Genomic DNA, 57671 nt, shown 5'->3' on the forward strand with positions numbered 1-57671 from the left:
CTTCGCCCATGGCCTGGCGCAACTCGGGCGTCATGATGGGGCAGGGGGCTTCCTCGATGACTTTCTGGTGGCGGCGCTGGACCGAGCAGTCGCGTTCGCCGAGGTAGATCAAGTGGCCGTGGCTGTCGCCGAACAACTGGATCTCGACGTGGCGCGGCTCGATCAGCGCTTGCTCAAGAATCAGTTCATCGCTGCCAAAGGCATTTTTGGCTTCCGAGCGGGCGGTGTGCAGGTTGTCCAGCAGGGCTTCGGGTTGGTGCACCAGGCGCATGCCGCGACCGCCGCCGCCGGCGCTGGCCTTGATCATCAATGGGTAGCCGATGCGTTCAGCTTCCTGTTGCAGCGTGTTGTCGTCCTGGGCACTGCCCTGATAGCCGGCAATGCACGGCACGCCGGCGTCGAGCATGGCGAGTTTGGACAGGCGTTTGCTGCCCATCAGTTCGATGGCCTCGACGCTGGGCCCGATGAAGGTCAGGCCGGCGTGTTGGCAGGCGCGGGCGAAGTCGGGGTTTTCCGAGAGGAAGCCGTAGCCGGGGTGAATCGCATCGGTGCCGGTGAGTCTGGCGGCGGCGAGGATCGCCTCGATATTGAGGTACGACTGTTGTACCGGGGCGGGGCCGATATTGACGGCTTCGTCGGCCATCTGCACATGCAGGGCCTGGGCGTCGGCATCGCTGTAGACGGCGACGGTGCGGTAGCCCAGGGCTTGGGCGGTGCGCTGGATGCGGCAGGCGATTTCGCCGCGGTTGGCGATCAGGATTTTGTTGAAGGCGGGCATGGGTTTATCCCTTGGCTGATGGGGTGTTTGATCGGGCCTCATCGGGGGCAAGCCCCCTCCCACACTGTGGGAGAGGGCACGCCCCCGATGGCGTTATTTGCACCACCGAGGCTTTCTTTTCTGCACAAACGCCTGCGTTCCTTCAATCCCTTCCTCACTGCGCACCGCTTCGGCAAACCACTGCGCGCCCCGATCCAGCACCGCCTCCAGCGGCTCATCCACACTGGCCAGCAACAGCGCTTTAGTCCGTCCATTCGCCATCGGCGCGCACGTGAGCACCTGCCCCAGCACCTCATCCAACCGCTGCGCCAACGCCTGCGGGTCGCGCTCGGTAAAGTGCACCACCCCCAGCCGCTCAGCCTCAAGCCCGTCAAACCGTGCCGCTGTCAGCGCCAGCCGCCGCGCCTGGGTCAGCCCGATGCGCTTGACCACGAACGGCGCAATCTGCGCGGGCAGCAAGCCCAGGCTGGTCTCCGGCAAGCCGAATTGCGCCCGGTGATCGGCGATGGCGATATCGCTCACGCACGCCAACCCAAATCCACCGCCCAGCACCGCGCCTTGCAGCACCACGATTACCACTTGCGACAGCGCTTGCACTTCCTGCAGCAAGGTGCCAAACGCGCGGTTCAGCGCCTGCAGTTGATGGCCTGCGGTGACCAGGTCCTTCACATCCGCCCCGGCGCAGAAATGTCCGCCCGCGCCGCTGATCACTACCGCGCGCGTCTGGATGTCCAACTGCGATAGCACCGTGCGCAATTCATTGACCATCTCCAGGCTCATCGCATTGCGGCAGTCGGGCCGGTTGAGGGTGATGTGCAGCACACCGTTGTGGAGTTCGAGCAACAAGGTGTTCATGGTTTTTTCCCCGGTAAGGTGCCCATCAACTTGCAGATGATGCCCAGCATGATTTCGTCGGCGCCGCCGCCGATCGACACCAGCCGCACATCGCGATAGGCGCGGGCCACGGGGTTGTCCCACATAAAGCCCATGCCGCCCCAGTATTGCAGGCAACTGTCGCTGACTTCGCGGCCCAGGCGCCCGGCCTTGAGCTTGGCCATGGACGCCAGGCGGGTCACGTCCTGGCCTTTGATGTATTGCTCGGTGGCCTGGTAGACCAGCGCGCGCAGGCATTCGATTTCGGTGGAGAGCTCAGCGAGACGAAAGTGGATGACCTGGTTGTCGATCAGCGCCTTGCCGAAGGTCTGGCGCTGCTTGCAGTACTCGATGGTGCTGTCGATGCAATGCTCCAGGCCCTTGATCATATTGGCCGCGCCAAACAGGCGTTCTTCCTGGAACTGCAGCATCTGCATCATGAACCCCGCACCTTCGTGGCCGATGCGGTTGCGTTGCGGCACGCGCACGCCGTCGAAGAACACCTGGGCGGTCTCGGAGCTGTGCATGCCGAGCTTTTCCAGGGGCGGGCTGACGCTGATGCCGGGAGTATTCATCGGCACCATGATCAGCGACTTGTTGATGTGCGGCTTGTCGTCGGAGGTGTTGGCCAGCAGGCAGATGAAGTCGGCGCTGGGTGAGTTGGTGATCCACATCTTGCTGCCGTTGATCACATAGTCGTCGCCGTCCTTGCGCGCATGGGTCTTCAACCCGGCCACATCGGAGCCGGCGCCGGTTTCCGAGACCCCGATGCAGCCGACCTGCTCGCCGCTGATGGCCGGGCGCAGGAATTCGTCGCGCAGTTCATCGCTGCCGAAGCGGGCAAGGGCGGGGGTGCACATATCGGTCTGCACGCCGATAGACATGGGGATACCGCCGCAACGGATGGTGCCGAACTCCTCGGCGGCGACAATGGAATAGCTATAGTCCAGGCCCATGCCGCCGAATTTCTCCGGCTTGGAAATGCCCAGCAGGCCGAGGTCGCCGGCCTTGCGGAAAATGTCGTGGATGGGAAAGCGCCCGGCCTTTTCCCATTCGTCCACATGGGGGTTGATCTCGCGGTCGACGAAGGCGCGGACGGTGCGGCGCAGTTCCTGGTGTTCCTGGGTGAAGATCATTTTTATTGTTCTCCTGATTAGAAACGCGCCACACCAAAGGTGTTGGGCTGCAATGGCCGCACCTCAGCCTCATGACAGATATCCAGCAGAAAACCGAGCAAGGTCCGTGTATCCCGAGGGTCAATCAGCCCGTCATCCCACAGGTTCGCGCTGCCGTAGAGCGCGGTGGACTGGCTGTCGAGCTTCTGTGCGGTGACCTGTTCCAGCATGTCCAGCACCTTGGGATCCGGCACCAGGCCATCCTTCAATTGCTTGGCCTCAGTGACAATCCGCAGGACTTTGCCCGCCTGGGCACCGCCCATCACTGCCGTGCGGCTGTTGGGCCAGGCGAAGATAAAGCGCGGGTCCAGGCCACGACCGCACATCGCGTAGTTGCCCGCGCCATAGGAGCCGCCGACCACAATGGTCAGTTTAGGCACCCGCGCGTTGGCCACGGCCTGGATCATCTTCGCGCCGTGCTTGATCACGCCTTGTTGTTCCGACTCGGTGCCCACCATGAAACCGGTGGTGTTGTGCAGGAACAGCAGCGGTGTGCGGCTCTGGTCGCACAGTTGGATAAATTGCGCGGCCTTGCTCGCGCCCTTCGGCGTAATAGGACCGTTGTTGCCGATCACGCCCACGGCGCGGCCCTGGATGTGCACGTGGCCGCAGACGGTGTGGGCGTCGAATTCGCCCTTGAAGTCGAGAAAGCGCGAGCCGTCGGCCAGTCGCGCGAGGATTTCACGGACGTCGTAGGGCTTTTTCGGGTCGTCCGGGATCAGGCCCAGCAGCTCTTCGATGGGGTAAAGCGGTTCTGCGTAGGCATGTTTCGGCGCCTGTGGAAGGCGATCATTCCACGGCAACAGGCTGACGATTTCGCGCGCGATGCGCACGCCGTCCGCATCGTTTTCCGCCAGGTATTCGGCGGTGCCGGCGGTTTGTGCGTGCATCTGGGCACCGCCCAGTTCTTCATCGGTCGCCACTTCGCCGGTCGCGGCTTTAAGCAGCGGCGGGCCGGCGAGGAACAGTTTGGCCCGACCGCGCACCACCACCACGTAATCCGACAGCCCCGGATGATAGGCGCCGCCGGCCGTGGCCGAGCCATGCACCACGGTGATCTGCGGCAGGCCCATGGCCGACATGCGCGCCTGGTTGGCGAAGCTGCGCGCACCTTCGACGAAAATCTCGGCGGCATAGTTGAGGTTGGCGCCGCCACTTTCGGCGAGGGTCACCACCGGCAGTTTGTTCTCCAGGGCGATCTGTTGCAGGCGCAGGGATTTCTTCAGGCCGGTGGGGGAAATGGTGCCGCCCTTGATCGCGCTGTTATTGGCCACCACCAGCACGCGCACGCCGCTGACGTAGCCGATGCCGGCGATCAACCCGCCTCCGGCGGCGCTGCCGTCCTTGTCGTCGTGCAGCTTGTAGCCGGCCAGGCTGGCCAGTTCCAGGAACGGCGCGCCGGGGTCCAGCAGTAGGTTGAGGCGCTCGCGGGGCAGCAGTTGGCCGCGCTTGTCGAACTTGGGCTTGGCGTCCTGTGCCTTGCTCAACAGGGTGTCTTCCAACTGCCGCAGCTGGGCGATGGCGGCCAACATGGCCTCGCGGTTTTGCGCGAATGGGGCGCTGTGGGCGTCGATCAGGGATTCAATCACCGGCATGGTCTATTGCCCCGCCTTGAGCACATCGGGCAGGTAGGCGCGGTGGAAGCCATTGAAGGGTTCGCTCGGCGCCTGCGCCTTGTGCAACGGCCACGCGCGACTGCCCAGGCTGGCGGCACCGTCGATACGCAGTGTGCTGCCGCTGATAAAGGCAGCGGCCGGGCTGAGCAGGAACACGATGGCCGCGCTGACTTCCGATTCGGTGCCGATACGCTTGAGCGGCACATGTTCGCGCAGCGTGGGAATCACCGCCTTGAACGCGCCTTCGTAGGTGTCCATGCCGCTGGAGGCGATCCAGCCCGGCGCCACGGCGTTGACCCGTACGCCGGCATAGCCCCACTCGAAGGCGGCAGTCTTGGTGAAGTTGTCCATGCCCGAACGTGCTGCACCCGAGTGACCCATGCCGGGCATGCCGCCCCACATGTCGGCGAGCATGTTGACGATGGCGCCGCCGTGCTTGCTCATGGATTGGTTGAACACTTCCCGCGCCATCAGGAAACCGCCGACCAGGTTGGTGCGCAGTACGGTTTCGAAACCTTTCTGGTTGATTGCGGCCAGTGGCGAGGGGTACTGGCCGCCTGCATTGTTGACCAGGCCATGGATAGCACCGTGGTCATTCAGGACCTGGCCGACCAGTGCCTTCACCGCCTCTTCATCGCGAATATCGCAGGCCTGCCAATGGGCGAGGCCACCGTCTTCAGCGATTTCCGCCGCGACGTTCTGCAGCTTGTCCGGCTTGCGTCCCACCAGGATCACCTGGGCACCCAGCGCCGCCAATTCATGGGCGGTGCAGCGGCCAATGCCACTGCCGCCGCCGGTGACCATCACGGTTTGCCCCTGGAACAGGTCGGCTTTGAAGATCGAGTCGAAGGCCACGGCAATGCTCCTGTTAGGCGAGTTGATCAGCAATGTGTTGCGGCACGGCAATCGGGATCTCCAGCAGTTGCTGGGCGAAGGCTTTGCCCTGCGGGTCGATGCGCAGGCTGGCGATGCCACCGCCGCCCAGGGCGTTTTCCAGCAGGAAGTTGAGGCTGTGGCTGCCGGGCAGATACCAGCGCTCGACACGGCCGTGCACGGGGTCGAGGACGTGGTTCATCCAGTCGACGATCACCTGCGGGGTGAGTGCTTCGGCAATCCATGGCAGGTAATCGGGGTGGCGGGCGATCACGCCAATATTGCTGTGGTTGCCCTTGTCGCCGGAGCGCGCCACGGCCAGTTTCACCAACGGCACGCTGGCGTCGGCGCGGCCTTGTGGCTTGGGCGGATCGATGGACGCATCGGGCAGGCGCGGGGCGTCGGCAGGTGGCAGTGCGCAGGGGTGGCGTGCGCCCTGGAAGTCGATCACCCCGTCACAGGCCGTTTTATCGATCAGGAACGAAAACAGTCGGATCAACGGGTACACCGTCGGCCGTCCGCCGACGATGCCGGTCAGGCCCGGTGCCATGCCGGTCGCGGCCTGGGCAATCTCGCGGGCGAACAGCACCAGTGCTTGTTTGTTGGGGTGGCGCACCGCCAGTTTCACCACCACTTCGCGACAGTCCTGGCGCCTGGCGTGGGCGCCGTAGGTGGCTTCGCTGCCGAGCAGTTCGATATTCACTTCGGTGTAAGGCGCCCAGCCGCGCTGGCTGAACAGCTCCGAGGTCTTGTTGATGATCGCCTGGCTGACCCGCTCGGCCTTGGCGACCGCATCGATGCCGGCGATCAGGCAACTGGCGGTGCAGCGAAAACCGTCCGGGTAAGTGGCGCTGACCTTGTATTGATCGGTGGGCGGCAAGCCCTTGGCGCCGTGCAGGCGTACCTGGTGTTTGCCTTGCTGCTGCAATTTGACCTGGCTGAAGTCGCAGATCACATCGGGCAACAGGTAGGCATGCGGGTCGCCGATTTCATACAGCAGTTGCTCGGCGACGCTGAGTTCGCTGATCAGCCCGCCTGTACCGTCGACCTTGTTGACGGTGAATTGGCCGTCGGCGCTGACGTCGACGATGGGAAAGCCGATGTGCTCGTAGTCCGGCACGTCGCGCCAATCGGTGAAGTTACCGCCGGTGCACTGCGCGCCGCATTCGATGATATGCCCGGCCAGTGCGGCCTGGGCGAGGCGGTCGTAATCCTGCCAGGACCAGTCGAATTCATGCACCAGCGCCGCGCTGACTACTGCGCTGTCCACCACGCGGCCGGTGATGACGATATCCGCGCCCAGCTTCAGCGCCTGGGTGATGCCCGGCGCGCCCAGGTAGGCGTTGGCGGACACGCACAGCGGCGGCAACGGCGCACCGTTGAACATGTCGGTGATGCCGTGCAGGTGTTTGAGCTGGGGTTGCAGGTCGTCGCCCAGCAGCACGGCGATTTTAAGGGAGATACCGGCCTTGTCGCAGGCGGCTTGCAGGGCGGCGGCGCAGGCCTGGGGGTTGATGCCACCGGCGTTGCTGATCACGCGAATGCTCTGGTGCTGGATATCCGCCAGCAGCGGCGTGAGCACGTCGACGAAATCCGTGGCGTAGCCGGCCTGGGGATCTTTCATCCGCGCACCGGCCAGGATCGACATCGTGACTTCCGCCAGGTAGTCGAACACCAGGTAATCCAGCTTGCCGCCTTGCACCAGTTGGGCGGCGGCGGTGCAGGTGTCGCCCCAGAAGGCGCTGGCACAGCCGATACGAACCGTCTTGCTCATGAGAAATCCTTCCTCGAATGGCTGGGGTCGAGACTACCAAGCAAGCGCTTGGTTTGTAAACTGCGGATACAAGATTCAGCCAAGCGCTTGCTTGGGTGGCCGCCACGGCCTAAATTGCGGGCCAAGACGTCCGTGGAAGTAGAGGAGAGAGGCATGGATGAGCACAAAGCCCTGCGGGTCATGCGCACCATGGTCGATGGCGGCCAATTGACCGACCCCGACAGCGCCCGGGGCAAGCTGCTGCAAACCGCGGCCCATCTGTTTCGCAACAAGGGCTTCGAACGTACCACCGTGCGCGACCTGGCCAGCGCCGTGGGCATCCAGTCCGGCAGCATCTTTCATCACTTCAAGAGCAAGGACGAGATCCTGCGGGCAGTGATGGAAGAAACCATCCACTACAACACGGCGATGATGCGCGCTTCGCTGGAAGAGGCGAGCAACGTGCGCGAACGCGTGCTGGCGCTGATCCGCTGCGAATTGCAGTCGATCATGGGCGGCAGCGGCGAGGCCATGGCGGTGCTGGTGTACGAGTGGCGTTCGTTGTCGGCCGAAGGCCAGGCCCAGGTGCTGGCACTGCGCGACGTGTACGAGGCGCTCTGGCTGCAAGTGCTGGGGGAGGCCAAGGACGCGGGCTACATTCGTGGTGATGTATTCATCACGCGGCGTTTCCTCACCGGCGCGCTGTCCTGGACCACCACCTGGTTTCGCGCCGAGGGCAGCCTGACACTTGAGCAGTTGGCCGAAGAGGCCCTGTTGATGGTTTTGAAGGCCGACTGAGGCGCAAGCTATTAATTTACCGCTGGAAAGTTGTCTCTCCAGACAAAAACGCCTAGCTTATCGCCATGAGCGTTTTTGAACGGTGTGTGCCTTGATGTTTTCGCCATGGCGGCTGGCTGCAGGACTTACCTTTTGGGCACTGGGCACCGCGTGGTGGATGCCAGCTTCGGCTGCGCAGTTGGTACGCATCGGCGCGGCGCATTTCCCACCCTACACCGTACGGCCGGAGCAGGGCGCCGACACCGGTTTGCTGCCGCAACTGGTCGAAGCCCTGAACGCCGCGCAAACCGATTACCAGTTTGTGTTGGTGCCCACCTCCATCCCCCGACGCTTTCGTGATTTCGAGCAGGGCCGTGTGGATATGGCGATCTTCGAAAATCCCGATTGGGGCTGGCAGAACATTCCCCACACCAGCGTCGACATGGGCCTGGAAGATGCGGAAATCTTCGTCGCCCAGCGTGAGCCCGGTCGTGACCAAAGTTATTTCGCCGACCTCAACGGCAAACGCCTGGCCGTGTTCAGCGGTTATCACTACGCCTTCGCCAACTTCAACCCCGACCCCAAGTACATGGCCGAGCACTTCAACGCCACGTTGACTTACTCCCATGACAGCAACCTGCTGATGGTCGCGCGCGGGCGTGCCGATATTGCCTTGGTGACGCGCTCGTACCTGAGTGATTTCATGGTGCGCAATGCGCAAATGGCGGGGCAGTTCCTGGTCTCGGAGCGCATTGACCAGGTCTATCACCACTTCGCATTGCTGCGCCCGAAGGCGCCGATCACGGGGGACGCGTTTGCCGCGTTGCTCAAGCGCTTGCGCGACGATGGCGAGATGCTGAAGATTTTCGAGCCGTATCGCATTGATGTGATGGCGGTGCCCTGAGGCACCACCGGTGCGGCATCACACCCTGCGCGCAAACGTATCGCTATGGCTGCCCGACACCTTGCGGCAGTGCACCAGCGCATCACGGATCATGAAGTTCACCAGGGTCGGCGACACGCCCAGCTCCTTGGCGATGTCCTTTTGCGGCACGCCGTGCAGGCGGTACATCTCGAACGCATAGCGGGTGCGCTGGGGCAACTCGGTCAGGGCGTCGGCGATGTTTTCCAGGGTGTTGAAGTTGATGTGCGAGGTTTCCGGTGAAGCGCCGTGAATAACCACATTCAAGCCTTCCTCTTCCGTCCCGGAGTATTTGAGCTCCAGGGCCTGCTTGCGGTAGTGATCGATCGCCAGGTTGCGCACGATCTGGAACAGATAACTCAATTGCGCCTTGAACGAAGACGTGATTGTCGGCGCCGATTGCAGCCGGAAGTAGGCGTCCTGCACCACGTCCTCGGCGCGGGAGCGGCAGCCGGTAATGCGTGCCGCGATCTTCACCAGAATCAGCCGATTATCGACGAATGCCTGGAGAAGCGGTGAGTCGCACCTGCCTGTGGATACTTGTTCCGTCATGGAAATCACCTTACTGCCAATAGGTTAGGGGAGGGCGTCCGTGCCGGGGCCTCCTACACATCGGGCAACAAATTATGCTGAATGATAATGATTGTCAAATGAGAAGGCGAACTAATCTTATGCTTTCTCGTTTGGTGTGAACCACGTCTCGCGCGTCCCTGGCGACTAATTATTTGCCGGTGCCGTCCGTTCTTCTGGGTGACAGGTCCGTTAGTAAAACGACCAAGGAGGAGGACGACATGGGTTTCTATCGTGCAAGCGGCGTGTATCGGTCTGGAGTCGTCGCCTGATGAGTACGCCGACTCGACTGCGCCTGTTCTGCCTGCCCTATTCGGGCGCCAGTGCCATGGTTTATGCGCGTTGGCGCCGGGCCCTGCCAGAGTGGTTGCAGGTCTGCCCGCTGGAATTGCCCGGCCGTGGCATGCGCATGGACGAGCCGTTGCAACGCGATATCAAGGCCTTGGCTGCGCAGCTCGCCGATGAAATCAGCCGCGACTTGAACGGCCCCTATGCCCTGTTCGGCCACAGCCTTGGCGGTCTGCTCGCCTTTGAGCTGGCGCACGCCTTGAACGCTCGCGGTGTGCCCGCGCCGCTCGCCTTGTTCGCCTCCGGCACAGCCGGGCCAGCCCGGCGTGATGTCAGCGAATACGCCATCGAAAAGACCGACGAACAACTGATCGCCCGCCTGCGCGAACTGCAAGGCACCACCGAAGAAGCCCTGGCCAACCCCGAATTGATGCAGTTGATGCTGCCGATCCTGCGCGCCGATTTCCTGCTGTGCGGCAGTTTCACCTACGGCGAACGTGCACCGCTGGGCATGCCGATCCATGTGTTCGGCGGCAAGCAGGACAGTGTGCGCGCCGACCAGTTGCTCGACTGGCAACTCGACGCCGCCAGCGGCTTTTCCCTGGACATGTTCGACGGTCACCACTTCTTCCTCGTGCAACACGAAAGCGCGGTGCTGCGTTGCGTGCGGCGCTACGCCGACGAACACCTGGCCCGCTGGCGCAATGGCGCGGCGCGGCCACTCGCCGTCGGCTGAACAAACCCCCGAATTCTTGAATTTCCCGTAAGCCGATTTCAGGCAGGAACCCCATGATGGACGCCTTCGAACTTCCCCGCACCCTGGTCCAGTCCCTTCAACGTCGCGCCGCGCAGACCCCGGACCAGGTCGCCTTGCGCTTCCTCGCCGAATCCGCCGAGCACAGCGTTGTGCTCAGTTATCGCGACCTCGACCAGCGCGCCCGCACCATCGCCGCTGCCTTGCAGGCCAATGCCGAGCTGGGCGATCGTGCGGTGCTGTTGTTCCCCAGCGGCCCGGACTACGTCGCGGCGTTCTTTGGTTGCCTGTACGCGGGGGTGATCGCGGTGCCGGCTTATCCGCCGGAGTCCACCCGGCGCCATCATCAAGAGCGTCTGCTGTCGATCATCGGCGATGCCGAGCCGCGCCTGTTGCTGACCATCGCCAGTCTCGCCGATGGCCTGGCGCAGATCGAAAATGCACCGCCGGTATTAAGCGTCGATAGCCTGGAAGGTGTCGGCAATTGGGTCGGCCCTGACCTGCACCCGGACGATATCGCCTTCCTGCAATACACCTCCGGCTCCACTGCGCTGCCCAAGGGCGTGCAAGTCAGCCACGGCAACCTGGTGGCCAACGAAGTGCTGATCCGGCGCGGTTTCGGCATCGACCTCAACCCCGACGACGTGATCGTCAGCTGGCTGCCGCTGTACCACGACATGGGCCTGATCGGCGGCCTGTTGCAACCGATCTTCAGTGGCGTACCGTGCGTGCTGATGTCGCCGGCCTACTTTCTCGGCCGGCCGTTACGCTGGCTGGAAGCGATCAGCGAATACGGCGGAACCATCAGTGGCGGGCCGGATTTCGCCTATCGCCTGTGCAGTGAGCGGGTCAGTGAATCGGCCCTGGACCGCCTGGACCTGAGCAAATGGCGCGTGGCCTATTCCGGGTCCGAACCGATCCGCCTCGACACGCTGGAACGCTTCGCCGAAAAGTTCGCCACCTGTGGTTTCACCCCGAACAATTTCTTCGCCTCCTACGGCCTGGCCGAGGCGACCCTGTTCGTCGCCGGCGGTAGCCGTGGCCATGGCATTCCCGCGCTGCGCGTCGACGAACAGGCCCTGGCCGCCAACCGTGCCGAGCCAGGGCAGGGCAGTGCGATCATGAGTTGCGGCACCAGCCAACCCGAACACGCGGTGCTGATCGCCGATCCGCACAGCCTCACCGAACTGCCCGATAACCACGTCGGCGAACTCTGGGCCAGCGGGCCGAGTATCGCCCACGGCTACTGGCGCAACCCCGAGGCCACCGCCAAGACCTTCGTGCAACATGCCGGCCGTACCTGGCTGCGCACCGGCGACCTGGGTTTTATCCGTGACGGCGAGGTGTACATCACCGGCCGCCTCAAGGACCTGCTGATCGTGCGCGGCCACAACCTGTACCCGCAGGACATCGAGCAGACCGTCGAGCGCGAAGTGGAAGTGGTACGCAAAGGCCGGGTCGCCGCGTTCGCGGTGAATGATCAGGGCCTGGAAGGCATCGGCATTGCCGCCGAAATCAGCCGCAGCGTGCAGAAGATCCTGCCGCCCGATGCGCTGATCAAGGCGATCCGCCAGGCCGTCGCCGAGGCCTATCAAGAGGCGCCGAGCGTGGTGGTGTTACTCAATCCCGGTGCCTTGCCGAAGACTTCCAGCGGCAAGGTGCAACGCGCGGCGTGTGCGCTTCGTCACAGGGACGGCAGCCTCGACAGCTATGCGCAGTTCCCCGATCTGCAAGCGCAGGTGAGCACCGGAGCGCTGGAGTCCGACCTGCAAAACCAGATCGCCGCGATCTGGTGCGAACAGTTGCAGGTCGCGACCGTTGCGGCCGATGACCACTTCTTCCTGCTCGGCGGCAACTCCATCACTGCCACCCAAGTGGTCGCGCGCCTGCGTGAAACCCTCGGCCTGGAGTTGAGCCTGCGCCTGCTGTTCGAAGCGCCGACCCTGCAAGGCTTTGCCGCGACTGTCGCGCAATTGCAGCAGGATGGCGGCGTCGCCCAAGGTGTAATCCACAAGCTGTCCCGTCAGGAGGAACTGCCCCAATCCCTGGCACAGAACCGCCTGTGGATCACCTGGCAACTGGAGCCGCACAGCAGCGCCTACACCATCCCCGGTGCCCTGCGCCTGCGCGGCGAGTTGGACGAAGACGCGGTGCGCGCCAGCTTCCAGCAGTTGATCCAGCGCCACGAAGCCCTGCGTACGCGCTTCTATGAGCGCGACGGCCAGGCTTTCCAGCGTGTCGACGCCAAAGCGGATTTCGAACTGCAAGTCATCGACCTCAGCGACCTGCCCGTTGCCGAGCGCGAAGCCCGTGCGCAACAGATCCGCGAAGACGAAGCGCGCACCCAGTTCGACCTGGAAAAAGGCCCGCTGCTGTGGGTGACCCTGGTGCGCCTCGACGATGAAGATCACCAACTGCTGGTGACCCTGCACCACATCATCGCCGACGGCTGGTCGCTCAACATTTTGATCGACGAATTCTCGCGCCTCTACGCCGCCGCCGCCCAAGGCCAGACCCTGGAACTGCCGCCCCTGGCCCTGCAATACGCCGACTACGGCAGTTGGCAGCGCCAATGGCTGGCCGAAGGTGAAGGCCAGCGCCAACTGGCGTACTGGAAAGCGCAATTGGGTGAAGAGCATCCCACCCTCAGCCTGGCGACCGACCACCCGCGCTCGGTACACCACTGTCACAGTGCCTCACGCCACACCGTGCGGCTTGGCGCCAGCCTCAGCAAAGCGATTCGCCACGCCGCCCAGGCCAACGAGTCCACCCCATTCATGCTGCTGTTGGCGGCATTCCAAAGCCTGCTGCATCGCTACAGCGGCCAGCGCGATATCCGCATCGGCGTGCCCAACGCCAACCGCCCGCGCCAGGAAACCCAAGGCCTGGTCGGCTTCTTCATCAACACCCTCGTGTTGCGTGCCGAGCTAGATGGGCGCCTGCCGTTCAACGAGCTATTGGCCGCGACACGCCAAACGGCATTGGGCGCCCAAGCCCATCAGGACCTGCCCTTCGAGCAACTGTTGGAAGCTTTCCCGCAAGCCCGCGAACAGGGCCTGTTCCAAGTCATGTTCAACCACCAGCAACGCGACCTCAGCGCCTTGCGTCGCCTGCCGGGCATACTCGCCGACGAGCTGCCGTGGCATAGCCGCGAAGCCAAGTTCGACCTGCAATTGCACACCGAAGAAGACCGCAACGGACGCCTGAGCCTGTCGTTCGACTACGCCGATGAACTGTTCGAAAACGCGACCATCCAGCGCCTGGCCGAGCACTACATCAACCTGCTGCATGCCGTCTGCGAACAGCCCCGGCAAGCCATCGGCGACCTCATGCTGATGCAGCACGACGAACAGGCGCCATACAGCCAAGCCCCTTGCGCGCCCGCCCAACAGTGGCTGCCCGATCTGCTCAACCAGCAGACCTCGGACAGCACCGCGCTGGTCTGGGACGGCGGCAGCCTGACCTTCGCCCAATTGCACACCCAGGCCAACCGCCTGGCCCACTACCTGCGCGATAAAGGCGTGGGTCCGGACGTGTGCGTGGCCATCGCCGCCGAGCGTTCGCCGCAACTGCTGATCGGCCTGCTGGCGATCATCAAGGCCGGTGGCGCCTACGTCCCCCTGGACCCGGACTACCCCGCCGAACGCCTGGCCTACATGCTCAAGGACAGCGGCGTCCACCTGCTGCTGACCCAGACTGCATTGCTGGAGCGGGTGCCGAGCGCTGACGGCGTGTGCGTGATTGCGATGGACAGCCTGCACCTCGACAGCTGGCCCACCCAGCCGCCCGGCCTGCACCTGCACGGCGATAACCTCGCCTACGTGATCTACACCTCCGGTTCCACCGGTCAGCCCAAGGGTGTGGGCAATACCCATGCGGCGCTGGCCGAGCGCTTGCAGTGGATGCAGGCCACTTATCAACTCGACGCCACCGATGTACTGATGCAAAAGGCGCCGATCAGTTTCGACGTGTCAGTGTGGGAATGCTTCTGGCCGCTGATCAGCGGTTGCCGCCTGGTGCTGGCCGGCCCCGGTGAGCATCGCGATCCGCATCGCATCGCGCAGTTGGTGCAGGAGCATGGCGTGACCACGCTGCACTTTGTGCCGCCGCTGTTGCAGCTGTTTATCGATGAGCCGCAGGTGGCCGAATGCACCAGCCTGCGCCGCCTGTTCTCCGGTGGCGAAGCCTTGCCTGCCGAGCTGCGTAATCGCGTGCTGGCGCAGTTGCCGGCGGTGCAATTGCACAACCGCTATGGCCCGACCGAAACCGCGATCAACGTGACCCACTGGCACTGCCGCGCCGAGGATGGCGAGCGCTCGCCGATTGGCCGTCCGCTGGGCAATGTGATCTGCCGCGTGCTGGACGAGCAGCTCAACCCGGTGCCGCTGGGCGTGCCGGGTGAGCTGTGCATCGGCGGGATTGGCCTGGCGCGGGGTTACCTCGGTCGCCCTGGGTTGACCGCTGAACGCTTTGTTGCCGACCACCAAGGCACACGCCTGTATCGCACCGGCGACCGTGCCCGGTGGAACGCCGACGGTGTGCTCGAGTACTTTGGCCGTCTCGATCAGCAGGTCAAGCTGCGCGGCTTCCGCGTGGAACCGGAGGAAATCGAAGCGCGCCTGCTCGCCCTGGAAGGCATCGCCCAGGCCGTGGTGCTGGTGCGTGACGCCCAGTTGCTCGGTTACTACACCGCCCATGCCGAACTGGACGAACAGCAGGTCAGGACCGCCCTGGCCGCCGAACTGCCGGAGTACATGGTGCCCGCGCTGTTGATGCGCCTGGACGCCATGCCGTTGAGCCCCAGTGGCAAGTTGGACCGCCGCGCATTGCCGGAGCCGGTGTGGCAAACCCGTGAGCACGTCGAACCCGAAACGCCGTTGCAACAGCAGATCGCTGCAATCTGGCGCGAGGTCCTCGGGCTGCCGACAATCGGCCTGCATGATGACTTCTTCGCCCTGGGCGGTCACTCCCTGCTGGCTACGCAAATCATCTCCCGCACCCGCCAGGCCTGTGATGTCGAGCTGCCGTTGCGCACCTTGTTCGAAGCCAGCGAGTTGGGCGCTTTCGCCGAACAGATCGGGCTGATCCAGGCCTCGGGCCAACGCAACCAACAAACCGCCATCGCCAAGGTCGACCGTAGCCGGCCGGTGCCGTTGTCCTATTCCCAGCAGCGCATGTGGTTCCTCTGGCAGATGGAACCGGACAGCCCGGCCTACAACGTCGGTGGCATGGCGCGCCTGCGTGGCGTGCTGGATGTCGGGCGTTTCGAGGCGGCGTTGCAAGCGCTGATCATGCGTCACGAAACCCTGCGCACCACCTTCCCGAGCGTCGACGGTGTGGCCTGTCAGAAGGTCTCGGCACAGACCGGCTTGCGCATGGACTGGCAGGACTTCTCCGCGCTGGCCGAACCCGAACGCCAGCAACGCTTGCAGCAACTGGCCGATCACGAGGCGCATACGCCGTTCAACCTGGAAACCGGGCCGTTGCTGCGCGCCTGCCTGGTCAAGGCCGCCGAGCGTGAGCATTACCTGGTGCTGACCCTGCACCATATCGTCACCGAAGGCTGGGCCATGGACATCTTTGCCCGTGAACTCAGCGCGTTGTACGAAGCCTTTCTCGACGAACGCCTGTCGCCACTGGCGCCGTTGCCGGTGCAATACCTGGACTACAGCGTGTGGCAGCGCCAGTGGATGGAAGCGGGTGAACGTCAGCGCCAGTTGGATTACTGGACTCGGCAACTGGGCACCGAACATCCGCTGCTCGAACTGCCTGGCGACCGCCCACGCCCACCGGTGCAAAGCCATCGGGGCGAGTTGTACCGCTTCGATTTGAGCGATGACCTCGCCGCCCGCGTGCGTGCCTTCAACGCCGAACACGGCCTGACCCTGTTCATGACCATGACCGCCACCCTGGCCGTGTTGCTCTACCGCTACAGCGGCCAGACCGACCTGCGCATCGGTGCGCCCGTGGCCAACCGTATTCGCCCGGAAAGCGAAGGGCTGATCGGCGCGTTCCTCAATACCCAGGTGCTGCGTTGCCAGCTCAACGGGCAGATGAACGTGGCTGAGCTGTTCGAACAGGTGCGCCACACCGTGATCGAAGGCCAGTCCCATCAGGACTTGCCCTTCGACCACTTGGTGGAAGCCCTGCAACCGCCGCGCAGCGCGGCCTACAACCCGCTGTTCCAGGTGATGTGCAACGTGCAGCGCTGGGAATTCCAGCAGAGCCGCCAACTGGCTGGCATGACCGTCGAGTACCTGGCCAACGATGCCCGCGCGACCAAGTTCGACCTCAACCTGGAAGTCACCGACCTCGACCATCGCCTGGGTTGCTGCCTGACCTACAGCACCGATTTGTTTGATGAGCCACGCATCGCCCGCATGGCCGAGCATTGGCGCAACCTGTTGGAAGCGTTGATCGCCAATCCCGAGCAGCGTCTGAGCGAATTGCCGTTGCTCAGTGCTACGGAACAGCGCGCGCTACAGGACAGCCTGGGCGTCGAAGCCGGTGAACATCGCCTTGATCAGTGCATTCACACGCTGTTCAGCCAGCAGGCGAAAGCCCGTGGCGATGCGCCCGCGCTGACCTTCGCCGGCGTTACCCTCAGCTACCGCGAACTGGACGCCCGCGCCAATCGCCTGGCCTGGATGCTGCGCGAGCGTGGCGTCGGCCCGCAGGTGCGGGTCGGCCTGGCGTTGCCGCGTTCGCTGGAAATGGTCATCGGCCTGCTGGCGATCCTCAAGGCCGGCGGCGCCTACGTGCCGCTGGACCCGGAATACCCGCTGGACCGCCTGCACTACATGATCGAAGACAGCGGCATCGGCCTGCTGCTCAGCGATGCGGCGATGTTCGAAGCCCTTGGCGAATTGCCGGCGAGCGTGGCGTGCTGGTGCCTGGAAGATGATTTGCCGGTACTCGCCAACTACCCGACCGATGAGCTGCCGTTTATCAGCCTGCCGCAACACCAGGCGTACTTGATCTACACCTCCGGCTCCACCGGCAAGCCCAAGGGCGTGGTGGTGGCCCACGGTGAAATTGCCATGCATTGCGCGGCGGTGATCGAGCGGTTTGGCATGCGCCCGGACGATTGCGAGCTGCACTTCTATTCGATCAACTTTGACGCCGCCACTGAGCGCCTGCTGGTGCCGTTGCTCAGCGGTGCGCAGGTGGTGTTGCGTGCCCAGGGCCAGTGGGATGCCGAGGCAATCTGCGGATTGATCCGCACCCATGGCATCAACATCCTGGGCTTCACCCCGAGCTACGGCAGCCAGTTGGCGCAGTGGTTGGCGACTCAGCAGCAGACCTTGCCGGTGCGCATGTGCATCACCGGCGGCGAAGCCCTGACCGGCGAACACTTGCAGCGCATTCGCGCGGCGTTCCAGCCGCAGGTGTTCTTCAACGCCTATGGCCCGACTGAAACCGTGGTGATGCCGCTGGCCAGCCTTGCACCGGAGCAGTTGGAGGAGGGCGCCGCCAGCGTGCCGATCGGCAGCATCATCGGCGACCGTGTGGCGTACATTCTCGATGCCGACCTGGCCCTGGTGCCGCAAGGGGCGACCGGCGAGTTGTATGTCGGTGGTGCGGGCCTGGCGCGGGGTTATCACGAGCGTCCGGGCATGACCGCCGAACGGTTCGTGGCCGATCCCTTTGCGCGTAACGGCGGGCGCCTTTACCGCACCGGCGACCTGGTGCGCCAACGCGCCGATGGCCTGGTGGAGTACCTGGGACGGATCGACCATCAGGTGAAGGTTCGCGGTTTCCGTATCGAATTGGGCGAAATCGAAACCCGCCTGCTGGAGCACGAGTCCGTGCGTGAAGCAGTGGTGCTGGCGCTGGATTCGCCGAGTGGCAAACAGCTGGTGGCTTACCTGGTCAGCGATGTCGAGCACCACGCATTGCGCGATGCGCTCAAGGCGCACCTCAAGGCGCAACTGCCGGACTACATGGTGCCCGCGCACCTGATCGTGCTTGACAGCATGCCGTTGACCGCCAACGGCAAACTCGACCGTCGTGCGTTACCGCAGCCGGATCCCGAGGCGAATCGCCAGACCTATGTTGCGCCACGCAACGAGCTTGAACAGACGTTGGCAGCGATCTGGTGCGCCGTGCTGAATGTGCAGCAAGTCGGCCTGGACGATAACTTCTTTGAACTGGGCGGTGATTCGATCCTGTCGATCCAGGTGGTCAGCCGTGCGCGGCAGGCCGGGATTCATTTCAGCCCTCGCGACCTGTTCCAGCACCAGACCGTGCAAACCCTGGCCGCCGTTGCCACGCGCTCCGAGCTCATCTGCGCCGAGCAAGGCGTGCTCACCGGCCGCTCGGGCCTTACCCCGATCCAGCACTGGTTCTTCGACACCGAGATCCCGAACCGTCAACACTGGAACCAGGCGCTGGTCCTCAAACCCTTGCAACTGCTGGACCCTCATCGCCTGGAGCAAGCACTGCTGGCGGTGCTGGAACACCACGATGCGCTGCGCCTGAGCTTTTCCCAGCGCGATGCACAGTGGCACGCCGAGCATCTGGCCGTGCCGGAAGGTGGCGTGCTGATGCAGGCGCAAGTGCGTGATATGGCGCAGTGCACCGCGCTGTTCACCGACACCCAGCGCAGCCTCGACCTGCAACGCGGCCCGCTGCTGCGCGCCTTGCTGGTGGACGGCCCCCAAGGGCAACAACGCCTGCTGATCGCGATCCATCACCTGGTGGTGGATGGCGTGTCCTGGCGCATCCTGCTCGAAGACCTGCAAACGGTCTACCGCCAACTGAGCGACGGCCGCTCCGTCAGCCTGCCGGCCAAGACCAGCGCGCTGCGTGACTGGTCTGCGCGTTTGCAGGCGTATGCCGGCAACGAATCCCTGCGCGAAGAATTGAGCCTCTGGCAGGCCCGATTGGCCGGACCGGAAGTGGGGTTGCCGGTGACTCGCCCGCACGGTTCACGGCGCAATCGCGATGCCGACACCGTCAGTGTGCGCCTGGATGCCGAGCACACCCGCCAGTTGCTGCAACAGGCCCCGAGCGCCTACCGCACCCAGGTCAACGACCTGTTGCTGACCGCCCTGGCCCGTGTGCTGTGTCGTTGGACTGGTCATGCTTCGGCACTGATCCAACTGGAAGGCCACGGCCGTGAAACCCTGTTCGATGATATCGACCTGACCCGCAGCGTCGGCTGGTTCACCAGCGCCTACCCGCTGCGCCTGACCCCGCACGCCGGGCAGGGCGATTCGATCAAGGCGATCAAGGAACAACTGCGCGGCGTGCCGCATAAGGGCCTGGGTTATGGCGTGTTGCGCTACCTGGCCGATGATCTGTGCAAACACAGCGTGGCTGCCTTGCCCGGCGCGCAGATCACCTTCAACTACCTGGGGCAGTTCGACCAGAGCTTCGGCGCCGATGCGCTGTTCCACCCGCTGGACGAGTCCGCCGGCCTGGCCCATGACCCGGACGCGCCGCTGCCCAACGAGTTGAGCGTCGACAGCCAGGTGTACGGCGGTGAACTGGTGCTGCGCTGGACCTTCAGCCGCCAACGCCATGATCAACGGAGCATCCGTGAACTGGCAGATGCCTATCTCGCTGAGCTGCAAAGCTTGGTCGCGCATTGCCTGCAGGACGACGCCGGTGGCCTCACGCCGTCCGACTTCCCGCTGGCGCACCTGACCCAGGCGCAGCTCGACAGCTTGCCGGTGCCCGCCAGCGTCATCGAAGACGTCTACCCGCTGACGCCGATGCAAGAAGGCCTGTTGCTGCATACCCTGCTGGAGCCGGGCACCGGCCTCTACTACATGCAGGACCGCTACCGCATCAACAGCGCCCTCGACCCCGAGCGTTTCGCCCAGGCCTGGCAGGCGGTGATCGCTCGCCACGAAGCCCTGCGTGCGTCGTTCTGCTGGAACATCGGCGAAGACATGCTGCAAGTGATCCACACACCGGGCAGCACGCCGATTGAGTACCTGGACTGGAGCAACGACCCGGAAAGCGAACAGGAACCGCGCCTGCAAGCACTGCTCAAGCAGGAGCGCGAGGCCGGTTTCGATCTGCTCAACCAGGCGCCCTTCCACCTGCGGCTGATCCGCGTCGGCGCCGAGCGCTACTGGTTCATGATGAGCAACCACCACATCCTCATCGATGCGTGGTGCCGTTCGTTGCTGATGAATGATTTCTTCGAAATCTACATGGCCCTGGGCGAAAGCTGCGCCCCGCAACTGGCCACGCCGCCGCGTTATCGCGATTACATCGCCTGGCTGCAACGCCAGAACCTGAGCGAAGCACGCCAGTGGTGGCAGCGGAACCTGCAAGGCTTCGAGCGCACCACACCAATCCCGAGTGACCGGCCGTTCCTGCGTGACCACGCCGGCCACGGTGGCATGGTGGTGGGCGACTGTTACACCCGCCTCGACGCTCGCGACGGTGCACAATTGCGTGAGCTGGCCCAGGCTCACCAACTGACGGTCAATACCTTCGCCCAGGCAGCGTGGGCGCTGGTATTGCGCCGTTTAAGTGGCGACCGTGACGTGCTGTTTGGCGTCACCGTGGCCGGGCGCCCGGTAGAGATGCCCGAGATGCAACGCACCGTTGGCCTGTTCATCAACAGCATCGCGCTGCGGGTGAAGCTGCCCGAGGACGACCAGCGTTGCAGCGTGCGCCAGTGGCTGAGCGGTTTGCTCGACAGCAATATGCAACTGCGCGAGTACGAATACCTCCCGCTGGTGACGATCCAGGAACTCAGCGAACTGCCCAAGGGCCAGCCGCTGTTCGACAGCCTGTTCGTGTTCGAAAACGCCCCGGTGGAAGTCTCGGTGCTGGACCGTGCGCAAAGCCTGAATGCCACCTCGGACTCCGGCCGCACCCACACCAACTTCCCGCTGACCGCCGTGTGCTATCCGGGGGATGACCTGGGGCTGCACCTGTCCTATGACCAGCGCTACTTCGACGAAACCACCGTGCAAGGCATGCTCGGTGAGTTCAAGCGCCTGCTGCTGGCGCTGGTGCAGGGCTTCCATGGCGACATGGCGGACTTGCCGCTGATTGGCGAGCAGGAGCGTGAGTTCCTGGTAGACGGTTGTAACCAGAGCGAGCACGCCTACCCGCTTGAGCGCAGCTATATCGAGTTATTCGAAGAACAGGTGGCCGCGCATCCGCAGCGCATCGCCGCCAGTTGCCTCGACCTGCAATGGACTTATGAAGAGCTGAACCGGCGCAGTAACGGACTGGGTCATGCGCTGATTGAAGCCGGCGTGGGCCTGGATCAACCGGTGGCGTTGCTGGCCGAACGTAACCTTGACCTGCTGGGCATGATCATCGGCAGCTTCAAGGCCGGTGCTGGCTACCTGCCGCTGGACCCCGGCCTGCCGAGCCAGCGTCTGCGCAGCATCATCGACCTGAGCCGCACGCCGCTGCTGGTGTGCACCGAGGTGTGCCGCGAGCAGGCCATCGAGTTGCTGGACGGCTTCGACTGCCAACTGTTGGTGTGGGAAGAGATACCGGCACGTGGCGAAAACCCGGGGATCTGCAGTGGCCCGGACAACCTCGCCTACGTCATCTACACCTCGGGCTCCACCGGCTTGCCCAAGGGCGTGATGGTGGAGCAGCGCGGCATGCTCAATAACCAGTTGAGCAAGGTGCCGTACCTGGCCTTGAGTGACGCGGATGTGATCGCGCAGACCGCGTCGCAGAGCTTCGATATTTCCGTGTGGCAGTTCCTTGCCGCGCCGCTGTTTGGCGCACGGGTGGATATCGTGCCGAACACTATCGCGCATGATCCCCAAGGTCTGCTGGAACACGTTCAGACCCAAGGAATCACCGTGCTGGAAAGCGTGCCATCACTGATCCAGGGCATGCTGGCTCAGGACCGTATAGGGTTGGACGGCCTACGCTGGATGCTGCCAACCGGCGAAGCGATGCCACCGGAGCTGGCGCACCAGTGGTTGCTGCGTTATCCAGAGATTGGTTTGGTGAACGCCTATGGCCCGGCGGAATGTTCGGACGATGTGGCCTTCTACCGTGTCGACCTGGCGTCGACCCGTGGCACTTACCTGCCGATTGGTACACCGACCGACAACAACCGTTTGTACCTGTTGGATGGTGCGCTGGAGCTGGTGCCCCAGGGTGCTGTGGGTGAGTTGTGCGTCGCCGGCACCGGCGTAGGTCGCGGTTACGTCAGTGACCCGCTGCGCACCGCCCCGGTGTTTGTGCCGAACCCGTTCGGTGCGCCGGGCGAGCGCCTGTACCGCACCGGCGACCTGGCGCGCCGTCGCAGTGACGGCGTGCTGGAGTACGTCGGGCGTGTCGACCATCAAGTGAAGATTCGCGGCTATCGCATCGAATTGGGTGAAATCGAAGCGCGCCTGCACGAACAGCCGGAAGTGCGCGACGCGGCGGTGGGCGTGCAGGAGGGCGTCAACGGCAAGCACCTGGTTGGCTACCTGGTGGCGGCGGATGCAGTGCTTAACCCAGGCGAACGCCTGGACCGCATCAAGCAACGCCTGCGCGCCGAACTGCCGGAATACATGGTGCCGCTGCACTGGCTGTGGCTTGACCGCCTGCCGCTCAACGCCAACGGCAAACTCGATCGCAAGGCCCTGCCGGCCCTGGAGATCGGCCAGTTGCACAGCCAGGACTACCTGGCGCCGCGCAACGAACTGGAAACCACCTTGGCTGATATCTGGGCCGAAGTACTGAAAGTCGAGCGGGTAGGGGTAGAGGACAACTTCTTCGAACTGGGCGGGCATTCGTTGCTGGCGACGCAGATTGCCTCGCGGGTGCAGAAGACCTTGCAGCGGGATGTGCCGCTGCGGGCGATGTTCGAGTGCAGCACGGTGGCGGAGTTGGCTGAGTATATCGAGGAGTTGGCGGCGAATGAGATCAGTGCCGAGAAGGTGGATCGGTTGAGTGATTTGATGGCGGAGTTGGAGGGGCTTTAATTTTCGCTGTCAGTCAGGGCCTCATCGGGGGCAAGCCCCACTCCCACATTAGAAATGCGCTCGAAATGTGGGAGGGGGCTTGCCCCCGATGGCGTCAGTCAAGGCGCCGCCTATTTCGGCCCAAGAATCTTCACCAGCTTCTCCGGTGACGGCGCCCCTTGCTGCTGCTGCAACCCGCCCTTGTCATCCAGATAGAAAATCGCCGGCGTCGCCGACAGCTCCAGCTCATCCATCAACTTCATATTCCCATCAAGCTTGGCCTCGATATCCGCTGGAATCTTGGCCAGCGCCTGCAACTTGCTGCCTTTACCGGCGGCCTCATGTTCTTCCAACGCTTTCTGCGGGTCTTTGGCGGCAAACAGCGCGGCCGATTTGCCTGGGCTGTCTTCGCGGATAATACCGACCATGATGTGGCGCAACTGCACCTTGCCGGCCTTCACCCAGGGGCGGGCCTGTTCCCAGAACATGTTGCAGTAGGGGCAGTTGGGGTCGCTGAACAGGTAGACGATGCGCGGCGCCTTGACGTCGCCGTCCTGGATCCAGCTGCTTTTTTCCATCTTGGCCCAGACTTCCTTGGCCATCGGTGCGTACACCAGTTTTTCCAGGGGGGCGCTGCTCAGATCGTTGCCCTGGGCGTCGTACAGGTTGCCGGCGATCACGCTTTTGCCGTCGGCGGTCAGGTACAGGGCCATGCCACGGTTCTGGTAGCGGGCGGCGTAGCCGGTGAGGCCGCTGGGGGCGTCGAATTTGCCGAGGATTTTGGCGCCCTTGGCTTCAATCTGTTTGACCGGTGCCGGCCAGTCTTCGGCCTGGGCCAGGGTGGCCGCGAGCGTCAGCGGCAGCAGGGTCAGCAGGTGGCGGAGGCTTGGCATGTCGGTTTCCTTTGAGGGGCGGTGTCGAAGGGTTCCATGGCGCGGGCCAGGCTGGCCTGGGACAATTCGCCGAGGTGGCTGTTGAGCAGGCGGCCATCGGCGCTATAGAACAATGTGGTGGGCAGGGCCATGGAACCCACGGCCTGGCCGAGGCGGCCACTGGCGTCGAACAGCACGTTGTCGAGGGTCAGGCCTTGGGTCGCAAGAAAGGTACTGACGCTCTGCATGCTTTCGGCCTGGTTGACGAACAGGAAGGTCACGTCAGGCCGTTGGTGTTGGGCGCGTTCCAGCACCGGCATTTCTCGGCGGCACGGTGGGCACCAGGTGGCCCACAGGTTGATCACCAACGGGCCGCCCTTGTAGTCGGCCAGTTGCACCACCTCGCCACTGGCATTGCGCAGAGTGATCTGCGGCAGTTGCGAGCCCTTGTCGTACAGGCTCAGGGACAGGCTGGTCATGCCCCAGAACACCAGGCCGGTGATCACCCCGGCACTCAGCGGCTTGCGCAGGGCCGGGCGCCGCCAGCCATAGGCCAGTGCACCAAGGACCAGGGCGATCACGCCGGGCCAGGCGAGGAAGCCGCCGTCGCGCAGGTCGACCATCTGCACCCAGTCGTTGCGGTAGTCGCTCCAGTACATCAGCACAAAGCTGACGCGGGCAGCGAGCATGCCCAGCAGGAACAGGCTGAACAGCACTGATTCCGGGTTTTCACCACCACGCTTGGCCACACGCCAGCCCACCAGGGTGGCGAGAATCAGCGCACTGATCAGCAGGATGTGATTCAGGGCGATGGCGAAGGTGCCGATGGTCAGGGTCAGCATCAGAGTGCATCTCGGGTTTGCGTCCAGCGTTGCAGGAAAGCGGCGGCATCCACTTCGCCGGTGATGCGTTGGGCGCGGCGCTCTTCACCGTCCGGGCCGATCCACACGAAGCTCGGTGGGCCAGGGACTTTGTAGCGACCGAGCAGCGCGCGGCTGGCGGCGTTGTCGGCGGTGACGTCCAGGCGCAGCAGGCGTACGTCTTTGAGCGCCTGCATGACGTCGGGTTTGCCGAACACCTGTTTTTCCATGATCTTGCACGACACGCACCAGTCGGCGTAATAGTCGACCAACACCCATTGGCCTTGGGCCTTGGCGCTGTCGAGCTGGCTTTGCAGCACGGCCGGGTCGCTGATGGTCATGAAGGCGTCGTGGGCGGATGCCGCGCCGGCGCCTCGTGAGCCGCTGTAGACCTTCAACGGTTGCCACAGGTCGTCGCTGCCGCCGGCTGCGCCCACCACCAGCACCGCGCCCCACAGGCCCAGTACCAGGGAGCCCGCGCCAAATACCTTGGCGGCCAGGCCGTATTCGCGGGCCAGGGTCCAGCCACAGTAGGCCATGACCAGCGCGAGTACGCCCCACAGGCCGATCCACAGGTTTTCGCCGACCACCGGGCGAATCATCAGCACGGCGGTGCCGAGGAACAGGAAGCCGAAGATGCCCTTGAGCACGTTCATCCAGGTGCCTGGCTTGGGCAGGAAGCGGTTGCCCACGGTCACCAGCAGCAACAGCGGAATGCCGATGCCGATGCCCATGGCGAACAGGATCAGGCCACCGTGCAGCGCATTGCCACTCTGGGCGATGTACAGCAGGGCGCCGGCCAGGGGCGCAGTCATGCACGGGCCTACCAACAGGCCGGACAGTGCACCGAGTATCCCTGCCCCCACCAGGCTGCCGCCGCTTTGCTGGCGGCTGACGTTGTCCAGGCGGTCGCGCAGGAACGCCGGCAATTGCAGTTCAAAGAAGCCGAACATCGGCAAGGCGAGGATCACGAACAGCGCAGCAAAGCTGCCGAGGATCCATGGGGTTTGCAGGAGCGCGGCGAGGTTGGCGCCAAGCAAGGCAGCCAATACGCCGAGCGCGGCATACACCAGCGCCATGCACACCACATAGCTGCTGGCCAGGGCAAACCCGCGACGCGGGCTGGCACCACTGCCCACCACCAGGCCGGCGAGAATCGGCAGCATCGGCAATGAACACGGTGCAAAGGCCAACAGCAGTCCCAAGCCAAAGAATATCAACAGGCTCCAACCCAGGCTGCGTTGTTGCAAACCGCTGGCCAGGCTCTGGTCCTGGGCTTGTGCGGTGGCGGCGACGGCCGGGTTGCCACCCAGGTCCACGGTGATCGACTGCGGCGGGTAGCACAGACCCGCATCCGCACAGCCCTGCCAGCCCAGCTTGACCTGGCCGGTGGCGCCGGCGGGAATCTTCACTTCCAGGCCTTGGCGATAGACCTCCTGGTCGCCGAAGAACTCATCGCTGTGATCCTCGCCTTTGGGCAGCACGGGTTTTTCGGCCAGGCCATCGAACTTCATGCGCTGCTTGTACAGGTAGTAACCGTCGGCAATCTGCCAATACAGCTGCATCTCGCCACTTTCAAGACGTTCGGAGGTAAAGGTGAAGGCCTTGCCCACCGGGAGGAAATCGGGTTTGGTCTCAAACGGGTTGCCCGGCGCGGCCTGGGCCAGCCCCGCGAACAACACCAGCAGAAAGGTAAACAGATGCCGCATGGTCAAGCCTTAGTTCGATGCAAGTAGGCACACAATGTGTGGCGTTGATTAACCGATGATTAACCACGGCTATTCTAGATTGAGTGTGGGGTGATTAGCGGCATAATCTGCGCTTAATCCGCTGCCCCTTTAATCTCCCCATCTTTCATGAAGGGTTCACCATGCACGTACTGGTCTGTGAAGACGACAAACTGATCGCCAGCGGCATTGTGGCCGGCCTCACCGCCCAGGGTTTCACCGTTGAACACGTGGCCACGGCGGGCGCCGCACGCGCGATGCTCAAGGCGGCGACGTTCGACATCATGGTGCTCGACCTGGGCCTGCCGGACGAAGACGGGCTCAAGTTGTTGCAGCAACAGCGCAGCCAGGGCCTGGAGATTCCGGTGCTGATCCTCACCGCGCGGGACTCGGTGACCAATCGCGTCGACGGCCTGCAAGCCGGCGCCGATGACTACCTGCTCAAACCCTTCGACCTGCGCGAACTCGCCGCGCGCCTGCAAACCCTGCTGCGACGGGTGGCAGGGCGCAGTGTCAACCTGATCGAGCATGGCCGCCTGGCCTACGACCCCAGCAGCCGCGAAACCTTCCTGGGCGGCGAGCCGGTTGACCTGTCGCGTCGCGAGCAGGCGCTGTTGCAAGCCCTGCTGCACAACAAAGGCCGGGTGCTGTCCAGCGAACAGCTCAAGGACAGCGTCTACGGGTTCAACGACGAACTGGAAAGCAACGCACTCAACGTGCATATCCACCACCTGCGGCGCAAGTTGGGCAACGGCATTGTCGAGACCGTGCGCGGCCTCGGCTACCGCCTGGGCCCAGCCGATGGGGGCGAGGACGCATCGTGAAAAGCCTGCGCCTGCGCCTGACGTTCAAGCTCGGCGCCGCCTTTGTGCTGATCTGGGCCCTGGCGGCGGCCTGGATGCTCAACGACCTGCGCAACCAGATGATGTTCTCCCTCGACCAGCGCCTGGTCGCGTCGGCGCGCATGGTGGCGGGGCTGACCGAGCAGATGCCGGGTCTGGCCAGCGTCAGCGGCGGCGCGCATTTCAGCGCTGAACAATTGAATGTGCCCGGCGGCATGGCCTGCCAGGTCAGTTCCCTGCGCGGGGAAATCCTGGCGCGCAGCCACACCACGCCGGATGAGGGGCTGGAGTCGCGCAAGAGCGGGTTTCGCGACCAGGTCGTCGATGGCGTGGGCTGGCGCAGTTTCACCCTGTCCCGTGGCGACCTGCTGATCACCACGGCCGACCGGCAAGTGGAACGCGAGGCGCTGAACCTGTCGATCCTGCTGGCGGCGTCGGTGCCGGTGGGCGTGGCGATGCTGGGCTGCCTGTGCCTGTTGTGGCTGGGCATCGGCCAGAGCCTGCTGCCGCTCAACCGCATGCGTGACGCCTTGATGCGCCGCAGTGCCGATTCCCTTGAACCGTTGCAGATCCACCCGTTGCCCAGCGAACTCGAGCCACTGCTGGACACCCAGAACCAGCTGTTGCAACGCATTGCCAAGACCATCGAGCGCGAGCGCCGCCTCACCGGTGACGCGGCCCACGAACTGCGCAGCCCGCTCACCGCGATCAAGACCCACCTGCAAGTGGCGCGCATGACCGAAGGTGCGGCCCGCGACCAGTCCCTGGCCCATGCCGAGGAGGGCGCCGACCGCCTGCATCGGACCCTGGAGCAATTGCTGTTGCTGGCGCGGGTGGAGGGTAACCTGTCGTTTGACGATGGCATGCACTCCAGCGCCGAAGAAGTAGCGCGCCTGGCGATCCAGGATGCCAATGCCGGTGACAATTCGCGCATCGACCTGGTCCTGCCGGACGACCTTTCGGCCACCCCGGTGGACATGCCGGTGGGCCTGGCGGTCGCCGCCTTGCGTAACCTGCTGGACAACGCGTTGCGCCACACGCCGACGGATACCCGGGTGGAGCTCAGCGTATTCACCGCCGCCGATAATGTGGTGTTCCGCGTGCGTGACCACGGCAAGCAGATTGCCCCCGAGGACCTGCAATACCTGACCCAACGCTTCTGGCGCAACGGTAACAGCGAAGGCTGTGGCCTGGGCCTGGCGATCGTGCAAGCGATCGTGCAGCGCTGTTCCTGCTCGTTGAAGTTCGACAGCGGGCCGGACGGCCTGCGCGTTGACCTGGGTATGCCACTGCGCTGCTGATCACTTTTCTTTCAAGTGCCAAATAGCTACCGCCCTCCTGAAGTTGAAGCCTTCAGGATGGCGGTAATTTTTTGCGCTTGAACGGGCTGAATGACTCGGCCTGTATTGAAAAAGGACGGTTCTCATGTTGGTCATCGATACCAGTTTCCCTGCCAGAGGCTTCAACGAACGCAACGGCGAGCCCGTGCGGCAGGTGATCCTGCATTACACCGCAGCGCCTTTTGGTGCCTCCCTGCGCACCCTGACTCAGGATGGGGTGAGTGCACACTACTTGCTGCCCGACCCTGATGAGCCCGACTATCGCGCGGCGGGCTATGAAGAGCTGCGTGTCTTCCGTTTGGTGGAGGAAGACCAGCGCGCCTGGCACGCCGGGGTGAGCCATTGGGCGGGGCGCGACAACCTCAACAGCCGCTCGATTGGCATCGAGATCGTCAACCAGGCGCGGGATGACGGCGGTGTGTTCAGCTTTCCGGCCTATGCGCCGGAACAGACCGACGTGTTGATTGCACTGGTTCGCGACATTCTTGAGCGATACCCGCAGATCGGGCCCACCGACATCCTCGGGCATGCGGACGTGGCGTTCGGGCGCAAGAGCGATCCGGGGCCGCGCCTGCCGTGGCGGTGTCTGCATGAAGCAGGGGTGGGGGCCTGGTTTGATGAGGCGACACGGGCGATGTATCAGCGCCGGTTTTGCCTGGGCCTGCCGCCGGAGGTCGAGGTAGAGCGGGCGTTTCAACGCTATGGCTATGCGCCGGCGAAGAACCGGCAAGGGTTTGAACAGAGGACGCGGGCGTTTCAGATGCACTTTCGGGCGCGGGATTACTGCGGGTTCCTGGATGCGGAGACCTGCGCGATTTTGTATGCGTTGAATGAAAAGTACCGTGGTCTTTGACGCCGAACGCAATTCCAATGTGGGAGGGGGCTTGCCCCCGATTGCGCTCTGTCAGTCCCGACACCAGTGACTGATCCACTGCTATCGGGAGCAAGCCCCCTCCCACATTTGGTTTTGTATTCACTGGCGAGTGATCAAAGGCCCTAAATCCCCTCGACGCTGGTGCGTTTCCAGAACAGGAAATCCGTGCGCATGCCCCTTGGGGCCAGACGCCAGCGGATCGGCAGTTTGGTCACCATCATCAGCGTATTGAGGGATCGAGAAATGTCAGTCGCTACCAGCCGTATCGAAGACGCCCAGGTGCATGAAACGCTTTACCAGTTCGACGAAACCCCGCTGCTGGCCCGTCAACGCCAACAGGAATCCAATGCCCGCAGCTACCCGCGGCGCATTCCCCTGGCACTCAAGCGTGCCAAGGGGATTTACGTGGAAGACGTCGAAGGGCGCAGCTTCATCGACTGCCTGGCCGGCGCCGGCACCCTCGCGCTGGGGCATAACCACCCGGTCGTGATCGAGGCTATTCAACAGGTGCTGGCTGATGAATTGCCCCTGCACACGCTGGACCTGACCACCCCGGTCAAGGACCAGTTCGTGCAGGACCTGTTCGGTTTGTTGCCGCCGGCGCTGGCGCGGGAAGCGAAAATCCAGTTCTGCGGCCCCACCGGCACCGATGCGGTGGAAGCCGCATTGAAATTGGTGCGCACCGCCACCGGGCGCAGCACCGTATTGTCATTCCAGGGCGGTTATCACGGCATGAGCCAGGGCGCCTTGAGCCTGATGGGAAGCCTGGGGCCGAAGAAACCCCTGGGTGGCTTGCTCGGCAGTGGCGTGCAATTTCTGCCATACCCCTACGACTATCGTTGCCCGTTCGGCTTGGGCGGCGCGGAAGGCGTACGGGTCAACCTGCACTACCTGGAAAACCTGCTGAACGATCCGGAGGCCGGTGTATTACTGCCGGCGGCGGTGATTGTCGAAGTGGTGCAGGGCGAGGGCGGTGTGATTCCGGCTGACCTGGACTGGCTGCGCGGCCTGCGCCGTATCACCGAGCAGGCGGGCGTGGCGTTGATCGTCGATGAGATCCAGAGTGGTTTCGGCCGTACCGGCAAGATGTTTGCCTTCGAGCACGCCGGGATCATCCCGGATGTGGTGGTGATGTCCAAGGCCATCGGCGGCAGCCTGCCGCTGGCGGTGGTGGTGTACCGCGACTGGCTCGACACCTGGCTGCCGGGCGCCCATGCCGGGACCTTCCGTGGCAACCAGATGGCCATGGCGGCGGGGTCGGCGGTGATGCGCTACCTCAAGGACCATGATCTGGCCGGCCATGCGGCGGCCATGGGCGAGCGCCTCGGTGAACACCTGCGCATCCTGCAGCGCGACTTCCCGCACCTGGGTGATATTCGTGGTCGCGGGCTGATGCTCGGCGTGGAGCTGGTCGACCCGACTGGCACGCCGGACATTCAAGGCCATCCGCCCGTGCATCGCCAATTGGCGCCGCTGGTGCAGCGTGAATGCCTCAAGCGCGGGCTGATCCTCGAACTGGGCGGTCGGCATGGCAGCGTGGTGCGTTTCCTGCCGCCGCTGGTGATCACCGCCAGCGAAGTGGACCGGGTGGCGGACATCTTCGGACGCGCGTTGGCGGCGGCGGTCGCCAGCCTCTAATTTTTTGCCAGCCTGGTACGTTTCTACAGATATCGGTACTGCGCACGGTGCGCAGCCAGCCTTATAGCGATGGAGAACAGCAATGACCTCAGTATTTGACCGCGACGACATCCTGTTTCAGGTAGTGGTCAACCATGAAGAACAGTATTCCATCTGGCCCGACTACAAGGCCGTACCGGAAGGCTGGCGCACCGTGGGCAAGAGCGGCCTGAAGAAAGAGTGCCTGGCCTATATCGAGGAGGTCTGGACCGACATGCGCCCGTTGAGCCTGCGTCAGAAGATGGACAGCGCTGCGATCGCGTAAACGCCACAGATCAAAAATGTGGGAGGGGGCTTGCCCCCGATGAGGGAGTGTCAGTCGACTAATGAGTGACTGATACACCGCCATCCGGGGCAAGCCCCCTGCCACATTTTGAGCTGTGTTGCTTTCAGGTGTTTTTTTCTTTGTCTAATCCGCCCGAAGCCGCCGTCACCACCTGCACGCTCAAGCGCGGTGTCGCCAGATCCAGCCCCGCCTCATCCAGATGCCGTTTCAGCGACAGGTTGAACGCCCGCGACACTTCCCACTGTTTGATCGGCGCCGTCTTGAACCGCGCCCGCAGGATCGCGCTGCCCGACTCGAAACTCTCCACCCCCTGAATCTCCAGGGGCGACCAGATATTGCGGCGTTGCAGCGGGTCGTTGCGCATTTTATGGCCGACGTCGCGCATCAGCTTGATGGCGTCGTCGATTTCCATGTTGTACGGGATCGCCACCCGGAAGATCGCGTAGCCGAACTCCCGCGAGTAGTTTTTGATGCTCTTGATCTCGCTGAACGGGATGGTGTGCACAATGCCGTCGATGTCCCGCAGGCGCACGGTCCGGATGGTCAGGCCCTCCACCGTGCCCAGGTGGCCGCCCACATCCACGTAGTCGTCGATGGCCAGGGAGTCTTCGATGATGATGAACAGGCCAGTGATCAAGTCCGCCACCAGCGACTGCGCGCCAAAACCGATGGCCAGGCCGATCACACCGGCACCGGCCAGCAGCGGCGTGACGTTCATGCCCATGTTCGCCAGGGCGACAATGGCAGCAATGATAAAGATGGTCACGAACAGCACGTTGCGGATCAACGGCATCATGGTCTGCGCACGGGCATTGGCCAGGCCCTTGCGCGAGCGGGTGAGGGCATGATGGATCGCCGTGTCGCTGAGGATCCAGATCAGCCAGGCGAACAACAAGGTCCCGGCCAGGCCGAACAGCTTGACGCTGACTTCATGGCCATCGCCTTCGGTAAAGCGGATCAGCGACAGGCCCCACACCCGCAGGCCCAACTCGATAAACACCAGCCACACGATCAGGTGGGCCAGGGTGTAGACGAAGCTTTTCAGGCGTTCGGAATACAGCGCGTGGCGCTTGTGACCGCGTTGCGGCTTGAGCGCGTGGCGTCTCACCAATCCGTTGATCACCATGCACAGCACCAGCAGCACCGTACACAGCAGGGACTGGCGCAAGGCGGTGCTGGTATCGCCGGCCGAGACGAAGGTGGCGAACAGCGAGATACCCACCAGCAGCAAGGCCGGGATGTACCAGAAGGACCCGATGATTTCGATGGTGTCGCTGAGGGCGCGGCGCGTCAGGCGGCGCGACAGCGGCTGGTTGCGGATCAGGTGGGCGATGGGCCGGCGGAAACGCAGGATGAATACACCGGTCGACAGCGCCGCCATCACATTGGCGACTGTCGCGGCGGTGTGGGACAGGTGCTGGCCCAGGGCCTGGACCAGTCGCGGGTCGCTCAAGGCCTCGCCAAAGGCGGCAAAACTGCCGATCCACCACAGCGGGCGGAACGCCTGGTGGCGCAGGATATACAGCGCGCGATGACGGTGCGGGCCGTCGAGTACCGAAAAAGCGATCACGCAGATTGCCGAGAAACAGGTGCCCACCACCAGTGCGTAGGCCAGCACCATCGCCAGTGACTTGCCCAGGGACGAGGGCAGGGCGTAGCTCAGGTACACCGTGATCACCAGGGCGATCATCCACGGGCCGAGCTTGCGCAGGGCGAAGCGCACCATGTCCCAGGTGCGTGGATGTTGCGGCAATTCTTCAGGCAGGCCGAAACGTTCGCGCACCCGATGGCTGAGCCAGATCAGCGCGTAGGCCAGCAGGCTCCACACCGCGAGGATCAGGGCAAAACCGAAAATGATCGGTAGCCATTCGTTGGCCGGCAGCATCAGCGCGCCGAGTTCTTCCTTGGCCAGGTCGACCTCGTTGGACCAGCGCCCCAGCGGGCTGTCGGCGCCCGAAAACTGTGCCTCGAGATTGGCCAGGGTGCCGCCGATCAAGCCCAGCACGCCTTCCTCGGTGGCCGGCTGGGCCTTTTGCGTGGCGGCACGCAGCTTTTTCAGGTCGCTCAGCAACTGAGTGCGCTGCTGGTCGTTTTCCAGGGTCTTGATCACCTCGTCCAGCGACTGCCCCAGCGGCACTTCGGCCTGGGGTTGGGTCTTGTTGGTGGTGCCGAGCAGGCCGGGCAAACCCACGGCATGGGCAGGCGTGAGCGGCAGCAAGGTGAGCAGGGCGATCAAGCAATAGCAGGGCAGGGCAAACAGACGGGAAAGCACGAGGCGGTCAACCTTGGAAACGACGGGTTGAGCGAGTGTACGAGTGCAAGCGTCATTCGGCCAGTTTGGCGAGGATCTTGTACACCACGGTGCCCAGGATCAGCAGCATGCCGAGCCACATGCCGAACACGCCAAGGGGCTTGTCGCGAAAGTTGAAACCCACGGCCAACATGATCATGCCGATCAGGATAGGGATAAGCATGGCGTGGAAGGAAGACATGGAGATCATGGTGCGACGGCCTTGTCGGAGTGGGAATACTGACAAGTCTAGGTCGGATTATGAGAAGTGCAGGTGATATAGATCAGGGGTACGCAACACCAATGTGGGAGAGGGCAAGCCCCCTCCCACATTCAGATCAGGGCAGATCGTGGCTCGCGTAGAACGCCCCCAACACCTTGACCAGGTGCGCCAGGTCATGGCTGCCGCACAGTTCGCGGATCGAGTGCATGGCGAACGTCGGCAGGCCGATGTCCACGGTGCGCACGCCCAGGTGGCTGGCGGTGATCGGGCCGATGGTTGAGCCGCAGCCCATGTCGCTGCGCACCACGAAGCTCTGCACCGGTACTTCCTGGGCCATGCACAGGTGGCGGAAGAACCCGGCAGTTTCGCTGTTGGTGGCGTAGCGCTGGTTGCTGTTGACCTTGATCACCGGGCCGGCGTTGAGCTTGGGGCCGTGGTTGGCGTCGTGCTTGTCGGCGTAGTTCGGGTGCACGCCATGGGCGTTATCGGCTGAGACCAACAGGGATTTCTGAATGGTGCGTACGAATTCATCACCTTCCGGCAGCAGGCGACGCAGGGTCTGCTCCAGCATCGGGCCATCGGCGCCGCACGCCGAGCAGGAGCCGACTTCTTCGTGGTCGTTGCACACCAGCACGCAGGTTTCTTCGCTGTCGCTGGTGAGCAGGGCTTGCAGGCCGGCGTAGCACGACAGCAGGTTGTCCAGGCGTGCGCCGGCGATGAAGTCACCGTTCAGGCCGATGACCGCAGCGCCTTGGGTGTCGTAGAAGCTCAACTCGTAGTCGAGCACCACGTCGGCGTTGAGTCCATGTTCGCGTGCCAGTTGATCGGTGAGCACGGCGCGGAAGTCCACGCGCTCGTCACCGGCAAATTGCGCGAGGATGGGCGGCAGCTCGGTCTGGGCATTGATCGCCCAACCCTGGTTGGCTTCACGGTTCAGGTGAATGGCCAGGTTGGGGATGATGGCAATCGGCAGCTTGAAGTCGATCAACTGGCTTTCGACCTTGCCGTCGCGGCGGAAGGTCACACGGCCGGCCAGGGACAGGTCGCGGTCGAACCACGGCGCCAGCAACGCGCCGCCATAGACTTCCACGCCCAGTTGCCAGAAACCCTGGCGTTGCAGCTCGGGCTGGGGCTTGACCCGCAGGCACGGGCTGTCGGTGTGGGCGCCGACCAGGCGGATACCGCCCTGCAGCGGCGAATGACGGCCGAGCTTGAAGGCGATGATCGAGGAATCGTTACGGGTGACGTAGTAGCGCCCGTTGGGCTCGGTGGCCCAGGTTTCGCGTTCGTCGAGACGCTGGTAGCCGGCCGCTTCCAGGCGCTGGGCCAGGGCGGCAGTGGCATGAAAAGGAGTAGGGGAGGCCTTGAGGAAGTCGATCAGGCCTTGATTCAACGCTTCGCGCATAAATAGCTCCAGACAGCAATGCGCGGAGTTTACCGTTCGATGGCAAGAAGTGCACAGCACAAATGTGGGAGGGGGCTTGCCCCCGATGGCAGTGGGTCAGCCAACCCATACAGTGATTGACACTCCGCCATCGCAGGCCAGTGGAATCTGCGTTGACAGCTTTAAAACGGTGCGGGGCACTCGAAGCGCAACCGCTCGCCACTTTGCGGGTGAGTGAAGCTCAACATGCTCGCATGCAGGCACAGGCGTGGCCAGGCGGCCAGGGCTTGCTCATGGGCATACAGGCCGTCACCCAGCAGCGGGTGGCCGATGGAGAGCATGTGCACACGCAGCTGGTGCGAGCGCCCGGTGATCGGTGTCAGCTCGACACGGCACCAGTCCCCGCAGCGCTCCAGCACCTTCCAGAACGTCAGCGCGTGCTTGCCGAACTCGTGGTCGACCACATGCCGCGGCTTGGTCGGTGGGTCGTAGCGCAGCGGCAAATCGATGCTGCCACTGTCCAGTTCCGGCTGGCCCCAGGCCAGGGCGGTGTAGGCCTTTTCGGTTTCTCGGTCATGAAACTGGCGGGACAGCTCACGGTGCGTGTCGGCATCCCGCGCCAGCAGGATGATGCCCGAGGTTTCCCAGTCCAGGCGATGGACGATACGGGCTTCGGGGTAGCCGTTTTCCTGCAGGCGGGTGATCAGGCAGTCCTTGTTGTCGTCGGCGCGGCCAGGCACCGAGAGCAGCAGGGTGGGCTTGTTCACCACCAGGACGGCGGCGTCCTGATACAGGATGTGGATATTGGACAGCGGCATCAAACAGCCTCGTAACAAACGCCAACGGCGGCTCGCCCACCCGGTTCCCGAAAAGGGATCAAGGTGATCGAGCCGCCGTGGCGGCCGCCTGTTCGATCAACGATCAGGCAGGGTGATATTGAGTTCCAGAATCGAGCAGCTGCCGTCATTTTCCAGGGCGACATGCACGTCATCGTTGCCGATATTGACGTACTTGCGGATCACCTCGACCAGTTCCTTCTGCAAGGCTGGCAGGTAGTCCGGGGTGCTGCGTTGGCCGCGTTCGTGCGCCACGATGATCTGTAGACGCTCTTTCGCGACCGACGCGGTCGTAGGCTTTTTGTTGGCGCGAAAGAAGTCGAGAAATTTCATTGTTTAGTTGCCTCCAAAGATACGCTCGAAGAATCCCTTCTTCTTGACATCGAGGAAGCGGTGTTCCACGGTCTTGCCCAGCAAGCGATCGACGGCATCGCTGTACGCCTGGCCGGCGTCGCTCTGGTCATCAAGAATCACTGGCACACCCTGGTTGGAGGCTTTCAGCACCGCCTGGGATTCTGGAATCACGCCCAGCAGGGTCACTGCGAGGATTTCCTTCACGTCTTCAACACCGAGCATCTCGCCGTTGCTGACACGCTCAGGGTTGTAGCGGGTGAGCAGCAGGTGCTCCTTGATCGGATCGCGGCCTTCTTCGGCGCGCTTGGACTTGCTGGCCAGCAGGCCGAGCATGCGGTCCGAGTCACGTACCGAGGAGACTTCCGGGTTGGTCACCACGATGGCTTCATCGGCGAAGTACATCGCCAGGTGAGCACCGGTCTCGATGCCGGCGGGGGAGTCGCACACCACGTATTCAAAGGTTTCTGCCAGTTCGGCGATGACTTTGCCGACGCCTTCTTTGGTCAGCGCATCTTTGTCACGGGTCTGGCTGGCGGCCAGCACGTACAGGTTTTCAAGGCGCTTGTCCTTGATCAGGGCCTGTTGCAGGTTGGCTTCACCGTTGACCACGTTGACGAAGTCATACACCACGCGGCGTTCGCAGCCCATGATCAGGTCGAGGTTACGCAAACCGACGTCGAAGTCGACGATAACTGTCTTGTGGCCGCGCAGAGCGAGGCCGGTACCGATAGCGGCGCTGGTGGTGGTCTTACCCACACCACCCTTGCCGGATGTAACCACGAGAATCTTGGCCAAGGTGTTTCACCCCTAAGGAAAAAGGACTTTTCAGTCCCTGAAAAACATCTCTTGGAACTCGCTGCAGGCGGACAGCCTTGTAGGAATAAAAAATTCCTACATAAGTAATGCCGGTTTCGCTGTGCTATCAGAGTCTAGAGATGCTTGGAAAATGCGGCAGTATCCGTTAAAGACGGATGATGTTCAACACATCGCCCGACAGGTTGACCTGCACCGAAGCCCCCCACAGCGGATCACGGCGCAAATCTTCTGAAACCTTGTACTGGCCTGCGATGGACACTAGCTCAGCGGTCAACTGCTGGCAAAAAATACGGGCCTTGGTATCACCCTTGATGCCGGCGAGGGCACGTCCGCGCATCGGGCCGTATACATGGATATTGCCATCGGCGAGAAGTTCCGCACCCGGGCTGACCGAGGAGACCACCACCAGGTCGCCCCCCTGGGCATAAATCTGCTGCCCGCCGCGTACGGGCGAGGTGATGATCTTTGTAGGCTTGATCGCAGGCTCGGGTGGTTTTTCCGGTTTTTTCTTCTCTTCGCCGACCAATGGTTCCAGTGGACGCTCGCGCGCGCCGGACGGTGGCAGTACTGGCAGTTCAATGGCGATGGCCGCCGCGATGTCTTCGATACGGCTGGCGCGAATCGCCAGGGTGCGCAGGCCATGGGAGCGGCACACGCGCATCAGGCCGGGCAGATCGATGCTGCCCTGGTCGGCGGGCAACTTGTCCAGGGCCAGCACCAGCGGGGCGTTGTTGAAGAAGTTCGGCGCCAGGGCGACCTTGGCCGCAAGTTGGCGGTCCAGGGCGTCGAGGTCGTTACGGGCGAGTTCCAGCACGGTGATGGCGAGCATGCTGCCTTTCAGCTGGAACACGGGATCTTGGTCTAGCGGTTCGGTTTGGCTCATGGTCGGCAAAAGCGGCTTGTCACGAAAAGTGTCGAGACTTATAACGAGAACACTCACTGGCCGCAAGCCGGGTCGAACCGTTGTAGAATGCGCGGCCCTTGTCTTTACCGGAATCTGTAATGGATCGCCCGCGTTTTCGAGCTGTATTTTTTCACCCGCGTTTCTGGCTGTTATGGCTGGGACTCGGCCTGTTGTGGCTGGTCACCCAACTGCCGTACCGCGCGCTGCTGACCATCGGTCGCCTGCTGGGTGCCGGCATGTACCGCGTGGCCGGCGAACGCCGCCGCATCGCCGCACGCAACCTGGAACTGTGCTTCCCGGAAAAATCCGCCAAAGAGCGTAAACAGTTGCTCAAGGAAAACTTTGCCTCCACCGGCATCGCGTTCTTTGAAATGGCCATGAGCTGGTGGTGGTCGCGCCAGCGCCTGGCGCGCCTGGCCCACGTCGAAGGCCTGGAACACCTCAAGCAGGCGCAGTTGGATGGCAAGGGCGTGATCCTCATGGCCCTGCACTTCACCACCCTGGAAATTGGCGCAGCGTTGCTGGGGCAGAAGCACACCATCGATGGTATGTACCGCGAGCACGGCAACCCGCTGTTCGACTATATCCAGCGCCGTGGCCGCGAACGTCACAACCTCGATTCCCTGGCCGTGGAGCGTGAAGACGTGCGCGGCATGCTCAAGCTGCTGCGCGCCGGCCGTGCCATCTGGTACGCACCGGACCAGGACTATGGCGCCAAGCAAAGTATCTTCGTGCCGTTGTTCGGCATCCAGGCCGCCACCGTGCCGGCCACCAGCAAGTTCGCCAAGCTGGGCAAGGCACTGGTGGTGCCGTTCACTCAACAGCGCCTGGCCGATGGCAGCGGTTACCGCCTGGTGATCCACCCGCCGCTCACCGACTTCCCCGGCGAAAGCGATGAAGTCGACTGCCTGCGCATCAACCAATGGGTTGAAGCCTCCGTGCGTGAATGCCCCGAGCAATACCTGTGGACCCACCGCCGCTTCAAGAGCCGGCCACCGGGTGAACCCAAGCTGTACGAAAAACGCCGTCGATAAGACAGACATTTCCCCACATGGAGTGACGCAATGCGCCCAGCTGAACCGGTTACAGGCTTGATTCTTTCCGGCGGCGGGGCGCGAGCGGCGTATCAGGTGGGGGTATTGGCGGCGATTGCCGAGTTGCTGCCCTCGGGTGCACCCAATCCTTTTCCGGTGATCGTCGGCACCTCGGCCGGTGCGATCAATGCGGTGAGCCTGGCCAGTGGCGCCATGGACTTCACCGCCGCGATCCAACGCCTTACCGCTTTCTGGCAGGGCTTCAGCAGCCATCTGGTACTGCGCAGTGACTGGCCGGGGGTGATCCGCCAGGCAAGCCGTTTCCTGATCCACAGCCTGCTGGGCTTGGGCGCACAAGTACCGGTGGCACTGCTCGACAGCACGCCGCTGAAGGCGCTGCTCAAAGACAAGCTGCATCTGGACGGCATCGACGAAGCCATCCGCAACAAACACCTGCATGCGGTGGCGGTTACGGCTTTTGGTTATGAGTCCGGGCAGGCAGTGACCTTCTATCAGGGCGGCGGCACCATCGACGCCTGGTTGCGCCACCGTCGTATCGGCCTGCCGACTCAACTGACGGTCGAACACCTGCTGGCCAGTTCGGCGATCCCCTTGTTGTTCGCCCCGGTCAAACTCGACCAGGAATACTTCGGCGACGGCGCCGTGCGGCAGTCGGCGCCGATCAGCCCGGCGTTGCACCTGGGCGCCAGCCGCGTGCTGGTGGTCGGTGTCAGCGGCAACCCGCGGGGCAATGAGCCGGCGGTACAGCGCAGCTACACCGGCCAGGAGCCGACCCTGGCGCAGATCGGTGGGCATATGCTCAACAGCACGTTCATTGACAGCCTGGAAAGCGATATCGAATTGCTCGAACGCTTGAACCAGTTCAGCCATGTCGCACCCGGGGTGGCGGCGGTGGAGGTGCTGGTGATCGCACCCAGCCAGCCGATCGATGAGATCGCGGCGCGGCATCGCCAGGAACTGCCGGCGGCGTTGCGCTTGTTTCTGCGCGGGCCGGGGGCGACCAAGACGAGCGGGGCGGGGGTGTTGAGTTACCTGCTGTTCGAGGCGGGGTATTGCAGTGAATTGATCGAGCTGGGGCGACGGGATGCGTTGGCCAAGCGCGAGGAGTTGTCGAAATTCCTCGGCCTGGCCTGACGGTCAGAAGTGATACTTGACCAGGAAGCTCGCCGTGTCCTGGTTGGTCTTGAACGCGCCGGAATCTTCGATCCCGTACTTGTTCTTCCAGTAGTCGTATTCAAAACCCACGTACAACTGCTTGTCGCCCCAATGCAGCGCTTTGCCCAGGTCATATTTGACCTGCGGGTTGAAGTGCAGGTTGGCGTGGTAGGTGCCACGGGCGTTCTTGTCGTTGTCTGTCACCCAGTCCATGAAGCCGTCGATCAGCACGTCGGAATTACCCACTGGGATGGTGTAGGACCAGACCGGCGTGATCTGCCAGACGCCGTCACCTGGGCGATTGCCTTCGGTCTGGCGTTGGTAGAAGTTCAGCTGGAAGTAATCGAAACCGGGGATGTTCAAGTCAAAGCCAGGCCCGAGCAGGTACGACTCGTTGTCGCCTTCGCCGAACTCGTAAGTGAACGCCAGCAATATATCCTTGATGGGGCCGAAGGACAGGTCTTTATCGAAGATCTTGCCGAATGACAGCCGTGGGCTTATTTCGCCGTAATACGTACTGGGGCCGACGTTGCCGTCTTCCTTGCCGTTGTAAAAGATGCGGTCGACGAAGATAAAGTTATCACCGTACTTCCACGCATCGGCATGTTCGAACGTGACGGTTTGCTGAATCTGCGGGTTGACGGTAAAGCTCTTGCCCCACAAGTAAGTCAGGCTGTTGTTCTGCCACTGCAACAGGTCACCGGCCACGGCTTGGCCACCGGCCAGCAGGGATCCCGCCAGCATCAGGCCTTTGAACATAGGTTTCATTCGGTTGCTCCCGAGTTAAAGTTTTATGGTTTTTCTTCTACGCAGGCGCTCTGGTGTGGCGCCTTTTGGTTCGCTGCAAAAATCGTCTGTTCGGTCAGCTTTAGTGCTTTTAGCAAGAGCTGCGCCAAGGTGTTTAAAAAGCCAAAAAATCCCCGTCGGCTGCATGAGATGCAGTCGAATTCAGAGGACATTTGCGCACTTTGGCCGCAGACATTAGGCCGGGATAAGTTGGCCTTGCAGTCAGCTTTTACATTCGCTGTTTTTTTTTGAGTCGATTCGAGCGGGCGCGGAGAATACTGGCTCCCAGGCCTGGGCTCAAGTGCGCCGTTACAGCGCGCGCGGGGCGAGAATGGGGCACGGCTTGTGACCGGCCCCGGGTGAACGGTGTGCATGTTGATGTTCCCAGTTTCGTTATTGTTTTTGTGCGAACGAAGGAATCAATGCGTAGGAGCAACGGCTGGTCGTTCAGAACCGCCGAGAATGTTGAACAGGATATTCAGCGACAACGCGCTGAGGGTGGCCATGGCGATGCCGCTGTGGGTAATCGGGCTCATCCATAGCGGTAGCTGCGCGAAGAACTCCGGGCGCACCACCGGGATCAGGCCCATGCCGATGCTCACCGCCACCAGCAATTGGTTGCGCCGGTCGGCGATATCGGCTTCCTGCAGGATCTTGATCCCGGTCGCCGCCACCATGCCGAACATGGCAATCGCCGCGCCCCCCAGCACCGCCGGTGGAATCGACGCGACCAGGTACGCTGCCTTGGGCAGCAGGCTGAGCACGATCAGAAACGCACCGGCCATCATCGTCACCGAACGGCAGCGCACGCCGGTCATCTGCACCAGGCCGATGTTCTGCGCGAACGAAGAGTGGGTGAAGGTGTTGAAGAACCCGGCAAAGAACGACGCACCGGCATCACACAGCAGGCCGCGCCGCAGCATTTTCGGCGTGACGTCCTGGCCGGTGATCTTGCCCAGCGCGAGGAACATCCCGGTGGACTCGACAAAGATGATCACCACCACCAGGCACATCGACAGGATCGGCGCCAACTCGAATTTGGGCATGCCGAAGTGCAACGGCGTCACCACCTGCACCCACGGCGCCTGGGCCAGGCCACTGAGGTCGACCATGCCGATGGCGCCGCACAAGGCGTAGCCCAGGCCCATGCCGATCAGCACCGAGATGTTCACCCAGAAGCCACGCATGAAGCGGTTGATCAGCAGGATGGTGGCCAATACCAGCGCGGCAACCGCCAGGTAGACCGGTGAGCCGAAAGTCGCGGCGGCACTGCCACCGCCGGCCCAGTTCACCGCCACGGGAAACAGCGACAGGCCAATCGCGGTGATCACCGTGCCGGTCACTAACGGCGGGAAAAAACGCACGACCTTGGACATGAACGGTGCGATCAGCATGCCAAAGAACCCGGCAGCGATGGTCGCGCCGAAGATGCCCTGCAAGCCGATACCGGGCATGCCGGCCATGGCGACCATGCTGCCGACGGCGGCAAAACTGGCGCCCATCATCACCGGCATGCGAATGCCCACCGGGCCGATGCCGAACGACTGCACCAGGGTGGCGATGCCGGCGACCAGCAGGTCGGCGTTGATCAGAAAGGCGATTTCTTCACGGCCGAGGCCTGCGGCCTGGCCAATGATCAAGGGCACGGCGACGGCGCCGCCGTACATCAGCAAGACGTGTTGCAGGCCTACCAGAATCAGTTGCAAGAGGGGCAGCCGCACCAGGGCGGGTGCGGCGGGAATCTGCGGTTCGGCTAACTCGGTCATGCAACACCTCGGATCTTTTTATTGTTGTGTTGTTCGGCATTCAATTGCCGGGTGGGACTCGATCTTCAAAACCCTGGAGACCCTTGTGGGAGGGGGGCTGCCCCCTCCCACCTTTGGATCTGCGCCAGCCTGTCAGTTGGTACGCGCCCCCTGGTTGATCCAGGTGCCAATCAAATCCCGCTCCTGCTGGGTCATCTGGGTGATGTTGCCCAACGGCATGATCTGGCTCGCCACGGCCTGCGCCTGGATACGCGCCGCCTGCTGCTGGATCTGCGCCGGGGTGTCGAACATCACACCCGCTGGAGCCGTACTGAACAACGGACTGGTGGGCTTGGCCGAGTGACACACGGCGCAGCGCTCCTGGATCACCCCGTGGACCTTGTCGAAATCAATCGTCGCCTGGGCCGGCGCAGGTTCAGCGGCGGGGGCGGCAGGCGCTGCCGGTTTCAAGCCACCGCCCAGTGCGGTTTCCGGCAACGGCTGGTACTCGATGGCCACCGGGGCCTTGGCCACTTCGGCCAGCGGCTTGGGGCCGGTCACGTAGGCGAGGCAGATCATTGCCAGTGCACCCACCGGCAACGTCCACGCGTACTTCTGGCTGTTATGCCGGGTGTTGAAGTAGTGGCGCACCAACACCGCCGCCACCGCGATGCCCGCCAGGATCAGCCAGTTGTATTGGCTGCCGTAGGTACTCGGAAAGTGGTTGCTGATCATGATGAACAGCACCGGCAAGGTGAAGTAGTTGTTGTGACGCGAACGCAGCAGACCTTTGGCGGGCAGCGCCGGGTCCGGCGTGCGGTTTTCCGCGATCGCCGCCACCAGCGCGCGTTGTGCCGGCATGATGATGCGGAACACGTTGCCCACCATGATGGTGCCGATCACCGCACCCACGTGCAGGTACGCACCCCGCCCACTGAACACTTTGCTGAAGCCGTACGCGGCGGCAATCAACAGCACGAACAGGATGAAACCGAGCAGGGCAGGGCGCTTGCCCAGGGCCGAGTCGCAGAGGAAGGAGTAGATGAACCAGCCGGCGAACAGTGAGCCAATGCCCAGCAACACGCCTTCCGGGCCACTGAGGCTGCTGCCGGGGGCTAGCAGGTACAGGGTCGGGTTCCAGTAGAACACCACGCACAGCAGCGCAATGCCCGACATCCAGGTGAAGTAGGCCTCCCATTTGAACCAGTGCAGGTTGTCCGGCATGGTCGGTGGGGCCAGTTTGTATTTTTCCAGGTGGTAGATACCGCCACCGTGGATCGCCCACAAGTCACCGGCCAGGCCGCTCTTGGGGTTGACGCGATTGAGGTTGTTTTCCAGCCAGACGAAGTAGAAAGAAGCGCCGATCCACGCGACGCCCGTGATCATGTGAACCCAGCGCACGCTCAGGTTCAGCCATTCCATCAAATGTGCTTCCACAGTCTTTACCTCTCGCCTGTCACCCTTGTTGTCGGGTGATCAGACCTTCTCTTATTGGTGGGGGGCGAGGATCAACCGCTCATCCTCTTTGAAAAAATGCTCATCGCAGTTATTGCCTGTGCCACTGCGATCAACCACCAGGAAGTCATCCCGCTTTTCGATCGTCAGCACCGGGTGGTGCCAGACGCCGCGATGGTAATTAATGCCCTGCCTGCCGTTGGTGACGAAGGCGCGGACCAAGCCCGATACAGGTTCATCGCCAAGTGGCGCGACCACGATCAGAAAGGGGTTGCCGAGCAGCGGAATGAAAGCCTGGCTGCCCAGCGGGTGTCGTTCCAGCATGCACACGGTCAGCGGCATGTCCTGCGCATCGGCGCGGAAGATGCTGATGATGGCGTTGTCCTCTGGCTTGGCGGTTTCCACCGTGGCCAGTTTGTGGAAGCGCATGGTCGACCCATTGTTGATCATGAAGTGATCGCTGCCATCGGTTTCGATAACGTCTCCGAAAGGGGCGAAGGCTTCTTTGGTCAGGGGTTCGATCATCAGTGTGCGCATGGCTGTCTTCTTAAATTTTCGAGTGTGATGGTGTCTGGTCTACCGTTATCGCGGGCAAGCCCGGCTCCCACATTTGACCGCATACTCCTGTGGGAGCCGGGCTTGCCCGCGATGGGGTCCACCCTTATTTCGCTACCTTACCGAGGACCCGCAGGCGGCTCACGCCACCATCCGGGAACACGTTCAGCCGGATGTGGGTAATCGGCCCCAGCGCCTTGATCTGCTCGGCAAAGGTGTGTTCGGCGTGCATTTCCAGCTTCTGCGCCGGCAGCAGTTCGCGCCAGAACAGCGACTGGGTTTCGATCTGGCTGTCGGTGCCGCCCTTCACGAACGCGCCCTGGATCGAGCAGGTGTCCGGGTAGTTGCCCTTGAAGTGCAGGGTGTCGACGATGATCTTCTCGATCTCGCCCGGGTGACCCAGCGCCACGATCACCCAGTCATTGCCCGGTGTGCGACGGCGCGCGGTTTCCCAGCCGTCGCCCATGTTGATGCCACGGCCTGGATTGAGGATGTTGCTCATGCGGCCGAAGTGTTCATCGGAGCAGGCCAGGGCACGGCCACCGTTGAGTGCTGCCGCCAGGTCGACCTGTTCGTTGTCGCCCACCGAGGACCAGTCGCGAAACGGCACGCCGTATACGCGCAGGCGCGCCACGCCGCCGTCCGGGTAGATGTTGAAACGCAGGTGGCTGAAGGCCTGGTCGTTGTGGATCTCGTGATAGTGGTGGCTGTTGCCTTGCAACTCGACGGCGGACAGCACTTCGACCCACTGGGTGTTGTCATCCGGCTCGCCCGAAGTCAGGAAGCAGGCTTCCAGGGAGGCCGATGGCGGGAAGTTGCCGGTGAAGAATGAAGTGTCGATGTCCACGCCTTTGATCGAGCCCGGCACACCCAGGCGGATCACCGCGCTGTCGTAGCCTTCGAAGCGCTTGCGGCGCGACTCCCAGCCGTCCATCCACTTGCCGTTGTCATCGAAAACGCCCTCCTTCCATACGGCCGGGGTCGGCTGGAACAGGCGATTGGCGTCGGCGAACCAGTCATCGGTGACGGAGATGATCTTGGTGCCCAGGCGGGCGTCGGCCAGGTTGACGAATTTCTCGAAAGGTACGGCGTAAGCTTTCATTCTTCTTGTCTGCCTTAGATAAAGTGGCTGGGGATGGTCGTTTAGAGGGTCAGTAAACGGAACAACGCGATCTTGTTGATCTCGTCCAGCGCGCATTTGAACTCGGTGTCCACCGAATTGTGGATGCGCGTTTCGAACGCGGCGAGGATCTGATGCCGGTTGCTGCCTTTTACCGCCATGATGAAGGGAAACTTGAACTTGGCCTTGTAGGCGTCGTTCAGCTCGGTGAAGCGCGAGAACTCTTCGGCCGTGCATTGGTGAATCCCCGCGCCAGCTTGCTCATCGGTGCTGGCTTGGGTCAGTTGGCCCTGGACGGCGGCTTTGCCGGCCAGGTCCGGGTGAGCGTTGATCAGCGCCAGCTGGCTGGCATGATCAGCGCTCAACAGGATGTCGCTCATGCGCTGGTGCAGGGTTTCGATCTGGTCGATCGAAGCATCCTGGCCCAGGTCGAAGGCCTTTTCGGCCACCCATGGCGAGTGTTCGTAGATATCGGCGAAGGCAGCGACAAACTCATCGCGGCTCAAGATCGAGGGTTTCAGGCCGTGGAACGCAGTCATTTCGCCGCTCCCGTGTAGGGGTGGGTTTGCTGCCAGTGGCGGGCAATGTCGACGCGGCGGGTGAACCACACCTGCTCGTGACCTTTGACGTACTCGATAAAGCGCTTCAACGACGCCAGGCGCGCCGGGCGGCCGATCAGGCGGCAGTGCAGGCCGATGGAAAGCATCTTCGGTGCCTCGGCCCCTTCGGCGTAGAGCACGTCGAACGCGTCCTTGAGGTACTCGAAAAAATCATCGCCCTTGTTGAAACCCTGCACCTGGGTGAAGCGCATGTCGTTGGTGTCCAGGGTGTAGGGAATCACCAGGTGCGGCTTGCCGGTCGGGGTGTTGGGTTCCCAGTAGGGCAGGTCGTCGTCGTAGGTGTCGCAATCGTAGAGAAAGCCGCCTTCCTCCATGACTAGCCGCCGGGTATTGGGGCCGGTGCGCCCGGTGTACCAGCCCAGTGGGCGTTCGCCGGTGAGTTCGGTGAGGATGCGGATGGCTTCGAGCATGTGCTCGCGCTCCTGGGCCTCGTCCATGTATTGGTAGTCGATCCAGCGGTAGCCGTGGCTGCAGATCTCATGGCCGGCGTCGACCATGGCGCGGATCACATCCGGATGGCGCTGCGCGGCCATGGCCACGGCGAAGATGGTCAGCGGGATATCGAATTCTTTAAACAGCTTGAGGATGCGCCATACGCCGGCACGGCTGCCGTATTCGTACAGCGACTCCATGCTCATGTTGCGCTCGCCTTGCAGGGGCTGAGCCGAGACCATTTCGGAGAGAAAGGCTTCGGATTCTTTGTCGCCGTGCAAGATATTGCGCTCGCCGCCTTCTTCGTAATTGAGTACGAAAGACAGCGCAATGCGCGCCTTGCCCGGCCAGTGGGGGTGAGGAGGGTTACTGCCGTAACCGATCAGGTCGCGTGGGTAGTCAGCGCTCACTGCAGTCTTCCTTCTTGTTCGTCGTAGTAGCGATAAGTGATTGTATACAACTTATCGCGCACTTTGTAAGCCTACATTTCTGCATTTTTTCGGCAGAGCCCTGAACGATTGGTGTAGCAAGAAACTTGCCTGGTTGGTCAGCTAATGGACAAAAGGTCGTTTAAAAGCAAGGATAACGCGCAGATTGCGCTGTTGAGCAATGGCAGCAGGCGGATCTAAGAGTTTGTGATTTTTATTGTGTACAATTTTTTTAAAAAGTGTCTTAATCGATCATCGCCGGCTTTTTCGATGCCCTGAAAAAGTACGGATCACTCTTCTATTGACCACAGGAGGCGCGTAGACGCCATGGGACGCTTGACCACACACGTATTGGACGCCGCGCACGGCTGCCCCGGCAGCGCAATCAAGGTTGAGCTGTACCGCGTCGAAGGCGCGCAGCTGGCACTGGTCGCCACCGCGCAGACCAACAGCGACGGCCGCTGCGACGCACCGTTGCTGCAAGGCGATGACTACCGCAGCGGCGTGTACCAATTGCAATTCAGCGCCGGCGACTACTACCGCGCCCGTGGCGTGCAACTGCCGGAGCCGGCCTTCCTCGATGTGGTAGTGCTGCGTTTCGGCATCAGCGCCGAGCAGGATCACTACCATGTCCCGCTACTGATTTCGCCCTACAGCTACTCCACCTATCGCGGTAGCTGAGCGTCACCTCGCTTCACACCCCCAAAGCTCTTCGTTGGTTTCGCCCGCGCACACTGCGGGCTTTTTTTCGCCGGGCGTTGGTCCATGCGCCCGTTCAATTATGTGACGCACACCTTAGAGGGATGAGGCCTAGGCTCGGCTTCTTTCGTACAAGAAGACGCCGTCATGAGCTCTGATCCCCTTAACCCCGCAGTTTCGGCACCGGACACAATCCCCGCCGAATCCCATGATCTCGACAGTCCCGTTCAAGCCCGCGAGGACCGTGATCAAGCCGTCCGCCGCTTGCTGACGCGCCGTCTCAACGCATCCGCCCAACCCAGTCGAGTGATCAACCAATGGCACGGCGTGAACGCGCGCTGCATCGAATCCTCAAAGGCGCTCAAGCGTCTGATCGGCAGGGCGCCACGGGTGTTGCGGGTGATTCGGTTCGCGTTGCAGGAAGCCTTCGGTCTCGACCCGGACAACCTGCTGTTCACCGAGCCGCTGCCGCCACGTCCCGCGCAGAAAGTCGACAGCCTGACCGAGCGCGCGTTGGCGCTGTTCAGTGATCCTTCCTTGCCGATCAACCTCAACCAATACACCGCGCTGAGCCTCAAGGACGACCCTGCGCGCAAACTGCCTTTTACCGCCCTGCAGGCGCTGGAGCAGGTCAAGGGCCTGGCGTTGATGGCTCGGCTCGACAACCAGATGCGTGATTACTGGCGGCATCTGGCGTACGGCTCGTGGTTGACGCGCCAGGCGCGTTGGGTGCAATTGCGCAAGCGCTTGTTCATCGACGCCGGTTTCCTGGCTCACCAACTGGATGAACTGTCGGACGCGGGTTGGGCGATGGTGCAGCAGGTGGCGGACGCGCCTTCCGACGAGGCACGCCAGCGCGCGGGTGGCGATTGGGCTGGCGTGCGCGTCAGCACAGTGCTGTGGCCCGGTACGTTTCAGACAGCGCTGACCATTCCCGGCGCCCTGCACCTGTACCGTGAGGGCGCGGCGCAGCAGGCGCCCCACGTGATCTATCTGCCAGGGATGGCCCGCGCATTCTATGAGTTCAACACCTGGGAACAGGTGCAATGCGGCTTGACGAGCCTGTTGAACGGCGAGTTGTTCAGCTTCCTGTGGCAGTGCCTGCCGCTACGCCGTCGCCACGAAGCCTGCCACGGCGAGACGCGGTTGGCGTGTGGTGCTGCCCTGGCCGGCGATGCCTTGCAGCACAGTGCAATCGCCGTGCTTGAGGCGCAATGGGATAACGAACTGGCGTGTGCGTTGTCGATCAATCACGCGGCAGTAGCCGCACCGGCTTCGCTGGGGCGTGACACGGCGCGCTTGCTGCGGTTTATCGAAAAAGGCCGGGACCGACTGGCGATCGTGGAGCGCCTGGGCGCTTCCCTGGGGACCTTGTTGGGCTGGGACGCAACGCGGCGTGCGGATGAAATCATCCTTGGCCAACTGCCTTTCGGGATGGCCCTGCGCTGCCGCGAGCAGCAGGTGGAGCGCTATGAAAAGCACCTCATGAGGTTGCTCGACCTACAGGACCCGAGTCGGGAGAGTACGGCTTATGAAGCGCTGGTCACGCTCAATGGGCAATGGCAAACACAGGCTGATGCGGTGCAGGCCTTGTTGAAAGGGCCGGATGAGCGCCTGCTGAGCCCGGCATTCTGGTTGGAGCACCCTGGCGGCACGCGCAATCGCACCACCTTGCTGTTGATCGCCCAGCGTGAGGCGCTGCTGCATGAGGCGCAACGGCTACAACGTTTGAAACTGGTAGGCGAGGCGCCCTTGCAGCGCCTGGTTGAAGTGTTGAACAAACCCCAGGCCAGCGACCGCAAGGGCAGCGATACTTGCGTACTGCGGGTGCTGTTGGGTGGCCAGGGGGCGTTGGGGGCGTTCGTGGTAACGACAAAACAGGCTCACGCCACCCCGGGTCGGACGCAGCCCGTGCTGCTGTGCGTGGCCGGGCGTTTCGGCGGGCTGGCTGAGTTCGACAGCCTGGAGACGCTATCCGCACGCCTGCGGGCGAGCCTCGGCAGCCGTGACGGATCGCCCCTGTGGCACTGCGTGGGGCGCGATCGGCGTCAGGCGTTGAAAGCCACATCGACCGTTACGGTGACGTATGAAGTGCTTGAGGAACATGTGCTGCATCATGGGTTCACTGAACTGATCCACCACTATGCCCGGCTCGACCAGGAGGCGGATCAGGGCTCGCGGCCGTTCAGTGAAGTCCACGACCCGGCGCTGATTCGGATGCTGTTGGCTGCCGAGTTGCGTGAGCACCTACAGGTGTCGGCCCATGATGCATTGACCCACGCCATGGCCAACCTTGATCTGCTGCGCTTCGCCGCCACCCAGGCGAAAAAACTGCCGGCGTGGCTGGGCCAGGCGCAGGCTGATCAGCGCAATGCATACCGACGTTTGCAACTGCACTATCTGAGCAGTGCCCAGGCATTCGAAGCCAAGCTCTGGCGTGAATTGCCGGAGCTGGAAGTGTTTGCGCGCACGCGGTTGATCGCTCAGTTGACGCTGGATGGGTTGTACCCGGAGGTGGACATCGATCAGCCTTTGCTGGATATGCCCGATGATGTCAGTGCCTATTTTTGCGGGTGGACCAGCCAGTGCGGGGTGGGCGAGCGGGACGTGAAGAAAGTCGTCAGCCCGCAACGCACCACGTTCAGTCTGTTGCAATTGGCCCTGCACAACCTGGATGCCCAGGCGCCCTGGACCGAGTGGCGCTTGAACCGCGCGCGCTACCTGGCGCCACAGTGGCAGCAACGCTTGAATCCGGGCTACTTGATCAAGACCCTGTCAGCCCTGGATATTGGCGGGCGCTATGACACGCTGATCCAAAAGGTGTTCTATCCGTCTGCTTCCGCGTCCCCACCGTTGCCCGATGCCCTGATTCACCGAATGCTGCGCCAAGAGGCGCGAATGCATGTGTTTTCGGCGGCGCGGCAAGGCTTGAGCAGTGCCGCCCAGGGCGTGCTGAACGCCGCGATGGCGGCTGACCTGAACCTCGGCGGCCAACGCTTGCGACTGCACTTCGTGCGTCTTCGCGGCCATACCCTGGAACACGACCGTCACATCGCCGGGATACTGGTGATCCACGACGAGTCCTCAGGGTTGTGGCTGGTCTACTGGCCTGCCGCAGTGGACGGACCGGCCATGACCGAGTACGCCAGCCGAGCGCAGGCTGTCGCCGGATTGAACAAGGCCTGGGCGACGCCGGCCAATGTGAAGGCGCTGGCCCGTCAAGTCGCGCCGGGGTGGGAGGCAGAGGCCATTGCCAGCTATCCCGCCGTCGGCGGCGCAGGCGCCATGCTTGCTCTCGGCAGTCCCAAGCTGGTGTATGCGCCGGTACGTGGGTTTTATGTGCTGGAAACGATCGAGGCAATCACCCGATTCATTCGCACGTTCAAGGTCAAGCACCGCGTGCCGGCGGTGGCCGTGGAGGATATCCACGCGCAGATCAACGAGCAGATCGGCGCCGCCCCGAACGACTGGCTCGACTTCAGCGCGACCACCGCCAGCCATGCGCTGTCCCTGCTGGCCCATGCCAGACTCCTCGAAATCCAGCACCGTGCACAAGGGCGAGCGGTGTCGGCCAAGGCGTTGGCGGCCTACCGGCAAGAGCGCTTGGGTGAGCAGCACGCCGCCACATTGCGTGGGTTACTGTCGTTCGTGCCGGCGATTGGCCTGGGTGTCAGTCTTTACGAAATTCTGTTGGCGGCCCGGCGCTTTCATCACAGCCGCCAGGCCGGGGACGCCGTGGACCTGGCGTTTGTCACTCTACTGGGTTTTGTGGATCTGCTGAGCGCGTTCATGCCCGGGCCCAAGGGCGCGCGGGTAACGGGGAGTGCAGCCGTACGCACATCGATGCTGGGTGCACTGGGCCGGCTGCATCGTCGTCAAGGGATGGCCGGGGGCGGGCTGTCTACGCTCAAACCGTCGGCGGCCTTCCCGACCAAGGTGTTGGAACGTTTTCGCAAAGACCTGCCGCCCAATGCCGCCGTCGAGTTGCAGGGGCCGGGCAATCGGGGCACCTACGTCAAGGGGGGCGAGCAGTTTGTGGTCGACGATACCCATCAATACCCGGTCTATCGACGCCAGGATGAACAGGTGCTGCGTCTCAGACATCCACAGGATGATGTGCAAAACGAGCTGATTCTGTACATCGAGGAACCCGGGCAATGGCTGCTCGGCGCCGATGCTCCGCCGGCCCAGCCGCAGCCAGGGCCCAGCACCGGTATGTGGCGGCCATGGGCGACGCCTCCCCGCGTCCAGGAGTGGTCGCCGCCCTCTCATGTGCTCCTGCAGGAGCACGTGGCGCGCGCGGCCCCTCTGCCTGGGGCGGGGCAGGGCTGGGGGTTTGATTCACGTTGGGCGCTGACAGACCTGCTGCCCGAGCAGGGGATATTCCGTGTGGTGGGCGGGGAGGGGGAGCGCGCCTTTGAGGTGCTTCGGCAAGAGGGGCGCTTGTTCAGGCTGCTGCCCGAAGGAACCCGCTCGTCGTTCCAGGACATTATCTTCCTCACCCGCAACCGCGCGCTGGCCCCTCAAGCGGCCACCGACATCCACTACTGGCTCGGTGCCGGTTTCATTGAGCAGCCGATCCCCGCGGTGCGGGGAGCCGATGGTCTCTGGAAAGCGCGGCCGGTGCTGTTCCTGGAACCTCTGGAGAACACGGTGGGCAGGGTTTTCCCCCGGATGAGGGAACTCAGCAGGCGCTACGTCAGCGAGCGCTTGATCGAACTGGCCGACGCCGGCCGTGAGGTCACGGCCAGCCACCTGTTGACCCTCCGCGCCACGCTGGACCAGTGGCTTGCCCCCGGCGCCGTGGGGCGCACCGACGACCTGCTGAAACTGCTGAGTGCCACCTACAGCCGGCGGCGTTTGAGTTTCTACATCGGCTATGAAGGCCGCTCACCGGGGTTTACACGCTTGGATTACAACCTGCCTGTGCCCCTGGACCCCTCCTTGCGCACGACCACCCGGGAAAACGCCAGTCTCAGGGCTCAATTGGTACAGACGGCGGTCGCGCAGGTGCTTGAGCAGCAAGGGTTTGTCACCCACGCGATTGAAAAGCGCATGGGCGGTCAGTATTCGGTGGATTACTTTTGCACTCACCCCAGATCCACCGCCAAATACTACGTGCTCACCCGCTGGGTGAAGGACAGCACCGTCAACCTGCGTTCCGCCAGCAGCGTTCAACTGACCGACGATTGGTTCAGGCGGCGCAGTGTGGCGCGCACGTATTCAGAGCATATTCCCGAGATCAACCAGGCCCTCAATCAACACCGCCTGGTCAAGATCATTGCCGGTATCCAGTGGGCGCCGCGATCCGACCCGACGGTGTTTTTCGTCAAGTTCGGCGGGGTCAGCCCTTGAGCAACGACAGTGCACCCGCGCCGCCGAACAGCCCGGCGCTGATCCGGTTGAACCAGCTCTGGCCCTTGCCGCTGCGCAGGTAGCGCGCAGCGCCGTGGGCACTCAAGCCGTAGGCCAGCTTGCACAGCAGGTCGAGCACGGTCCAGGTGGCGATCATGATCAGCAACTGCGCCAGGAACGGCTGCTGGCTGTTGAGAAACTGCGGCAGGAACGCGGCAAAGAACAGGATGTCCTTGGGGTTGCTGGCGCCCAGCACAAACGCACGCCCGAACAGGGCGCGAAAGCGTGGCGTCGGCGCGGCCTGCGGGACCTCGGCTCCCTGGCTGGGTTGACGCGACTGCTGCCAGCTCTGCCAGGCGAGATAAAACAGGTACAGCGCGCCGACGATCTTCAGCGCGCTGAACAGTTGTTCCGAGGCCAGCAGCAGGGCACCCAGGCCCAGCGCCGAAGCACTGAGCAGACAGATCGAGGCCGTCACGCCGCCGAGGAATGCAGGGTAAGAGCGGCGCAAGCCATAGTTGAGGCTGTTGCTGATCATCAACAACGACAGCGGCCCGGGGATCAGGATCACCACCAATGCCGCGCCACTGAACAACAACCAGGTTTCCAGACTCATGCCTTGCTCCTCTTTATAGAAATATGAATTTCGCGATGAAAATCGCGCACAGCACCCACAGGCTCACGGAGATCTCGCGGTACTTGCCGGTACCGGCCTTGAGGGCCACGTAGGTGATAAACCCCAGGGCAATCCCATCGGCGACCGAGAACGTCAGCGGCATCATGATCGCGGTGACAATCGCCGGAATGCTGTCGGTGGCTTCATCCCAGTTGATATGGGCCATGCTCGCCATCATCAGCATTGCCACGTAAATCAGCGCACCTGCGGTGGCATAGGCCGGAATCATCCCGGCCAGCGGTGCGAAAAACATCGCGGCTACAAACAGCACGCCGACGGTGACGGCGGTCAACCCGGTACGGCCACCTGCGGCCACGCCCGCAGCACTTTCCACGTAGCTGGTCACCGGCGGCACACCGACCATGGCACCGAACACGCTGGAGGCACTGTCGGCCTTCAATGCACGGGACAGGTTGTCGATCTTGCCGTCGGCATTGACCAATCCGGCCCGTTGCGCGACGCCCATCAGTGTACCTGCGGTGTCGAACATGTGTACAAAAAGAAAGGCAAATACCACGCTGATCATGCTGACATTGAACACACCCGCTACGTCCATCGCCATCCAGGTCGGCGCCAGGCTCGGTGGGGTGGAGATGAAACCGTTGTAATGCACCAGGCCCAGGCCCCAGCCGGCGAGCGTCACGGCGATGATGCTGATCAGGATCGCGCCGAAAACCCGGTGGTAGCTGAGAATCGCGATCAGTAAGAAGCACACCGCCGCCAACAGCGGCGCAGGCTCATGCAAGGAGCCGAGCTTGATGAGGGTCGCCGGGCTGTCGACGATGATGCCAGCGGTCTTCAGGCCGATCACCCCGAGGAACAACCCCACGCCGGCACCCATGGCGTGGCGCAGGCTGACGGGGATGCTGTTGAGCAGCCATTCACGCACCCGGGACAGGGTCAGGAACATGAACAACACACCGGAGATAAACACGGCGCCGAGGGCGGTCTGCCAGGTGTAGCCCATGGTACCAACCACGGTGTAGGTGAAAAACGCATTCAAACCCATGCCCGGCGCCAGGCCCACGGGCCAGTTGGCATACAGCCCCATCAACAGGCAACCGAGTGCGGCGGCGATGCAGGTGGCGACGAACGCCGCACCGTGATCGATGCCCGCGTCGGCCATGATGTTAGGGTTGACGAAGATGATGTAGGCCATGGTGATGAAGGTGGTGAGGCCGGCGATCAGCTCGGTCTTCACTGTGGTGCCATGCAAGCGCAGTTTGAACAGGCGTTCCAGCCAGCCGTTTGGTGAGGGGGCAAGGTCCAGCGTCGGGGCTTCGGATTTGCGGCTATCCACAGCGAGTACTCCTCAAGCATTTTATTGTTATGGCCAGCGCGCAAGCGCTGAGAGGTACTGGCGGGTTTGTTGACCAATAGGTCAGGAACTCGCACGAAGCGAATTATGCTTTTGTATACAAATAAAGCAAATAATGTTTTCTATCCGCTGCACCAAATAGATGAAAGGCAACCACAGGGTCAGGGCTGGTTGGCGAGCGCCTGATTCACCGCCAGCCACCCAACCACCGCGTCTTCACCGGCGTCACTGAAGGCACGTTGCAGCAACTTCACCTGTTCGCGGCGCAGTGACTGTTCGAAGCGCAGGCCTTCCTCGGTCAATTCCAGCAGGCGTTTGCGCTTGTCTGTCTCGGACGCGACGCTGTTGACCAGGTGCATCTCCTGCAATTGGCGCAGAGGGATGTTCAGTGCCTGCTTGCTCACACCGAGCAGTTCCAGCAGTTCCTTCACGCTCAGCGCCGGGTAGCGCGCGATGAAAAACACGATGCGCTGATGCACCCGGCTCAGCCCGCGGCGCTCGAGCATTTCGTCGGCCTTGGCGGTAAACGCCTGGTAGCCGAAGAAAAACGCTTCCATCGCGGCCTGCTGGGCGGTTGGGTTTTTAAGGTCAAGCATATTGACGTATCCGTGCGAGTCGTCGTAATTTCGGTCAACCAGTTTGACGTATTTCCCACAGTCTTCGCTACCGGTGACCCCATGGCCTTCTCTGAACGTGTTACGCGCCTCAAAAGCTCCCTGATCCGTGAAATCCTCGCGGCGGCCCAGCGCCCGGAAGTGATGTCGTTCGCCGGAGGCCTGCCAGCCGAAGCCATGCTGCCTGCCTTGAACTGGGACGACATGCCGCTGAACATCGGCCAGTACGGCATGAGCGAAGGCGAACCGCAGTTGCGCGAATTGCTCGCTGCCGAGGCGCGTGCCCTGGGCGTGCCGTGCCAGGCCAGCCAGGTGCTGGTGGTCAGCGGCTCCCAGCAGACCCTCGACCTGGCGGCCAAGCTGTACATCGACAAGGGCACCCGGATCCTGCTGGAAGGCCCGACCTACCTGGCCGCGTTGCAGATCTTCCAACTGTTCGGCGCCGATTGCCTCACCGTGCCACTGGACGCCGACGGCCCGGACCTGAATGCGTTGCGTGCCAACCTTGAACGCCATCGCCCGGCGTTCATCTACCTGATCCCGACCTTCCAGAACCCCTCGGCCGTGCGCTACAGCGAGGCCAAGCGCGAAGCCGTCGCCGCCTTGCTCGACGAATTCAGCGTGACCCTGATCGAAGACGAACCCTACCGCGAACTGACTTTCGACGGCGGCAGCGCCAGACCCATCGTCGGGCGCCTGAAAAAAGCCAGCTGGATCTACACCGGCACCGTGTCCAAGACCCTGTTGCCGGGCCTGCGCGTGGGCTATCTGATCGCCAGCCCGGACCTGTTCCCGCACCTGCTCAAGCTCAAGCAATCGGCGGACCTGCACACCAACCGCGTCGGCCAATGGCAGGCCATGCAGTGGATCGGCACGGAGCAATACCAGCAGCACCTGACTCAACTGCGCGGCTTTTATCGCGAGCGCCGCGATGCTTTCCAGTCGGCGCTGGAGCGTCACTTCGTCGAGCTGGCCGACTGGCAGGTGCCCCAGGGCGGTTTATTCTTCTGGCTGACCTTGAAACAGCCGCTCGACACCCGCACCTTGTTGGCTCAAGCGCTCGACCAGAACGTCGCGTTCATGCCCGGTGAACCGTTCTTT

41 protein-coding genes (2 of these 41 running past the window's edge) are annotated in these 57671 nt (G+C 62.9%); 14 read left to right on the forward strand and 27 right to left on the reverse strand.

Going from position 1 to position 57671, the window contains the following annotated elements:
• The 6 genes from BM026_RS17390 to BM026_RS17415 all read right to left on the reverse strand — a co-directional run.
• Positions 1-778, reverse strand: partial view of an acetyl-CoA carboxylase biotin carboxylase subunit gene (locus BM026_RS17390; RefSeq protein WP_093529526.1) — the beginning only. Its footprint begins 1106 nt before the window's first position; the window shows 778 of its 1884 coding nt (coding positions 1-778); its start codon is at positions 776-778; the stop codon falls past the left edge of the window.
• Between the two features lie 93 nt (positions 779-871).
• Entirely contained in the window at positions 872-1633 is a 762-nt protein-coding gene (locus BM026_RS17395) for an enoyl-CoA hydratase/isomerase family protein (protein WP_093529529.1), read from the reverse strand.
• Entirely contained in the window at positions 1630-2787 is a 1158-nt protein-coding gene (atuD, locus tag BM026_RS17400; RefSeq protein ID WP_092243094.1) for a citronellyl-CoA dehydrogenase, read from the reverse strand. The genes BM026_RS17395 and atuD overlap by 4 nt, the downstream gene beginning before the upstream one ends.
• A gap of 17 nt (positions 2788-2804) precedes the next feature.
• Positions 2805-4421 (reverse strand): geranyl-CoA carboxylase subunit beta, encoded by a 1617-nt coding sequence (atuC, locus tag BM026_RS17405; RefSeq protein ID WP_093529532.1) that lies wholly within the window; start codon positions 4419-4421, stop codon positions 2805-2807.
• A gap of 3 nt (positions 4422-4424) precedes the next feature.
• The gene (locus BM026_RS17410; RefSeq protein WP_071489792.1) at positions 4425-5297 is read right to left on the reverse strand and encodes an SDR family oxidoreductase; all 873 of its coding nucleotides are present in this window, start codon (positions 5295-5297) and stop codon (positions 4425-4427) included.
• Between the two features lie 13 nt (positions 5298-5310).
• Positions 5311-7089, reverse strand: coding sequence for an acyclic terpene utilization AtuA family protein (locus BM026_RS17415; RefSeq protein WP_093529534.1), 1779 nt, complete (start codon positions 7087-7089; stop codon positions 5311-5313).
• Between the two features lie 153 nt (positions 7090-7242).
• On the opposite strand from BM026_RS17415, the gene BM026_RS17420 reads away from it, so the two are divergent.
• Positions 7243-7866 (forward strand): TetR/AcrR family transcriptional regulator, encoded by a 624-nt coding sequence (locus BM026_RS17420; RefSeq protein WP_071489790.1) that lies wholly within the window; start codon positions 7243-7245, stop codon positions 7864-7866.
• A 94-nt stretch (positions 7867-7960) separates the two neighbouring features.
• Complete coding sequence (locus BM026_RS17425) at positions 7961-8749, forward strand: substrate-binding periplasmic protein (RefSeq protein ID WP_071489789.1); 789 nt, start codon at positions 7961-7963, stop codon at positions 8747-8749.
• Positions 8750-8767: 18 nt separating this feature from the next.
• On the opposite strand, the gene BM026_RS17430 is transcribed toward BM026_RS17425, so the two are convergent.
• A complete protein-coding gene (locus BM026_RS17430) occupies positions 8768-9319 on the reverse strand; it encodes an RNA polymerase factor sigma-70 (RefSeq protein WP_005789991.1) in 552 nt (183 codons plus the stop codon).
• Between the two features lie 289 nt (positions 9320-9608).
• On the opposite strand from BM026_RS17430, the gene BM026_RS17435 reads away from it, so the two are divergent.
• Both BM026_RS17435 and BM026_RS17440 read left to right on the forward strand, forming a co-directional pair.
• A complete protein-coding gene (locus BM026_RS17435; RefSeq protein ID WP_092243108.1) occupies positions 9609-10361 on the forward strand; it encodes a thioesterase II family protein in 753 nt (250 codons plus the stop codon).
• 53 nt (positions 10362-10414) lie between these two features.
• Positions 10415-23293, forward strand: a complete 12879-nt coding sequence (locus tag BM026_RS17440; protein ID WP_093529536.1) for a non-ribosomal peptide synthetase — start codon at positions 10415-10417, stop codon at positions 23291-23293.
• A gap of 110 nt (positions 23294-23403) precedes the next feature.
• Here BM026_RS17440 and dsbG read toward each other — a convergent pair whose 3' ends face one another.
• The 3 genes from dsbG to dsbD are packed head-to-tail and all read right to left on the reverse strand — an operon-like array spanning position 23404 to position 26713.
• Complete coding sequence (gene dsbG / locus BM026_RS17445; RefSeq protein WP_093529538.1) at positions 23404-24165, reverse strand: thiol:disulfide interchange protein DsbG; 762 nt, start codon at positions 24163-24165, stop codon at positions 23404-23406.
• Positions 24141-24986 (reverse strand): TlpA disulfide reductase family protein, encoded by an 846-nt coding sequence (locus BM026_RS17450; protein ID WP_093513990.1) that lies wholly within the window; start codon positions 24984-24986, stop codon positions 24141-24143. Before BM026_RS17450 ends, dsbG begins: the two co-directional genes overlap by 25 nt.
• Positions 24986-26713: a protein-disulfide reductase DsbD gene (dsbD, locus tag BM026_RS17455; RefSeq protein ID WP_093529540.1), complete on the reverse strand. Its 1728-nt coding sequence runs from the start codon at positions 26711-26713 to the stop codon at positions 24986-24988. The genes BM026_RS17450 and dsbD overlap by 1 nt, the downstream gene beginning before the upstream one ends.
• Before the next feature lie 161 nt (positions 26714-26874).
• Here dsbD and BM026_RS17460 point away from each other — a divergent pair, with 161 nt between their 5' ends.
• The 5 genes from BM026_RS17460 (at position 26875) to BM026_RS17480 (ending at position 31729) form a co-directional block, all read left to right on the forward strand.
• Positions 26875-27555 (forward strand): response regulator, encoded by a 681-nt coding sequence (locus BM026_RS17460; RefSeq protein ID WP_028617287.1) that lies wholly within the window; start codon positions 26875-26877, stop codon positions 27553-27555.
• The gene (locus tag BM026_RS17465; RefSeq protein WP_093529542.1) at positions 27552-28874 is read left to right on the forward strand and encodes an ATP-binding protein; all 1323 of its coding nucleotides are present in this window, start codon (positions 27552-27554) and stop codon (positions 28872-28874) included. Before BM026_RS17460 ends, BM026_RS17465 begins: the two co-directional genes overlap by 4 nt.
• Positions 28875-28998: 124 nt before the next feature.
• Positions 28999-29766, forward strand: a complete 768-nt coding sequence (locus BM026_RS17470; RefSeq protein WP_092243135.1) for an N-acetylmuramoyl-L-alanine amidase — start codon at positions 28999-29001, stop codon at positions 29764-29766.
• A gap of 264 nt (positions 29767-30030) precedes the next feature.
• Entirely contained in the window at positions 30031-31425 is a 1395-nt protein-coding gene (locus BM026_RS17475) for an aspartate aminotransferase family protein (RefSeq protein WP_093529544.1), read from the forward strand.
• 82 nt (positions 31426-31507) lie between these two features.
• The gene (locus BM026_RS17480) at positions 31508-31729 is read left to right on the forward strand and encodes an MbtH family protein (protein ID WP_058424653.1); all 222 of its coding nucleotides are present in this window, start codon (positions 31508-31510) and stop codon (positions 31727-31729) included.
• A gap of 124 nt (positions 31730-31853) precedes the next feature.
• Here BM026_RS17480 and BM026_RS17485 read toward each other — a convergent pair whose 3' ends face one another.
• From BM026_RS17485 to minC, 7 genes are all read right to left on the reverse strand, one after another.
• Positions 31854-34022, reverse strand: coding sequence for a mechanosensitive ion channel family protein (locus BM026_RS17485; RefSeq protein ID WP_092243141.1), 2169 nt, complete (start codon positions 34020-34022; stop codon positions 31854-31856).
• 52 nt (positions 34023-34074) lie between these two features.
• On the reverse strand, positions 34075-34251 hold the full coding sequence (locus tag BM026_RS29210; protein ID WP_163034621.1) for a hypothetical protein: 177 nt from the start codon (positions 34249-34251) through the stop codon (positions 34075-34077).
• 127 nt (positions 34252-34378) lie between these two features.
• Positions 34379-35668: a M18 family aminopeptidase gene (locus BM026_RS17490; protein ID WP_092243143.1), complete on the reverse strand. Its 1290-nt coding sequence runs from the start codon at positions 35666-35668 to the stop codon at positions 34379-34381.
• A gap of 161 nt (positions 35669-35829) precedes the next feature.
• A complete protein-coding gene (locus BM026_RS17495) occupies positions 35830-36465 on the reverse strand; it encodes an RluA family pseudouridine synthase (RefSeq protein ID WP_015885133.1) in 636 nt (211 codons plus the stop codon).
• 96 nt (positions 36466-36561) lie between these two features.
• On the reverse strand, positions 36562-36816 hold the full coding sequence (gene minE / locus BM026_RS17500; protein WP_010208824.1) for a cell division topological specificity factor MinE: 255 nt from the start codon (positions 36814-36816) through the stop codon (positions 36562-36564).
• Positions 36817-36819: 3 nt separating this feature from the next.
• Positions 36820-37632: a septum site-determining protein MinD gene (minD, locus tag BM026_RS17505; protein ID WP_071490790.1), complete on the reverse strand. Its 813-nt coding sequence runs from the start codon at positions 37630-37632 to the stop codon at positions 36820-36822.
• A 166-nt stretch (positions 37633-37798) separates the two neighbouring features.
• Positions 37799-38536 (reverse strand): septum site-determining protein MinC, encoded by a 738-nt coding sequence (gene minC / locus BM026_RS17510; protein ID WP_071490789.1) that lies wholly within the window; start codon positions 38534-38536, stop codon positions 37799-37801.
• 119 nt (positions 38537-38655) lie between these two features.
• Here minC and BM026_RS17515 point away from each other — a divergent pair, with 119 nt between their 5' ends.
• Both BM026_RS17515 and BM026_RS17520 read left to right on the forward strand, forming a co-directional pair.
• Complete coding sequence (locus BM026_RS17515) at positions 38656-39591, forward strand: lipid A biosynthesis lauroyl acyltransferase (RefSeq protein WP_071490788.1); 936 nt, start codon at positions 38656-38658, stop codon at positions 39589-39591.
• A gap of 30 nt (positions 39592-39621) precedes the next feature.
• Positions 39622-40746: a patatin-like phospholipase family protein gene (locus tag BM026_RS17520; RefSeq protein WP_092243148.1), complete on the forward strand. Its 1125-nt coding sequence runs from the start codon at positions 39622-39624 to the stop codon at positions 40744-40746.
• Positions 40747-40749: 3 nt separating this feature from the next.
• On the opposite strand, the gene BM026_RS17525 is transcribed toward BM026_RS17520, so the two are convergent.
• The 7 genes from BM026_RS17525 to puuE all read right to left on the reverse strand — a co-directional run bounded on the left by BM026_RS17525 (position 40750) and on the right by puuE (position 47890).
• Positions 40750-41535 carry an outer membrane protein OmpK gene (locus tag BM026_RS17525; RefSeq protein ID WP_093529547.1) on the reverse strand — a complete coding sequence of 262 codons (786 nt, stop codon included), beginning with the start codon at positions 41533-41535 and terminating at the stop codon, positions 40750-40752.
• 437 nt (positions 41536-41972) lie between these two features.
• Positions 41973-43319 (reverse strand): nucleobase:cation symporter-2 family protein, encoded by a 1347-nt coding sequence (locus BM026_RS17530; protein WP_071490786.1) that lies wholly within the window; start codon positions 43317-43319, stop codon positions 41973-41975.
• A gap of 132 nt (positions 43320-43451) precedes the next feature.
• Positions 43452-44735, reverse strand: coding sequence for a urate hydroxylase PuuD (locus BM026_RS17535; RefSeq protein WP_093529549.1), 1284 nt, complete (start codon positions 44733-44735; stop codon positions 43452-43454).
• A gap of 51 nt (positions 44736-44786) precedes the next feature.
• Positions 44787-45290 carry an ureidoglycolate lyase gene (locus tag BM026_RS17540; protein WP_028617272.1) on the reverse strand — a complete coding sequence of 168 codons (504 nt, stop codon included), beginning with the start codon at positions 45288-45290 and terminating at the stop codon, positions 44787-44789.
• A 124-nt stretch (positions 45291-45414) separates the two neighbouring features.
• Complete coding sequence (gene alc / locus BM026_RS17545) at positions 45415-46410, reverse strand: allantoicase (RefSeq protein ID WP_071490783.1); 996 nt, start codon at positions 46408-46410, stop codon at positions 45415-45417.
• Between the two features lie 41 nt (positions 46411-46451).
• Positions 46452-46967: a 2-oxo-4-hydroxy-4-carboxy-5-ureidoimidazoline decarboxylase gene (gene uraD / locus BM026_RS17550; protein WP_092243154.1), complete on the reverse strand. Its 516-nt coding sequence runs from the start codon at positions 46965-46967 to the stop codon at positions 46452-46454.
• The gene (puuE, locus tag BM026_RS17555; RefSeq protein ID WP_092243157.1) at positions 46964-47890 is read right to left on the reverse strand and encodes an allantoinase PuuE; all 927 of its coding nucleotides are present in this window, start codon (positions 47888-47890) and stop codon (positions 46964-46966) included. The genes uraD and puuE overlap by 4 nt, the downstream gene beginning before the upstream one ends.
• Positions 47891-48235: 345 nt before the next feature.
• On the opposite strand from puuE, the gene uraH reads away from it, so the two are divergent.
• Positions 48236-48589: a hydroxyisourate hydrolase gene (uraH, locus tag BM026_RS17560; RefSeq protein ID WP_071490780.1), complete on the forward strand. Its 354-nt coding sequence runs from the start codon at positions 48236-48238 to the stop codon at positions 48587-48589.
• Between the two features lie 165 nt (positions 48590-48754).
• A complete protein-coding gene (locus tag BM026_RS17565; protein WP_139217560.1) occupies positions 48755-53962 on the forward strand; it encodes a dermonecrotic toxin domain-containing protein in 5208 nt (1735 codons plus the stop codon).
• Here the strand turns inward: BM026_RS17565 and BM026_RS17570 are convergent.
• From BM026_RS17570 to BM026_RS17580, 3 genes are all read right to left on the reverse strand, one after another.
• The gene (locus BM026_RS17570; protein WP_092243163.1) at positions 53952-54578 is read right to left on the reverse strand and encodes a LysE family translocator; all 627 of its coding nucleotides are present in this window, start codon (positions 54576-54578) and stop codon (positions 53952-53954) included. The genes BM026_RS17565 and BM026_RS17570 overlap by 11 nt on opposite strands.
• A 13-nt stretch (positions 54579-54591) precedes the next feature.
• On the reverse strand, positions 54592-55938 hold the full coding sequence (locus BM026_RS17575; RefSeq protein WP_071490777.1) for an NCS2 family permease: 1347 nt from the start codon (positions 55936-55938) through the stop codon (positions 54592-54594).
• 179 nt (positions 55939-56117) lie between these two features.
• Positions 56118-56552 carry a MarR family winged helix-turn-helix transcriptional regulator gene (locus BM026_RS17580; protein ID WP_071492751.1) on the reverse strand — a complete coding sequence of 145 codons (435 nt, stop codon included), beginning with the start codon at positions 56550-56552 and terminating at the stop codon, positions 56118-56120.
• 81 nt (positions 56553-56633) lie between these two features.
• Between BM026_RS17580 and BM026_RS17585 the strand changes: the two genes are divergently transcribed.
• On the forward strand, positions 56634-57671 hold the 5' portion of the coding sequence (locus BM026_RS17585) for an aminotransferase-like domain-containing protein (protein ID WP_093122410.1). Its footprint extends 129 nt past the window's final position; only the first 1038 of its 1167 coding nucleotides appear in the window; the start codon lies at positions 56634-56636; the stop codon falls past the right edge of the window.

This window comes from Pseudomonas sp. NFPP24, from assembly GCF_900112095.1.
Lineage (GTDB): Bacteria > Pseudomonadota > Gammaproteobacteria > Pseudomonadales > Pseudomonadaceae > Aquipseudomonas > Aquipseudomonas extremorientalis.

Coding starts and splice junctions, on each gene's coding strand:
- BM026_RS17395 (WP_093529529.1), bottom strand. CDS start 1,633: ATGAACACCTTGTTGCTCGAACTCCACAACGGTGTGCTGCACATCACC.
- atuD (WP_092243094.1), bottom strand. CDS start 2,787: ATGATCTTCACCCAGGAACACCAGGAACTGCGCCGCACCGTCCGCGCC.
- atuC (WP_093529532.1), bottom strand. CDS start 4,421: ATGCCGGTGATTGAATCCCTGATCGACGCCCACAGCGCCCCATTCGCG.
- BM026_RS17415 (WP_093529534.1), bottom strand. CDS start 7,089: ATGAGCAAGACGGTTCGTATCGGCTGTGCCAGCGCCTTCTGGGGCGAC.
- BM026_RS17420 (WP_071489790.1), top strand. CDS start 7,243: ATGGATGAGCACAAAGCCCTGCGGGTCATGCGCACCATGGTCGATGGC.
- BM026_RS17425 (WP_071489789.1), top strand. CDS start 7,961: ATGTTTTCGCCATGGCGGCTGGCTGCAGGACTTACCTTTTGGGCACTG.
- BM026_RS17430 (WP_005789991.1), bottom strand. CDS start 9,319: ATGACGGAACAAGTATCCACAGGCAGGTGCGACTCACCGCTTCTCCAG.
- BM026_RS17435 (WP_092243108.1), top strand. CDS start 9,609: ATGAGTACGCCGACTCGACTGCGCCTGTTCTGCCTGCCCTATTCGGGC.
- BM026_RS17440 (WP_093529536.1), top strand. CDS start 10,415: ATGATGGACGCCTTCGAACTTCCCCGCACCCTGGTCCAGTCCCTTCAA.
- dsbG (WP_093529538.1), bottom strand. CDS start 24,165: ATGCCAAGCCTCCGCCACCTGCTGACCCTGCTGCCGCTGACGCTCGCG.
- BM026_RS17450 (WP_093513990.1), bottom strand. CDS start 24,986: ATGCTGACCCTGACCATCGGCACCTTCGCCATCGCCCTGAATCACATC.
- dsbD (WP_093529540.1), bottom strand. CDS start 26,713: ATGCGGCATCTGTTTACCTTTCTGCTGGTGTTGTTCGCGGGGCTGGCC.
- BM026_RS17460 (WP_028617287.1), top strand. CDS start 26,875: ATGCACGTACTGGTCTGTGAAGACGACAAACTGATCGCCAGCGGCATT.
- BM026_RS17470 (WP_092243135.1), top strand. CDS start 28,999: ATGTTGGTCATCGATACCAGTTTCCCTGCCAGAGGCTTCAACGAACGC.
- BM026_RS17475 (WP_093529544.1), top strand. CDS start 30,031: ATGTCAGTCGCTACCAGCCGTATCGAAGACGCCCAGGTGCATGAAACG.
- BM026_RS17480 (WP_058424653.1), top strand. CDS start 31,508: ATGACCTCAGTATTTGACCGCGACGACATCCTGTTTCAGGTAGTGGTC.
- BM026_RS29210 (WP_163034621.1), bottom strand. CDS start 34,251: ATGATCTCCATGTCTTCCTTCCACGCCATGCTTATCCCTATCCTGATC.
- BM026_RS17490 (WP_092243143.1), bottom strand. CDS start 35,668: ATGCGCGAAGCGTTGAATCAAGGCCTGATCGACTTCCTCAAGGCCTCC.
- BM026_RS17495 (WP_015885133.1), bottom strand. CDS start 36,465: ATGCCGCTGTCCAATATCCACATCCTGTATCAGGACGCCGCCGTCCTG.
- minE (WP_010208824.1), bottom strand. CDS start 36,816: ATGAAATTTCTCGACTTCTTTCGCGCCAACAAAAAGCCTACGACCGCG.
- minC (WP_071490789.1), bottom strand. CDS start 38,536: ATGAGCCAAACCGAACCGCTAGACCAAGATCCCGTGTTCCAGCTGAAA.
- BM026_RS17515 (WP_071490788.1), top strand. CDS start 38,656: ATGGATCGCCCGCGTTTTCGAGCTGTATTTTTTCACCCGCGTTTCTGG.
- BM026_RS17520 (WP_092243148.1), top strand. CDS start 39,622: ATGCGCCCAGCTGAACCGGTTACAGGCTTGATTCTTTCCGGCGGCGGG.
- BM026_RS17525 (WP_093529547.1), bottom strand. CDS start 41,535: ATGAAACCTATGTTCAAAGGCCTGATGCTGGCGGGATCCCTGCTGGCC.
- BM026_RS17530 (WP_071490786.1), bottom strand. CDS start 43,319: ATGACCGAGTTAGCCGAACCGCAGATTCCCGCCGCACCCGCCCTGGTG.
- BM026_RS17540 (WP_028617272.1), bottom strand. CDS start 45,290: ATGCGCACACTGATGATCGAACCCCTGACCAAAGAAGCCTTCGCCCCT.
- alc (WP_071490783.1), bottom strand. CDS start 46,410: ATGAAAGCTTACGCCGTACCTTTCGAGAAATTCGTCAACCTGGCCGAC.
- uraD (WP_092243154.1), bottom strand. CDS start 46,967: ATGACTGCGTTCCACGGCCTGAAACCCTCGATCTTGAGCCGCGATGAG.
- uraH (WP_071490780.1), top strand. CDS start 48,236: ATGGGACGCTTGACCACACACGTATTGGACGCCGCGCACGGCTGCCCC.
- BM026_RS17565 (WP_139217560.1), top strand. CDS start 48,755: ATGAGCTCTGATCCCCTTAACCCCGCAGTTTCGGCACCGGACACAATC.
- BM026_RS17570 (WP_092243163.1), bottom strand. CDS start 54,578: ATGAGTCTGGAAACCTGGTTGTTGTTCAGTGGCGCGGCATTGGTGGTG.
- BM026_RS17580 (WP_071492751.1), bottom strand. CDS start 56,552: ATGCTTGACCTTAAAAACCCAACCGCCCAGCAGGCCGCGATGGAAGCG.